The following is a 56,194-nucleotide window of genomic DNA, read 5'->3' as shown; positions in this document are numbered from 1 at the left end:
ATCGCACAAATCCCAGCCGGCGGCCCTGCCCTTCCATCAGCAGCGCGAGTGCGAGGCCGAGGGCCATCGAGCCGGCCGTCTGCCCGGCGGCGAGGACCACGGTGTGCCAGGCGGCGTCGCGGAAGCCGTCGGACTGGAGGACCGTGGAGTAGTTCTCGGTACCGACCCACCTGTTGCCGAGGTAGGGCTGGACTTCCTGGAAGGACATGGTCAGGGCGCTGACCATGGGGATGAACTTGAAGTACAGGAAGAGGAGCAGTGCCGGGGCCAGGAACAGCCACGGCGTCCACCACCGGCCCGCCCGGCGGTTGTGCCCCCGGCGGCCGGCGGCGCCGCCGGCCGCGCGGCCCGCTTTCCGGGTGGCGGGCCCGGCCGCCGGGAGGGCGGCCGGATCCGCCTGGTCAAGACTCATGACGCGGCGATTCCCTGTTCCTTGAGAATGTCGGCGAGCTGCTTGTCGAGCTCCTTGAGCTTGGTTCCGGTGTCCAGGCCGCAGTCGGCCATCAGCGCGTTGACGGTCTCGGCGGTCGTCTGCCGCACCGGGGTCCAGTTCGGGACGGACGGCGCGTACCGGCCGGAGTTCTGGTAGATCTCGGCGTAGGTCTTCCAGCGGGGGTCGGGACGGACCTCGGAGATGTCCACCGTCTTGTTGACGGGGAGCTGCACGGTGAAGCCGGTGTCGCCCTCCATCCCGGTCTTCTGGCCCTCGGCGGAGATGGCGAAGTCGGCGAAGGCGTCCTGGCCCGCCATGTTCTCGGAGCCGGCCATCAGGTAGACGGACCCGCCCTCGGCGAGCACGGTGGCGTCCTTCGCCCCCTTGGGCATCGGCACCACCTCGTACTTGTCCTTGCCGAGGGTCTCGTCGAAGCGGGGCAGCAGGTACGGGCCGACGACGAACATGCCGGTCCGGCCGGCCTCGAAGGTCTCGTTGGTGGGCGGGGTCTCCATGGTGACGGCGCCCGGCTGGATGACCTTGGACTTGCAGCCGAGGTCACGGAACCACTGGACGGCCCGGACGGATTCCTCCGTGGTCATCGTGGGCTTGTACTTGCCGTCGCCGGTCTCGGTGATGAAGTCTCCGCCCGCGGCCCAGAGGAAGTTGGAGAAGTACCAGGAGGCGTATCCGCGCTTGGTGGACAGCGGGGCGGCGAGGCCGTATGTGTTCTTCTTGCCGTCGCCGTCGGGGTCCTTGATGGTGAACGCCTCGGCCATCGTGGCGAAGTCGTCCCAGTTCCTGGGGACTTCGAGCTTCAGCTTCTCCCGCCAGTCCTTGCGGATGAGCAGCGCGGACGCCTGTGCCGAGTAGGGCAGGCCGTACTGCTTGCCGTCCACGCTCTTGCCGGAGTCGAGCCCCTGGCCGATGGCCTGCTTGCCGTTCTTGATCTTGTCCAGGTCGATCTCCCGGAGCAGGCCCTGGCTGTGCATGGCACCGAGCTGCGTCACGTCGTTCATGACGATGTCGGGCAGGTTCTTCTGCGCGGCGCGCTGCTGCAGCTTGGTCTCGAAGTCGTCGAAGATCGCGGTGACCTCGACCTTGTAGCCCGTGGCCTTCTCGAAGGCGGCAGCGAGTCTGACCGCTCCCTTCTCACCCGGTCCGCCCGGCGTGGTCCGGGTCCACAGTTCGAGCGGTGCCTTCGAGTTCTGCTTGGCATCGACTCCCGCAGGCCCTGATGTACAGCTGGTGAGGACCAGTGCGGAAGCGAGAACTCCCGCACCGATCCACCGCGATCTCTGCATGACAACTCCTGTTTTCGCCGCATCACAGCTGACCTGGAAAGCGCTTGCTGGGACGCTAACGGTGTCCGAATCCCCGGTCAATAGTCCGATGAATGCAAAAATCTCGTGATGGCTCACAGGACGTGCGCCGCACTCGACCGTCACCCCTCGATGCCCCGCAAGAGGATCCCCCACATCGCGAAATCACCTGATGAACCAGCCATTTGACTGCACGTGACAACGATCGACCGACCCCACACCCATCACACCCGAACGTGACAGCCATCGAGGCGGCAGGCATCGGACGACCGATCTTTATCCGAAGCCTTTTCAATCATCCGATGTATCGTGCTGCATGCACACCGACCAAGGCAATGAACAAGCCGAGCCAATCTCCAACATCCGGTCGGACATTTCCCCACGCGCCCGATCAGGGTTCATGGGTCGATTCGCTGATGGCCTGTCAGCGAGGAGCTGAGGAGCGCTACGTCATGAACGAGCCGGCACGCAGACCGACCGCCCTGCTGGTCATGGAGGAAGAACGCAGGGCGGACGTCTATCCCCCTGAGGTCCTGGCCGAGGTCGAACGTCTCGTACACCTGCAGGGCCCGCCCCTCACGCGGGAGCAACTCGACGAGGAACCCGATGTGTTGCGGCAGGTGGAGGTCCTGCTCACGGGCTGGGGTGCGCCGGTACTCGATGCCGCCCTCCTCTCGCACGCCCCTCGGTTGCGGGCGGTCCTCGTCGCCGCGGGCTCCGTGCGGCATCTGACCACACCCGCGTTCTGGGCCCGTGGCATTCCGATCGTCTCCGCCGCCCCGGCCAACGCGGTCCCGGTCGCGGAGTTCACCCTCGCCCAGGTCCTCCTCGGGCTGAAGCAGGTGCATCGCATCACCCGGGAGGTGACGAGCAGCCGCCGCTTCCCCCACAACCCCCGGGTGCCGGGGGCCTACCGGTCACGCGTGGGCCTGCTGGGGCTCGGGCACATCGGCCGTCTCGTCGCGTCGCACCTGAGCCGTTTCGACGTCGAGGTCCTCGCCACGGATCCCCTCGCCTCCCCGGACACCGCCCGGCGGACGGGCGTCCGGCTCGTCGGCATCGAGGAACTGTTCGCCACCAGCCATGTCGTCAGTCTCCACGCCCCACTCCTGCCCGAGACCCGCGGCACGATCGGGGCACGGCTGCTGAACTCCCTGGGGCCGGGCGCGACGCTGATCAACACCGCGCGTGGCGCGCTCATCGACGAGACCGCCGCGGCGGAGGTCCTGCGCGCCAGACCCGACCTCACCGCTGTACTCGATGTCACGCACCCGGAGCCTCCCGCCCACGACTCGCCACTCTTCACCCTTCCCAACGTGGTCCTGACACCCCACCTCGGCGGTGCCCTCGGGGCCGAACGTCATCGTCTCGGAGAGCTTGTGCTCGACGAACTCCGACGCTTTATACATGACCAGCCTCTCCAGTACGCCATAGACCCCGAGCACGCCGCATCGCTGGCCTGAGGCCGCGAAGGAGGTCGTCGCAGGTGCGAAACGGGGGCGGCGGGGCCGCACCTGCGACGTCAGCGAAACGTCAGCGAAACGTGCGTGGAACGTCAGCGCGGGGCAGGAGAGTTCGGGACCGGTCGGGCCGTCGGCTCCGGCTGATGACGGCGCGCCCGGGTTCGCCTGTCGGTGTGTTGGTGTGTCGGTGTGTCCGCACATCGGTGTGCTCATGTGCACCGGCGGGTCGGCCGTCGGCCCGACGTTGAAGGAGTCAGCCATCAACCTGCGGAAACTCAAGGCCGCCGTCGTCGCGACCGCCGCCGTGGCGGGAGTCGCCGTGGCGGCCGCGCCGGCCCGCGCGAGCGTGTGCGAGGTGGGCGGCGGCTCCATCATCTGCGAGTACGGCGTCAGCGTCTACACATTCGCCAACGGCACCCGGCAGGAATTCGCGATCGGTACCGATCGGGCCGTGTGGACGCGCTGGAACGACACCGCCGGGAAGTGGACCGCCTGGTCGTCCCTGGGCGGAGTGGCGACGAGCAGGGTAACCGTGGAGCCGCTCCCCCACGACACCTTCTCCATCGTCGTCACCGGCACCGACGGCCGACGGTGGGAACGCGTGCGCTACAGCTATCCCAGCGGCGCCTGGTCGGACAACTGGGAGCCGTACCGGGGCTGACCAGTGGCCGGGCACGCCGATGGCCGGGCCACTGGGTCCTTCGTCCGGATCGGTCCCTTCGCGGTCCGGACGAAGGACCTGCCCTCGGCCGTGCAGCGCACGGTCGCTGCGGAAGAACCTGTCAGCGCGGCCTCCAGTGGTATTTGCCACCGCCCACCCACCGCACCACTCCGGGGTCGTCGAGGTCGTGGACCGCGATTCCTGCGGCCGAGGCGGCGGCGAGCACATCCATCATCGATGTTGCGGCGCTGACAACCTCCCCGTCGATCTCCACCAGGCGGAAGGGCGGATCACCCGGCTGCACGCTCAGCACGGTGATCCGAGGCGTCGAGATATGAGGACTGCCACTTTCGGTCATGCGTAGATCGCTTCCACGTCACGGCCGACACTATGCCCGGCAGCGGTGTCCTCGGCGCCCTGTCACTCGTACACACTCTTTCCCCTCCGCCGGGCGACCCGACCCCACACGCTGTCGGTGAGAAGAAAGACCGCCGACGGGATCCCGGGCGGCGGCAGGAATCAGCCGAGTGCGGCGGTCGCCGCCATCAGTGGCACAACGATGCGGAAGGGCCCATGCCGCCGGGCGCCGCGCGGCAGCCGGTGACCGGACGTGTCTCCGCATCCGGGCTGCCACCGCATGCGGCGGCCGGGCACGATCGGCACCATCAGCACGAGGGCCGGCGCGGCGAGCACGATCTCGCGGCTCGCCCGTGTACCGGTTCACGAAGGCGGCCAGGTGCGATCCGGTCGGGGCCCCCGCTCGGCAACACCCTCGTCGTCGCGCCCCTCCCCGGGAAGGGCCGGACCGCGCTCGCGAGCAGCATCCCCGCACTTGGATGTGATCCACGTCACGTGGCGTGCGACGGGTGTCCGGGCCCCGGCCGGTGCTGCGGCCCGGGCCCGGTCATGTGCCGCTGTCGCATGGTGCGGTGCCGGCCGGGGGGTCAGTCCTCGCCCTCCAGGCTGCCCTCCGTCTCCAGGTAGGCCTGGCGCAGGGCTTCGAGGACCGCCGGGTCGGGCTTGGCCCACATACCGCGGGACTCCGCCTCCAGGAGGCGTTCCGCGATGCCGTGCAGGGCCCAGGGGTTGGCCTGCTGGAGGAACTCGCGGTTGGCCGGGTCCAGGACGTACGTCTCGGTGAGCTTGTCGTACATCCAGTCGGCGACCACACCCGTCGTCGCGTCGTAACCGAAGAGGTAGTCGACGGTGGCGGCCAGTTCGAAGGCGCCCTTGTAGCCGTGCCGCCGCATCGCCTCGATCCACTTGGGGTTGACCACCCGGGCGCGGAAGACCCTGGAGGTCTCCTCCACCAGGGTGCGGGTGCGGACCGTCTCGGGGCGGGTGGAGTCGCCGATGTACGCCTCCGGGGCGGTGCCGCGCAGCGCGCGGACGGTGGCCACCATGCCGCCGTGGTACTGGAAGTAGTCGTCCGAGTCGGCGATGTCGTGTTCGCGGGTGTCGGTGTTCTTGGCCGCGACCGCGATCCTCTTGTACGCCGTCTCCATCTCCTCGCGGGCCGGGCGGCCGTCGAGTTCGCGCCCGTAGGCGTAGCCGCCCCACACCGTGTAGACCTCGGCGAGGTCCGCGTCGGTGCGCCAGTCCCGGGAATCGATGAGCTGGAGCAGACCGGCGCCGTACGTACCGGGACGGGAGCCGAAGATACGGGTGGTGGCGCGTCGTTCGTCGCCATGGGCGGCCAGGTCGGCCTGGGTGTGGGCGCGTACGTGGTTCTGCTCGGCGGGCTCGTCCAGGGAGGCGGCGAGGCGGACCGCGTCGTCGAGCAGGCCGATGGTGTGCGGGAAGGCGTCGCGGAAGAAACCGCTGATGCGCAGGGTGACATCGATGCGCGGGCGGCCGAGTTCGGCCGGCGGGATCGCCTCCAGGCCGGTGACCCGGCGCGAGGCGTCGTCCCAGACCGGGCGGACGCCGAGCAGGGCGAAGGCTTCGGCGACGTCGTCGCCGGCGGTACGCATCGCGCTGGTGCCCCACAGGGACAGGCCGACCGAGGTGGGCCAGTCGCCGTTGTCGGTGCGGTAGCGCTCCAGGAGCGAGTCGGCCAGGGCCTGGCCGGTCTCCCAGGCGAGGCGCGAGGGTACGGCCTTGGGGTCGACGGAGTAGAAGTTGCGGCCGGTCGGCAGGACGTTGACCAGGCCCCGGAGCGGGGAGCCGGAGGGTCCGGCGGGAACGAATCCGCCGCCCAGCGCGTGCAGGGCGTGGTCGAGTTCGTCGGTCGTGGCGGCCAGCCGCGGCACCACCTCGCGGGCCGCGAAGCCCAGGATGTCGGCGACCGCCCGCGGGTGCCCGGCGGCCACCTCGGCGACGGCCTCCGGGGACCAGCCCGCGTCCTCCATCGCCTGGACCAGGGTGCGGGCCTGCTCCTCGGCCTCGTCGGCGGTGACGCGGGTCGCGGCGGACTCGTCGAGTCCCAGCGCCTCGCGCAGACCCGGCAGGGAGGCCGTGCCGCCCCAGATCTGGCGGGCGCGCAGGATCGCGAGGACGAGGTTGACCCGGTCGGCGCCGGTCGGGGCGCCGCCCAGGACATGCAGGCCGTCGCGGATCTGCACGTCCTTGATCTCGCAGAGCCAGCCGTCGAGATGCATGATGAACTCGTCGAAACCCTCGTCCTCCGGGCGGTCTTCGAGTCCCAGGTCGTGGTCGAGCCTGGCAGCCTGGATCAGGGTCCAGATCTGTGCCCGGATCGCCGGGAGCTTCGCCGGGTCCATCGCCGCGATCTGGGCGTGCTCGTCCAGGAGTTGTTCGAGCCGGGCGATGTCCCCGTAGCTGTCGGCGCGCGCCATCGGCGGAACGAGATGGTCCACGAGGGTGGCGTGGACGCGCCGCTTGGCCTGTGTCCCCTCGCCCGGGTCGTTGACCAGGAACGGGTAGATCAGCGGGAGGTCGCCGAGGGCGGCATCGGGGCCGCAGGCGGCGGAGAGCCCGGCGTTCTTGCCGGGCAGCCACTCCAGGTTGCCGTGCTTGCCGAGGTGGATCATCGCGTCGGCGCCGAAGCCGTTGTCGTCGGCGCGTGCGGCGATCCAGCGGTAGGCGGCCAGGTAGTGGTGCGAGGGCGGCAGATCGGGGTCGTGGTAGATCGCGATCGGGTTCTCGCCGAAGCCGCGCGGCGGCTGGATGAGAACGAGCAGATTGCCGTGGCGCAGGGCGGCGAGCACGATGTCGCCGTCCGGGTTGCTCGACCGGTCCACGAACATCTCGCCCGGGGCGGGGCCCCAGTGCTGCTCGACGGCTTCGCGGAGCTCGGCCGGGAGGGTCGCGTACCAGCGCCGGTAGTCGGCGGCCGGGATACGGACCGGGTTGCGGGCCAACTGCTCCTCGGTGAGCCACTCCTGGTCGTGACCGCCCGCCTCGATCAGCGCGCGGATCAGCTCGTCGCCGTCGCCCGACACGAGTCCGGGGACCTCCTGCGTGCCGAAGTCGTATCCCTCGGCGCGGAGTCGGCGCAGCAGGGCGACGGCGCTGGCCGGGGTGTCGAGGCCGACGGCGTTGCCGATCCGCGAGTGCTTGGTCGGGTACGCGGACAGGACGAGCGCGATCCGCTTATCGGCTGCCGGGATGTGGCGCAGCCGGGCGTGGCGCACGGCGATCCCGGCGACGCGGGCGGCGCGCTCGGTGTCGGCGACGTACGCGGGCAGGCCGTCCTCGTCGATCTCCTTGAACGAGAACGGCACGGTGATCAGGCGGCCGTCGAACTCGGGGACCGCGATCTGGCTGGCGGCGTCGAGCGGGGAGACGCCCTCGTCGTTGCCTTCCCAGTCGGTGCGTGAACCGGTGAGGCAGAGCGCCTGGAGGATGGGTACGTCGAGGCCGCTGAGGACCCCCGCGTCCCAGGACTCGTCGTCGCCGCCGGCCGAGGCCTCGGCGGGCCGGGTGCCGCCGGCGGCGAGGACGGTGGTGACGATCGCGTCGGCGGCGCGCAGCTCTTCGATGAGTTCGGGCTCAGGGGTGCGGAGCGAGGCGACGTAGAGCGGCAGCGCGCGGGCGCCCGCGTCCTCGACGGCACGGCAGAGTGCCTCCACGAACGCGGTGTTGCCGCTCATGTGGTGGGCGCGGTAGTAGAGCACGGCGACGACCGGGCCGTCGGTGCGCCGGCCGGTGCGCTCCAGCGGGCCCCAGGAGGGTGCCGGGGCGGGCGGTGCGAAGCCGTGGCCGGTGAGCAGCACGGTGTCGGAGAGGAAGCGGGCGAGCTGGTCCAGGTTGGCGGGCCCACCGTGGGCCAGATAGGCGTGGGCCTCGGCGGCGATGCCGATGGGCACCGTCGAGGCGGCCATCAGCTGGGCGTCGGGGGCCTGTTCGCCGGTGAGGACGACGACGGGGCGTCCGGTGGCGCGTACTTGGTCGAGGCCGTCCTGCCAGGCGCGTACGCCGCCCAGGAGACGCACGACGACCAGGTCGACGCCGTCCAGGAGCTCGGGCAGGTCCTGGAGCGGGAGCCGGGAGGGGTTGGCGTAGCGGTAGGAGACCGGGCCGTCCGAGGCGCGGGCGCTGAGCAGGTCGGTGTCGGACGTCGACAGGAGCAGGATCATGCGGCGTCGGGCCTTCCTCGGGGTGTCCACGCCCCGGGCGGTGTCGGAATGAACCCCTGGCCTCGAACGGGTTCGAGGTTCGGAGAAGGGAGTTCCTGACTTGCCAGGCCGTGGCCGGGCTCACAGTGGCGGGACCGTGCCGGGATCACACCGGACTTCCTCCCCTGTCGCCGTCTGTGGCGACGACGTGCCGGATGGCCCGTCACTAGGCATAGTAAGGGCCGGTCAACTCATGGAGGACATACGGATCCGGTCGGATGGTCGGTATGCTCGCCGCCATGCCCCGACCTGCCACTTCGCCTTCACCACCGGGAGACGCGTCTGCCCGGGACCGCGGTGACGCCTGCCCCGGCACGCTGCGGCTGCACCGGGCGGACGACGGTGCGCTGGCCCGGGTCCGGGTTCCCGGCGGTCTGCTGACGGCGGTGCAGGCGGACGCCCTGGGGGCGCTGGCGGAGAGTCTGGGCGATGGTGAGTTGCATCTCACCTCGCGCGGCAACGTCCAGTTGCGCGGGCTGGGTCCGGACTGCGGAGCCGAACTGGCCGACCGGCTGGGCGAGGCGGGGCTGTTGCCCTCCGCGCGCCACGAACGGATACGCAACATCGTGGCGTCGCCGCTCTCGGGGCTCGACGGCCGGGGCGCGCGGGACGTCGGCCCCTGGCTGTCCGAGCTGGACGCGCTGCTGTGCGCGGGCGAGAGGACGGCGGACCTGTCGGGCAGGTTCCTGTTCGTACTCGACGACGGCCGTGGCGACGTGGACGCGCTGGGCGGCGATGTGACGCTGCTGGCGCAGGACGACGGAACGGCGCTGCTGCGCATCGGCACGGCCCGGACCACACTGCGGATACCGGGCGCACAGGCGCCGCGCGCCGCCCTCCTGGCGGCCGGGACCTTCCTGGACCGGGCGCCGGGCACCGGCGCCTGGCGTGTACCGGATCTGCCCGGCGGCGCCGGATCCCTCTTCGACGAGGTCGTACGACGGTTGCGGGAGGCGGGTCCCGGCACCGTCCCGACCGAGGACCGCGCCTGTCCCCGCAGCTCCGACGGACCCGCACTCGGCCTCGTGACCGGCCCGCAGGACGGGGCAGCGCTGTCCGTCGGCATTCCCCTGGGACGCGTCGGCCCGGCGCAGTGGCGGTCCCTGACGGAGACGGCCCGGCACCGGGGAAGCGGTGAATTGCGGCTGACGCCGTGGCGCGGGGTCGTCGTACCGGGGGTGGAGCGGCAGCGGGCGGCGGGGCTGCTGGACGAACTGGGGGCCGCCGGCCTCATCATCGGACCCGACTCCCCCTGGACCGGGGTGGGTGCCTGTATCGGCCGGCCCGGCTGTGCGAAGTCGCTGGCCGATGTGCGGGCCCAGGCGGCGGCCGCGGTGGGGGCCGTGGGTCCGCTGCCGGTGTACTGGTCCGGATGCGAACGCCGCTGCGGCCACCCCCATGGCGATTGGGTCGATGTCGTCGCCACCCCGGACGGGCACCGGATCTCCCTGGTACGGGGCGAGGATCGGGGCGCCCCCGTGAACGTCCCCGGGAGCCCTGGCGGTCTTGCCGCCGCGGTGGCCGCTGCCCGCCGCACGCGCGGCTGACCCCGTACACCCACTCCCCTGTACCCGACGTTGCACGCCCGAGGAAGAGAGCGAAAGCACTGTGCACCAGTACGAGAAGGACGGGCCGGCGATCTATCGCCAGTCCTTCGCCACGATCCGCGCGGAGGCGGATCTCGCAGGCCTGCCCGCGGATGTAAGCCAGGTCGCGGTCCGCATGATCCACGCCTGCGGGATGGTCGACCTCGTCCGTGATCTCGCTTTCACCCCGGACGTGGTCGCGCGCGCCCGCGCCGCTCTGCGGGCCGGCGCGCCCATCCTGTGCGATGTGGCCATGGTCGCCAGCGGTGTCACCCGCAAGCGGCTGCCGGCGGACAACGAGGTGGTCTGCACCCTGTCCGACCCGGCGGTGCCCGGACTCGCGAAGGAGTTGGGCACCACCCGTAGCGCCGCCGCCCTGGAGCTGTGGCGCGACCGGCTGGAGGGCGCGGTCGTCGCCGTCGGGAACGCACCGACCGCGCTGTTCCGGCTGCTGGAGATGATCGAGGAGGGCGCGCCGCGCCCCGCCGCGGTCATCGGCGTGCCGGTCGGCTTCATCGGTGCCGCCGAGTCCAAGGACGCCCTGGCCGCGCACCCCTCCGGGCTGGACCATCTGATCGTCCGGGGCCGTCGCGGCGGCAGCGCCATCGCGGCCGCCGCCCTCAACGCGATCGCCAGCGAGGAGGAGCAGTAGACGTGAGCGAGCAGCAGACGGGCCGGTTGTACGGGGTCGGGCTCGGCCCCGGCGATCCGGCTCTGATGACCGTACGCGCGGTGGAGATCATCGCCGAGGCCGATGTCGTCGCGTATCACAGCGCCCGGCACGGACGGTCCATCGCCCGGTCCATCGCGGCGAAACACATCCGTGCCGACCATGTCGAGGAGCAGCTGGTCTACCCCGTCACGACGGAGACCACGGACCACCCGGGCGGCTACCGAGGGGCGATGGAGGAGTTCTACGCCGAGGCGGCGGCCCGTCTCGCGGCGCACCTGGACGCCGGTCGCACGGTCGCGGTGCTGGCCGAGGGCGATCCTCTCTTCTACGGCTCGTACATGCACATGCACAAGCGGCTCGCCGACCGCTACCCGACCGAAGTGATCCCCGGCGTCACCTCGGTCAGCGCGGCCGCCGCGCGCCTCGGGACCCCGCTAGTCGAGGGCGAGGAGGTGCTGACCATCCTGCCCGGCACGCTGCCGGAGGAGGAGCTGACCGCCCGTCTCGCCGCCACCGACGCCGCCGTGGTCATGAAGCTGGGACGTACGTTCCCCGCCGTTCGCCGCGCCTTCGAGACGTCCGGGCGGCTGCCCGAGGCGCGCTACGTCGAGCGCGCCACGATGGCCGGGGAACGCGTGGGCGAGCTGGCCGAGGTCGACCCCGGCTCGGTGCCGTACTTCGCGGTCGCGGTCCTGCCCAGCAGGATCGGAGCGCCGCGTCCCGAACGCGCCCCGGAGGGCGGCGAGGTGACCGTGGTCGGCACCGGACCGGCCGGGCCGCTGTGGCTGACTCCCGAGACGCGCGGGGCGCTGGCCGCCGCCGACGACCTGGTCGGTTACACCACCTATCTGGACCGGGTGCCGGTCCGGCCGGGGCAGGTGCGCCACGGCTCGGACAACAAGGTCGAGTCGGAGCGGGCCGAGTTCGCCCTCGATCTGGCCCGGCGCGGCCGGCGGGTGGCCGTGGTGTCCGGCGGCGACCCCGGGGTCTTCGCCATGGCGACGGCCGTCCTGGAGGTGGCCTCGCAGGACGCGTACGCGCAGGTGCCGGTGCGGGTGCTGCCGGGCGTGACGGCCGCCAACGCCGCCGCCGCCCGCGCGGGTGCGCCGCTGGGCCACGACTACGCGACGATATCGCTCTCCGACCGGCTCAAGCCGTGGGAGGTGATCGCGGAGCGGCTGCGCGCGGCGGCGACGGCGGATCTTGTGCTCGCGCTGTACAACCCCGGTTCACGCAGCCGGACCTGGCAGGTCGGCAAGGCCCGCGCCCTGCTGCTCGAACACCGCTCACCGGACACCCCCGTGGTCCTCGGCCGCGATGTTGGCGGGCCCGCCGAGCACGTGCGGACCGTACGGCTGGGCGATCTCGACCCCGCCGAGGTCGACATGCGCACGATCCTGCTCGTCGGGTCCTCGCAGACCCGCTGGGTGCGGCGCGGTGGCGGGCAGCAGATCGTCTGGACGCCCCGCCGCTATCCGGAGGTCTGAGCCGGGCCGGCTGTCGGCTGCGTACGGTGGAGAATGTGTTCACGGAGCCAGTCCACGGCGGGTTCCGGGCCTTCGACGACCGGGATGCCCTCGGGCACGGGCGGCCGTCGCACCACCACCACCGGGATCCCCGCCTCGCGGGCCGCGGTGAGTTTGGGGGCTGTGGCGGCGCCTCCGCTGTCCTTCGTGACGACGACGTCGATGCGATGACGGCGGATCAGCTCGCGCTCTCCGTCCAGGGTGAACGGGCCCCGGTCGAGCAGGACCTCCATCCTGGCGGGGCAGGGCGCTTGGGGGGCGTCCACCGAACGCATCAGGAACCACAGCTCGTCCAGGCCGGCGAAGGCGGCCAGACCCATCCGCCCCGTCGTGAGGAACACACGCCGCCCCAGCGCGGGCAGGGCCGCCGCCGCCTCGGCGAGGGAGCCGGCCGCATGCCAGTCGTCGCCCTCGCCGGGCACCCACCCGGGCCGGCGCACGGCCAGCAGGGGAACATGGGCGGCAGCGGCGGCAGCGGCCGCGTTGAAACTGATCGTCCCGGCGAAAGGATGGGTGGCGTCGATGAGCGCGTCCACCTGGTGCGTGCGCAGCCAGTCGGCGAGCCCGTCGGCTCCCCCGAAGCCGCCGATGCGGACCTCGCCCGGCGGAAGCCTCGGGCCCGACACGCGTCCGGCGAGCGAACTCGTCAGCCCGACACCGGCCGGGAGCACTTCCACCAGCAACTCGGCGAGGCAGCGGGCCTCCGTCGTGCCGCCGAGTACGAGTACATGCATCGGATCCATCCATGGGTGAGACTGAGGGCGGGCGCAGCGCCCAGCTGAAACACACCGGTTTGCGGCCCGGCTGGACCACCGGCGCCTGTGCGACCGCGGCGGCCACCGCCGCGTACACGGCCCTGCTGACGGGCGACTTCCCCGACCCGGTGACGATCACCCTACCCAAGGGGCAGACGCCCGCCTTCGCGCTCGCGGTGGAGGAGCTGGCCGAGGGGCGGGCGACGGCCGGGGTGGTCAAGGACGCGGGCGACGACCCGGATGTGACGCACGGCGCTCTGGTCCGGGTGACCGTGCGGCGGCTGCCGCCGGACTCGGGTGTGGTGTTCCGGGCCGGTCCCGGCGTGGGCACGGTCACCCTTCCCGGGCTGCCGCTCGATGTCGGGGAGCCGGCGATCAATCCGGTGCCGCGCCAGATGCTTCGCGAGCACATCGAGCGGGTCGCCGCGGAGCACCGGGGTTCGGGGGATGTCGAGGTGACCGTTTCGGTGGACGACGGCGAGGAGATCGCCCGGTCCACCTGGAACCCGCGCCTGGGCATCCTGGGCGGTCTGTCGATCCTCGGCACGACGGGTGTCGTGGTGCCCTACTCCTGCTCGGCGTGGATCGACTCGATCCGCCGCGGTGTGGACGTGGCCCGTGCCGCCGGGCACACCCATGTGGCAGGGTGCACGGGTTCCACCTCGGAGAAGACCGTGGTGACCGAGTACGGGCTGCCGGAGCTGGCGCTGCTCGACATGGGGGACTTCGCGGGTGCGGTGCTGAAGTACGTGCGCCGCCACCCGGTGGACCGGCTGACAGTCTGCGGCGGGTTCGCGAAGCTGTCGAAGCTCGCCGCCGGACACCTCGATCTGCACTCCGCGAGGTCCCAGGTCGACAAGCCCTTCCTGGCCGGGCTGGCCCGGCGAGGCGGTGCGGACGAGGCACTGGCGGCCGAGGTGGCGGTCGCGAACACGGGGCTCGCGGCACTCCGGCTGTGTCTCGCACGGGGTGTACCGCTCGGGGACCTGGTGGCGGTGGCCGCGCGGGACCAGGCGCTGTCGGTGCTGCGGGGTGCGCCGGTCGTCGTGGACGTCATCTGCATCGACCGGGCGGGCGCGGTCGTCGGGCGCAGCGGCGTGCGCTGACCGGCCGCCCGGCCGGTGCGGTGGCGTGGTCAGCAGACGTGGCGTTCGCGGCCGGGCGAGTAGAGGTGGCTGTCGCGGAACTGCTCGGCGCCCAGGGTCCGGCCGACCATGATGACGGCGGTACGGATCACGCCCGCCTCCTTCACCTGCCCGGCGATGGTGGCGAGGGTTCCGCGCAGGACGATTTCGTCCGGGCGCGAGGCCAGCGCGACGACGGCGGCCGGGCAGTCGGCCCCGTAGTGCGGCAGCAGTTCCTCGACGACGCGGTCCGCGTACCTGGCGGCGAGGTGCAGCACGATCAGTGCGCCGCTGCGGCCCAGCGTGGCCAGGTCCTCGCCCTCCGGCATCGCGGTCGCGCGGTGGGCGACCCGGGTGAGGATGACGGTCTGGCCTACGGTCGGCACGGTCAGTTCCCGCTTGAGCGCCGCCGCGGCGGCCGCGAACGCGGGTACGCCGGGCACCACTTCGTAGGGCACCTGGGCCTCGTCGAGCCGGCGCATCTGCTCGTTGACCGCGCTGAACACCGAGGGGTCGCCCGAGTGCAGCCGGGCCACGTCGTGACCGGCCCGGTGCGCGGCCGTCAGCTCGGCGGTGATCTGGTCGATGTCGAGCTGCGCGGTGTCCACCAGGCGGGCGTCCGGGGGGCATTCGGCGAGCAGTTCCCGGGGCACCAGGCTGCCCGCGTACAGGCACACCCGGCAGGAGGCGAGCGTGCGGGCGCCGCGCACGGTGATCAGGTCGGCGGCCCCCGGGCCCGCGCCGATGAAGTACACGGTCATCTGTTGTCTCCTGGGTCTTGCGCGGGCTCGGTCGAGCGTTCCGCATCGGTACTGGCTGAGGGTTTGCGTACGGACCACTGGGTGACGGGCATGGCCTGCCGCCAGCCGGTGAAGCCGCCGACCGGCACGGCATGCGCGACCGCGAGGCGGACCAGTTCGCCGCCGTGGCTGCGGTGTGCCCCGGCGAGCAGCGCCTCGGACTCCAGCGTGACCGTGTTGGCGACCAGGCGTCCGCCGGGCGGCAGGGCGTCCCAGCAGGTGTCGAGCAGGCCTGGCGCGGTCAGCCCGCCGCCGATGAACACGGCGTCGGGCGTGGGCAGTTCGGCCAGGCTTCCGGGAGCCCGGCCGGTGACCACGCGCAGGGCGGGCACGCCGAGACGGCCGGCGTTGCGCTCGATGCGTCCGGCCCGTGCCGGGTCGCGTTCCACGGTGATCGCGCGGCAGGAGGGGTGGCTGCGCATCCATTCGATCGCGATGGATCCCGAGCCTCCCCCGATGTCCCACAGGAGTTCGCCGGGCGCGGGCGCGAGCACCCCGAGGGTCGCGGCCCGGATGTGCCGCTTGGTGAGCTGCCCGTCGTGGTCGTACGCCTCGTCGGGCAGGCCGGGGACGGCTCCGAGGCGCAGTGCTCCGGGGGTGCGCCGGCAGTCCACCGCGATGACGTTCAGTGGGTCGCCCGGTGGGTGCGGCCAGTGGTCCGCGGTGCCCTCCACGCATGCCTCGTCCGCTCCGCCGAGCTGTTCGAGCACGCGCAGCCGGCTCGGGCCGAAGCCCTGATCGCGCAGCAGCGCGGCCACCGCGGCCGGGGTGCCGGCGTCCGCGCTGAGGACCAGTACCCGTCGGCCGTCGTGCAGCGCGGCAGCCAGCCGGGCGGCGGGGCGGCCGACCAGGGTGACGACCTCGGTGTCCTCCAGCGGCCAGCCGATCCGGGCACAGGCGTAGGACACGGACGACGGGTGGGGCAGGATCCTCGGCACACCGGCGCCGAGCACTTCGGTGAGGGCCCGGCCGATGCCGTAGAACATCGGGTCGCCGCTGGCGAGTACGGCGATCCTGCGCCCGGCGTGCGCGGCGAGCAGGCCGGGGACGGCGGGCCGCAACGGCGAGGGCCACGGCACCCGTTGTCCCCGGCAGGACGGTGGGAGCAGGGTCAATTGCCGCGCACCGCCGATGAGGACCTGTGCGCCGGCGAGCTCCGCACGCGCCGCGTCGGTCAGTCCCGCCCATCCGTCGGCGCCGATTCCCACGACGGTCACCGCAGGTGGGACGGGGTGTTCGGGTGGAGCGAGAGTCACGGCCGGTACCTCGGTGTTCAGTGGATGACGCAGCCGAACTCTACTGTCCGGCCATGATCGGGCCATGGCCAGGTGGCCGTCCCCGTAGTCTTCTTGCATATCAGTGGCAATTGAAAGTCAAGCGCAGGAGTGTGGTGTGGGGTCTGCTGTGGTGCTCGGGATCGAGTCGTCGTGCGACGAGACCGGGGTCCGCGCGGGTGCACGGCCGGCGGATCGAGTCGTCGTGCGACGAGACCGGGTCCGCGGGGGTGCACGGCCGGCACCGCTGGAGGTGTCCACCGATCCGTCGGCACCGCTGGAGTACGCCGCGCTGCATCCGGTCGCCCGCGCCGGTGCCGGGGTGGCGTGAACCCCGGCACCGGCGCGCGGCAACGGGTCAGCGATCGACGTTCCCCAGATATGCGGCGAGTGAAGCGATGGCCGCCGGATTGCGCGGACTCTCCACCAGGTCCGCGTAGTCGAGGACGAAGATCCGGTCGTTCCTGATGGCCGAGACGTTCGCGAGCGGCGGATAGGACTTCAGGAACTTCTCCTTCTGCGCCGCGCCGGTGTCGCCGTAGTCGTTGATCACGATCACCTCGGGGTCGCGGTCGACGACGGTCTCCCAGCCCACCGTCACCCAGCTGTCCTTGAGGTCCTTCATGACGTGATCACCACCGGCCTTGGTGATGATGTCGTGCGGCCCGGCGAAGGCGCCGGCGGTCAGCGGCTTGTCCCGCCCGTCGTCGTAGAGGAAGACCCGCGGACGGGCTTCGCCCTTCGGTACCTTCGCCTGTGCTTCGGCCACCTGCTTGCGGAATTTCGCGACGAGGGCCTCCGCGCGGTCCTCCACGTCGAATATCTTCCCCAGGTTCCGCAGATCGGTGTAGAGCGCGTCGAGCGGGGCCATCACCCCGCGCGCCTTGCCCTGGCCGTTGCGGCAGGACTCGCTCAGCAGATACGAGCCGATGCCCACTCTCTCCAGCTCGGCGGGGGTGAAGCCGTCGCCCTCGTTGAATCCGTAGTTCCATCCGGCGAAGACCAGATCGGCGCGGGCGTCGAGGACCAGTTCCTTGTTGATGCTCTTCCTGGAGAGCCACTTGGTCTTCCGGTAGCCGTCCCGCCAGGGCACGGCCGTGAGGTCGCCCTTGTCCTCGGGCATCACGTATCCCGCCATGTGGTCCTCGAGTCCGAGCGCGAACATGATCTCGGTGATGCCGACGTCGTTGGTGACCACGCGCTGCGGGGCCTTGTCGAAGGTCTTCTTCTCGCCGCAGTTCTCGATGGTCACCGGATAGTGGCCGGCACCGGCCCGGGCGCCGCGCTCCTCTCCTCGGCCGGAGGGCATCTCGGCCCCGCAGCCGGTGAGTACCAGAGCGGCGGCGAGGACGAAGGCGGCAGGTCGTACAGGGTTCGGCATGACAGCGGTGACTCCTCAGGAATCGGACGGTGCGGGGCGAAGGCGGTCGAAGAGCAGCTGTACGGCGCCGGTCTCCGGATGCGGGACGCGGTGTGCCCGTACGCCGAAGACCTCGGCCAGCAGCTCGGCGGTGAGCACGTCGTGCGGAGCGCCGGACGCGACGATCCGGCCGCCGTCGATGACATGGAGCAGGTCGCAGTGGAGGGCGGCGAGGTTGAGGTCGTGCAGCGCGGTGAGGACGGTCAGCCCGCTGTCGCGCACCAGCGCCAGTACCTCCAACTGCTGTGCGATGTCGAGGTGGTTGGTCGGCTCGTCGAGCACCAGCAGCCGTGGCCGCTGAGCCAGCGCACGGGCGATCAGCACCCGCTGCTTCTCGCCGCCGGAGAGCGTGAGGAAGCCGCGGTCGGCGAGGTGACCGGCGCCGACGCCCGCCAGTGCGGTCTCGCACGCCTGCCGGTCCTCGTCGGTGGTCCGGCCCATCGCCGCCTGGTGCGGCAGCCTCCCCATTGCCACGACCTCGGCCACGGTGAAGTCGAATCCGGTGGCCGCCTCCTGGGGAAGCGCGGCCAGCCGGCGGGCGCTTTCGCGCGCGCTCATGGCGTACAGATCCTCGCCGCCGAGCCGTACGGTGCCGCCCGAGGGGCGCAGGGCCCGGTAGACGCAGCGCAACAGGGTGGACTTCCCGCTGCCGTTGGGCCCGACCAGGCCGACGAGCTGTCCCTCCCCCGCCCCCAGCGTGGCCTCGTCCACCAGCCGCGCACCGGCGATCTCGACCGTCAGGGCATCGATGTCGATCCGCATCACGCGCCTCCGAAGGTGTACGAGCGGCGGCGCATCAGCAGGACGAAGCACGGTACGCCGATGACCGCCGTCAGCACGCCCACCGGCAGTTCGGCGGGCGCGAGCACCACACGGGAGAGGATGTCCACCCAGACAAGGAGGACAGCGCCCGCCAGTGGTGCGACGGCCAGCAGTCGGCGGTGGTCCGCGCCGACCAGCATCCGCACGCCGTGCGGCACCATCAGTCCGACGAAGCCGATCGCACCGCTCACCGCGACCACCGCTCCGGTGACGGCCGCGGAGACCAGGAACAGCTCCTTGCGCAGCCGTCCCGCGTCCACTCCCAGCGCGGCCGCGGTCTCGTCGCCCATGGCCAGGGCGTTCAGCCGACGAGCCGACCAGGCGAGATGGACGAGACCGCCGAGCACGGCCGCGGCGGCGATCGGCACCGAGGCCCAGTTGGCTCCGCCGAGGCTGCCGAGCATCCACATCATCGCGGAGCGGGCTGCTTCACCGCGCTCGGCCGCGAACACCATGAATGTGGTGACGGCCGAGAAGCCGTAGTACATCGCGGTGCCCGTCAGGACGAGCCGCAGCGGGGTCAGGCCACGGGGCGTGCGCGCGATCGCGTACACCAGCACCATGGCGAGGAGCGCGGAGAGGAACGACGCGGTGGACAGCGCCCAGATGCCCAGCGACCCGAAGACACCGAAGATGAGCACGGCGTTGGCACCGACGGCCGCGCCCGATGAGATGCCCAGGACGAAGGGGTCGGCGAGCGCGTTGCGGACCATGGCCTGCACGGCGATGCCGACGGCCGACAGACCGGCCCCGACGACCGCGGCCAGTACGGCGCGCGGAAAGCGCAGTTCCCAGACGATGGTGTACGCCGGGACCTGGTCGGGGGCTATCCGGCCGCCGGTCAGCCCGGCCCACAGACAGCGCAGCACTTCGCCCCAGGAGAGCCCCGACGCCCCGATCCCCGCCCCGCAGACGAGGGAGGCGAGGAGCACGGCGCACAGGGCGGCCAGGAGCAGCGGCAGCGACACGCGGCGGCGCGGCGGCGCGGGCCCGGCTGCGGCACGGGCCGTGCGCGACGGCACGGCGGGTCTACGGACGAGGGGTGTGGCCACGGGCGGATCGCTTTCGCCTCGGGCCGTGCACCTACGTGATCAAAGCAGCAGCCCGGACGCGGAGCGCCCTGTGCAGCACCACTCGCAGTCCACGGCGAATTGACAGGAGCCTTCACCGCCGCGGGTGATCGGGCTTGCGGAGCCACGTGTAGTGCTCCGCCCACCGTTGCGGGTCAGCGCCGGATTTCGACCGGACTTCCCCCGCGGGGCACTGGCAGCTTAGCGCGCATGGCGTGACGCACCGCAGGAGGGAGAGCCGCCCCGCATCGCGGGTGTGGACTGCCGTCCGCGACGTCTACGCACCTGCCTCACGCGCCCTGCGGGCCGTACGGTGCGCCCGGTCCAGCACGAGCATGAGCAGCCCCGCGCCCCCCGCGGAACCGGCCCCCGCGATCTGCTGTGCTCCGCCGCCTCCGGCCTCGGCCATCGCACCGACATAGCTGATGCCCATCATGCTCAGCAGGCCCGCGGACCCCGAGCCCCAACGCGCCCCGGACGGCACACCGCCCAACAGCCGACGCAACGCCACGCCGGTGCTCGCCGTGACCCCGATGACGGCCGTGAACACGGTCGCCGTCACCCCGAAGGCCCCCGACCCGACTCTGGCGGAGCCCACCAGGGAGAATCCGCACAACACGCACGCGCCCACCCACAGGAGCACCGCGACGGCGAGCGCCCACGCCGCTCTGCGGAAGACAGCCCGCACAGCCGGATCCGTGACCACGGCGAAGTCCTGGAACTCGGTCCGATTGAGCGCCCGCCGCTCCGCCACGACGGCCGGCACGGCAGAGCCGCCCACGACACCGACCACCACCCCCAGCGGCGGCCCGGTGGGCGACCCGCCGGTGATTGAGGGGCGCCGAGGCCCAGGGCCCGTCCGGCGCTGAGCCGTCGGCCGGGCCGTACCGCTGCTCAGCCCTGGTGCCTGCGTCGCGCCGCAGCCGCGTTGCGACCTGTCACCAGGTGTTCGCCGGCCAGCTTTTCGACCCGGGCCACATCACGATCCGCGATCGCCTTGTACAGGCCCTCGTGCTCCTTCGCGACACCCGTCAAATCGTCGTGCTGCCCGAGCAGCCAGCGCATCCTGCTGCGAAGGGCGGCCTGGAGCTCGTTCAGCAGCTCGTTGTCGGCCAGCGCGGTGACCGTCTCGTGGAAGTCGGCGGCGGCCCGGTGGGCCCGTACGGCATCGCCCTTCTCCGCCGCCTTCACCTCCGCTTCGAGATCCCCGCGGAGCTTCTCCAGCCCCGCACGGGTGCGCCGTTGGGCGGCGAGCCGGAAGGTCAGCGTCTCCAGGGCCACGCGGACCTCGTCGAGATCCTCGACGTCCGCCGGTGTGAACTCCCGTACGACGGCCCAGGTCCGCGGCCTGGGAGTGACCAGCCCCTCGGTGACCAGCGCCTTCAGAGCCTCTCGGACGGGCAGCCTGCTCACACCGAGCTCCGCGGCGAGCTCGCGCTCGACGAGCTTGCTGCCCGGCTCACGCGCACCGTCGATGATTTCGTCACGCAGCCGGCGCGTTACCCGTTCCGACTCGGGCTCGAAGTCCCCAGACCCTGTCATGTCCTCAATTCTCTCATCGCTTGCCGCCCGTAGCGCGGTCGCGGTGATCCCGGGCGGATGGGATCCCTCGAAGGCGGTCCCGAGGTCCAGATCGTCGGCCAGCAGACCCGTCTCGATGCGGTCCTGCATCATCTCCCGCAGGTCCAGCGTGATGCCGGGATGACGGGTGCGCAGCGCCTCCACGAGCGGGCCGATGAGGTACGCGGTGAAGGTCGGCGTCACCGCTAGCCGCAGGTGCCCCCGGGGGAGAGGTCCGCGACATCGAGGACGGCGCGGTCGGCGGACGCCAGTTCCCGCGGTGCGCGCCGCACGTAGTACACATAGGCCGCGCCCGCGTCGGTGAGACGGACACCGCGACCGCTTCGGTCGAGCAACTGGACACGAACTGATCACGCAGAGCGACCCGGGCGAGCTGTTCGTCGTCCGTACGGCGGGCAATCTCGTCCCGGCGTGCGTAGCTCCAGACCCTTGACGGTGGAGTTGAGGCCGGCCGACTTGATGCCGGGACCCGGCGGCATGGAAGGCTGGGGGTGGCGAGCACGCATCGAGGTGGCGGGGGTAACGGATGTCGGGGCCGGAATTTCCGCCCACACGTGTGGCGGGGCGGGGTCGCGGTTGGTACCGGGGGGACTGCCATGTGCATTCGGTGCACTCGGACGGCAGGCTGACGCCGGAACAGCTCACGGCCGGTGCACGTGCGGCGGGACTGGATTTCCTGGCGACCACCGAACACAACACCGCCGAGGCACACGGATTCTCGGTAACAGCGACACGCATCTGGAGGGCCGGATCGGCATCCCGCACACCGTCGTCCTGGCCGAGGAACTGAGCGTCGACGCCGTCCTCGCCGGAATCCGGGCCGGCCGGAGCTGGATCGCCGAATCCGCCGCCGTCCAGCTGTCGTTCACGGTCTCGGCCGGTGGCCGGAGCGTCGGGATCGGTGAACGGCTGGAGGCAGGTGGCGCACCGGTCGGGGTGCGGGCGGACGTACGTGGTGTGCCCTCGGGGACCGTCAGCTTTCACACCGAGCGGGGAAGGGCACACCACGCGTCGCTGCCCGCATCGGGATCGGGCACCGTGCAGTGGCGCACCGGCACGGCGGAGTCCGCGTTCGTCCGGGTCGAGGTACGCCGTCCCGATGGGCGCATGGCGGCACTCGGCAACCCGGTCGTCCTGACCTGAACGAGTCACACGGTCCGGCCGGCCGGCCGGAGGGCGGGCCCGGCCCGGTCAGTCCGTGGCCGGCGGCGCGGCCCGGGTGAGGTGTCGCCACAAGAAGGTGTGCACCAGGGCCTCGTTGTGGGCGGACTGTTCGTTGTTGCTGGCGCCCGCGTGGCCGCCGCCGGTGTTCTCGTGGAAGAGCACCGGGTGACCGAGTTCGCGCAGCCGTGCGGCCGCCTTGCGGGCATGGCCGGGGTGGACCCGGTCGTCACGGGTGGAGGTCGTCAGCAGAACGGGCGGGTAGGCCCGGTCCGCGGTGAGCCGGTGGTACGGGGAGAGCTCACGGAGGTGCGGACGATCGGCCTCGGTGTCCGGGTTGCCGAATTCGGCGGTCCAGGACGCGCCTGCGAGGAGCTTGTGGAAGCGGAGCATGTCCAGCAGCGGCACCTGTACGACGATCGCGCCGAACAGGTGCGGGTAGCGGGTGAGCATCGCGCCCATGAGCAGCCCGCCGTTGCTCGCTCCCGTGGCGCCCAGCATGGCCGGGGTGGTGATGCCGCGCGCGACGAGGTCCGTGGCGACGGCCGCGAAGTCCTCGTAGGCCCGCGGCCGGTCCGCGCCGAGCGCGGCCCGGTGCCAGTCCGGTCCGTACTCGCCGCCGCCACGGATGTTCGCGATCACGTACCTGCCTCCGCGCTCCAGCCACGCCCGGCCCGTCACCGCGTCGTAGGAGGGGGTCAGGGAGACCTCGAAGCCGCCGTAGCCGTACAGCAGGGCGGGGCCGCCGGGGGAATGGGCGGGGCCGATCACGAAGTACGGCACCTGCGTGCCGTCCGGGGAGGTCGCGAAGAACTGCTCGACCTCCAGGCCTGCCGTTCCGAAGCGGGCCGGGGCCTGCTTGAGGATCTCCGAGTCGGCGCCGATCCGCCCGTGGTGGAGAGTGGACGGCTGCAAGAACCCCGACACGTCCAGGAAGTACTCGTCGGAGACGTCCGGGTCCGTGCCCACGACCGTGACGGCGGAGAGCACCGGGACGTCCGCGAGCGGACCGCGTTCCCACCCGCCACCGGCACCGGGGGTGAGGACCTCGATGCGGGTGCTGACATCGCACATCGTTTCCAGGACCAGATGGTGGCGGGTCCAGGAGTGCCTGGCCAGAGCCGTCCGCCCGTCCGGCGTGAACAGCACCTCCGCGGTGCGGTCGCCCGCCAGGAAGGCGTCGAAGTCGAACGCCAGCAAGGAGCCCGCCGGCTGTCCGAGCCAGTCGGACTTCGGGTTGACGATCAGGTGCCGGCGATGGGCGTAGGCAACGGCGTCGTCGGGAACGTCGATCCTGACGAGCCCGGCGTCCGGGGTCAGCAGGAACCTCTCGCTGCGGAAGAAGTCCAGCCACCGGCCTACGAAGTCCCGCTCGAAACCGGGTGTGGTGTCGTGCCGGCTCCAGGCCGCCACATCTCCCGTCCCGGCCTCGAAGACCTGGGCGGCCTCTTCCAGCGGCGTGCCGCGCCGCCACTTGCGGACCGTACGCGGATAGCCGGATTCGGTCAGTGAGCCGGGCCCGAAGTCCGTGCCGATGAAGACGGTGTCGGCGTCGATCCATCCGATCTCCGTCTTCGCCTCCCCCACCTGGAACCCGCCTTCGACGAAGGTCCGGGCGACGAGGTCGTACTCGCGGACCACGACGGCGTCACCGCCGTCGCGGGACAGGCACACCAGTGCCCGCTCGTGGTCCGGGCGGCGCAACCGCGCACCCGCCCACACCCACTTCTCGCCCTCCGCCGCGGCGAGCGCGTCCACGTCGAGAAGAACGTCCCACTCGGGGTCGTCCTTGCGGTACTGCTCCGGCGTCGTACGCCGCCACACCCCGCGTACGTGCTCGGCGTCCTTCCAGAAGTTGTAGAGGAACGCCCCGCTGCGCACGGGGTAGGGGATGCGGTCCGAGGCGTCCAGCACCTCCCGCAGGCGTTCCTTCAGGGGTGCGAACCCGGCGTCGGCGGCCAGTGCCGCCTCCGTCTCGGCGTTCCGTTCGGCCACCCATGCGAGCGCGGCCTCGCCCTCGACGTCTTCCAGCCACAGGTACGGATCTTCATCAATCACAGACCGCATTGTGCAGGCATGAGGCGCGCGCCGGAACCATATCCCCGCGTGCCGCCCGGCGCCGGGTCACAGCCAGCCGCGGCGGGCCGCGATCACACCGGCCTGGAAGCGGTTGGCCGCGCCGAGGAGCTCGTGCAGGCGGCTGATGCGGCGGCGCATGGTGCGGACGGACCAGCCGAGCTGGCGGGCTATCGCCTCGTCCTTGAGGCCGCTGACCAGGAGGGTGAGTACGAGTCGGTCCTCCTCGCCGACGGGGTCCTCGGCGGGGGCGTCGAGCGGCAGGGCCTGATTCCAGCACAGCTGCCAGTAGTCGGTGAGGGCGTCGAGCAGGGTGGACGGCCGGATCACCGCGGCGCGGACGTCGTCGAGATCGAGGGAGAGCGGCATCAGGGCGAGCCTGCGGTCGGCGATGGCGAGTTTGATGCCGAGTCCGGGCAGGACGCGGGCCTGTTCGCCGTGCCGGACCAGTTCGCGGATGTCGTCAAGGACTCCCGGCCACTCCAGAGCCTCGGGGGCGTAGACCGCGCGGTAGCGCACGCCTCGGCCGAGCGCCGTCGCCTCCACCGGGTTGGAGGTGGTCAGGGCGTACGGCGGCCGGTCCAGGGTCATCACGTCCTCGTGGGCCTCCTGTTGGAGGCGGACGAACCAGCGGCCGAGCGCCTCGCTGCCTGTGGTGATCTCCACCTCGTCCTCGTCGGTCGCGCCGGTGCGCGCGGCGGCGAACAGCCGGGACAGCTCGCCGGCCGCCGAACGCACCCTCTCCAGCTCGTTGCTCCTGGCCCGCACCAGGGCCTCCACGGCGGCCCCCGGCTCGATCGCGGCGTACCGGCGGCGGGTGCCGGCGAGCCGGCCGACCAGCCCGTGGTCGCGGAGCCGGTCCAGCGCGCGGGCGATGCGCTCGGCCGAACAGCCGAGATCCGCGGTGAGTTCGGCGGGTGCCGCCGTCCGCCGGGTCAGGACGGCGCGGTAGACGCTCTCGTCGAACGGGTCGATGCCTGCCGCCGTGAGTTGCGGTGTTTCGGGATCCATGGACGGATGGTGGCCCAGTTGTGCCAGCGGCAGCAATGGGCCACGGAGATCAGTTGTGCGGCAAGTGCCCTCACCACTAGGACCTTTACGCATGGCAATGAAGTCACGAAGATCGCGTCATGCCGCTCTCGCCGCCGTCGTGCTCGCCGGCACGCTGGCGGCGACACCGGCTGCCGCCGACGCGTCCGCCCACGCCCCGTCACAACGAGTGCTCGTCGAACTGTCCGGGAATCCTGCGGTCACCGCCGCGCCCGGTGGCTCACTGCTGTCCGCCGGGGCCGCCCGCGACGTCGGTGCCGCCCGCCGGGCGCTCGACGCGCGGCAGGACACCTTTCTCGGCTCGGCGAGACGCGCCGGCCTGCACCCGTCGGCAACCCGCAGACTCGGCCTGCTCATCGATGCCGTGGCGATGACGGTGCCCGCGTCCGAGGTGGGGCGGCTGTCCGCGCTGCCGGGCGTCACCGCCGTCCGCCCCGACACCCGGGTCCTGACGAAGACGGACGCGAGCGTGCCACTGATCGGCGCACCCGGCGTCTGGCAGCGCAAGGACCCCGCCGGAAGCCGCGTCAACGGCAGGGGCACCACCGTCGCGATCCTGGACAGCGGGGTGGACTACACCCATCCCGACCTGGGCGGCGGACTCGGCAAGGGCCACAAGGTCGTCGGCGGGCACGACTTCGTCAACGGCGACGAGGACCCGATGGACGACAACGGCCACGGCACCCACGTCGCCGGCATCGTCGCGGGCAGGGCCGCCGAGAAGGGCGGCGTCACCGGTGTCGCACCCGGTGCGAATCTGCTGGCGTACAAGGTGATGGACGCCGACGGCTCCGGCTACACCTCGGACATCATCGCCGGAATCGAGGCGGCCTCCGACCCGGCCAACCCGCACCGCGCCGATGTCATCAACATGAGTCTGGGCGGCCCCGGTGACGGGACCGACCCGCTGGGCCGGGCCGCGACGGCGGCCGTGCGGGCCGGTGTCGTCGTGGTGGCTGCGGCCGGCAACGACGGACCGGGCGCCGGTACGGTCAGCAGCCCCGGCACGGCCGACGGCGTGCTCTCGGTCGGCGCGTCGACGAGCAATCTGCGCCTCCCCACCGCCTATCTGGCGGGCCGGAAACCCGAGTTGATCCAGAGTTACCGCGGTGTCCTGTCCGCGAACCCGCCGAAGGACCCGGTCACGGTGCCGCTCGTCGATGTCGGCGAAGGAACGCCCGAGGACTGGAAGCGGGTCGGCGACGTACGCGGAAAGATCGTGCGGGGACGGATGCTCGTCGCCGCCGACGCCCAGTACCTGACGGCGAGCGCCGTGGAGTGGGCCCGGGAGGCGGAGAGGCGCGGTGCGATCGCCGTGCTGGCGGGCCTGCCCTCCAACGACGGCCCGGTGCTCGTTGCCGGTGCGCCGGACGGGGTCCGGCCGCCGGAGGTGAACGCCGAGCCGGGAGTGACCGAAGTGCCGCCGTCGCGCGCGCGGATCGACGCCTCCGGTGACTCGCTGCGCATGGACCGCCTGGTGGTCATGGGCATCGACTCGACCCAGTACCAGGAACTGAGCGCCCGGCTCGCCGCCGGGAAGGTGTCGGTGACACTGCGGGGCACCGACACCACCGACCGGATCGCCTCCTTCTCCTCACGCGGCCCCACGCCCGGCTTCGGTCTGAAACCCGATCTGGTCGCGCCGGGCGTGGAGATCCGCTCCACCATTCCCAAGTCCCTTTACGGGCCCGGCCAGTACCGCATGTCGGGTACGTCGATGGCGGCACCGCACGTCGCCGGTGCCGCGGCCCTGCTGCGTCAGCTGCACCCCGGCCGGACGCCCGCCGAGATCAAGGCGGAGCTGATCGGCACCGCGAAGCCGCTGAGCGGCACCGGGCCCACGACGCGGGGCGCGGGCCGGCTCGACGTGGCGGCCGCCGCCTCGGCCGCGGTCAGCGCCTCACCACCCTCGGTGTCGTTCGGACTCGCCGACCTGTCCGGGCGCCAGGTCGCCGGCACCGCGAAGGTGACCCTGCGCAACCCCGGCAAGCGGCCGGTCACCACCTCGCTGCGGACCGACGGTCCGGCCAAGGTCTGGCCGAGGCGGGTCACCGTACCGGCCGGGCGGACCGCGACCGTCACGGTCTCGCTGCGCGTCGACCGGCCCGCCGCCGACACCGAGATCGGCGGCCGTGTCACGGCGATCCCCGACCGGGGACCGGCGATCACAGTCCCCTACCTGCTCGCCGTCCGGCATCTGGCCGTCCAAGCCGCCCCCGACCCCAGCGACGGCCACTCGACCGTACACATCGCGGCGCCGACCCGGCTGGCCGCACCGCCGGTCGTCACCGTCACCCCGCCGCACGGCAAACCGGTCGAGCTCACCTCAACACTCGATCCCGCCACCGGCTACTACCGGTCCCAGGTGACCGGCAGCGTGGCCGGCGCCTACCGGGTCTCGGTACGCGGCACCGCCGGCACCGGGCAATTGCTCACCGGCGCCAGTGCCTTCGAGGTCACTCCGGTCGACAGCCGCGACGACCGCTGGGAGCCGGTCGGCCCCCACAGCGAGGCCGGTTCGCTCGCCCTCTCCCCCGGGCGGCCGAAACAGGCCGTCCTCACCCAGTACCAGAAGGCAGCTCCCTGGCTGACCACCGACAACGGCGCCTCCTGGCGCCAGTTGAGCCGACTGCCCGTCGCGGACGGCACGGGTCCGCTCGTGGTGGACGCGGAGAATCCCGACCGCTGGTGGTACGCCGTGAACAGCGTCCACGACGGCAGCCGCCGGGGCGCCGTCCTGCGCACCGATGACAACGGGCGCACCTGGCGCACGCTCGACGTCCCCGACACCCGCATCGCGGCACTCGCCGCCGATGAGCAGACCCGCACCCTGGTCGCCGTCACCTCGGACGCGCTGCTGGTCAGCACGGACGCGGGCGACCACTGGACGACGTACCCGACCGGTGTGACCGGCGCCGTCACCGCCGCCGCGGTCACCGGTGACACCCTCTACCTGACGACGTACCACGGTGTCTGGGCCCGCTCCGGCATCGGCTCGGGCGACCCCGGCGACGCGCGCCTGGTCTTCGATCCGGCCGACGAGACCGTTAGCTCGATGGCCGCCGACGCCTCGGTCGTCGCGGTGCACGTCCCGGGCCGGGGGGTCGTCGGTTCCCATGACGGCGGGAAGACCTGGAGCACCCTGCTGCCCATGGCGGAAGGCGGCCTCCGCCTGACCGTCTCGGGCGACGACCTGCACCTGAGCACGCTGTTCGGCAGCGGCCGCCTCAGCCGCGACCACGGGAAGACCTGGACCGAGGTGCCCGCGCCGTCCCGGGCGGCCCTGGCGGTGGACTACGACCGCTGGGCCGACGGTTCCGTGACCGTCTCCAGCGAGCAGGACGGCCTCTACCGGGGTGCCGCGGACGGCACCGGTTACCGGCGGATCGGCGTCCAGGGGCTGACCGTCAACGATCTCGCGGTCAGTGACGGCCGGCTGCTCGCCGCCACCGACAGCGCCGTCTACCGCACGGCCCTTCCCGTCGCCGGTCCGGAATGGGGCCGGTCGGGCGGCGAGGGCATGCGGGGTGTCGACGTCCCCCAACTCGCCGTGTCGGCGAAGGATCCGAAGGTGGTCTGGAAGGTCCGGCGAACCGCGTACGGCGCGTTCAACGTCGAACGCAGCGGCGACGGCGGCAACACCTGGGAGAAGAAGGGAAGTTCGGCGGAGGTACCGACGGCGCTGCTGGTGCACCCCGCCGACCCGGACCGGGTGATGGTCAGCTTCCGGAGCCTGCTCGGCCAGGGGCTGTTCGCCACCGGTGACGGCGGCGCGACATGGAAGAACCTCTACCACGACCGCGCCTTCAACACCGTCGTGGGCGATCCTGTCGACCCGCGGCGCCTGTGGCTCGGCAACACCGCCGGTCTCTACCGGTCGGACGACGGCGGGGTGACCGTCACCAAGGTCGCCGACGGCCCGGTGGCCGCGATCGACCTCGACGGCCGGCGTCTCGTCATCGGCGGCGAGAGCGTCCGCGTCAGCACCGACGGCGGCCGGACCTTCCGCACCTCGGACACCGGCGCTTTGGCGATCCATGTCTCCGACCTGCTCCGGGTCGGTGACACGCTCTACGCGGCCACCACGAGCTCCCGGGCCAGCGGCCTGCCGCAAGGCGGGCGCGGCGTGCTGCGCAGCACCGACCACGGCCGGAGCTGGCAGAACATCTCCACCGGCCTCCAGAACACCGACACCACCAGACTGGCGGCGGACCCCGACGGCCGCACGCTCTACGTAGGCACCGTCGACGGCGGTGTGCACCGTCTCGACCTGCGCCACTGATCACCATCCCCCGGCGGGGCGCCCGGACCGAATCCCGGTCCGGGCGCCCCGTCCATGCTTCTCCCGGAACCACGGGGCCGGGGCCCGGCTACCGCTCGGGGCGGCGAAGCAATCGTGGAAGACGGACCCCAGGAGGCTCGCATGTCCGGTTTCCCCCTGCGGGACAGTGCGGCTGTGGCCGCCGCCCTGGTCTGCCCGCCCGTTGTCGCCGCGCTCCTCGTGCCTTTCCGTGCGGATCTCACCAGTACGAACGCGGCCCGCGGGTTGTCGCTCATGCCGCCGTCCACAGCCACGAAGACCCGCTCGCCGGTCCTCTTCACGGCGAGCACCCGGTAGAGCGCCACGCCCGTCCCGGACCCATGACCCGTGACGCGTGATTGACGGCTGCGCCGCCATCCGGCACCCCTCCGCCCCTCACCGACGACAAGTGTGACTTTGGGTGTCCGTTTCGGTACTTTGAGTCAATGTTCGGTGCGGCCTCGTTCCCCCCGGCAGATCGCCGCAGGTGGAACAGCGGCGTGCTGCTCGTACTGCTCTGGGCGGCCTTCCACCTCCTGGGCTGCGCACACAGCCATGGCCCGGCGTTCGGCACCCATCACGACCCCATGACCTCGATGGCCGCGGACGCCGCTCCCGCTGCGGCGCCCGGCACGCAGGGCCGGGCCGCCACCGCGGCGCTGTCTCCCGATCCGTCCCCGTGCTGTCCCGAGCCGGATCACGCCGCGGACTGGATTCGCGTCGATGCCCCGCCCCCTTCCGCCCCGGGCGGGGCGCTCCCGGTGGATGTTCGGTCCTGGGCGCCCGGGGCTGCCCTGTCCGGCGGCACAGCGGCTCGGGCGCCGGACCGCGGCTCTCTCGGTGGGCGGTGCATTCTCACGGCCCTGTGCGTGGCGCGGACCTGACCGGGCCCCGCACAGCCGCCGCCCTCCGGCCTCGCGCCGGACCCGGTCCGGGCTGCTGTGTGTCCGCTCCCTGATCCCCCGATGCCCCGACGGCCGCTGCCGGCCCGGGGCGAGGAGCCGTGACACCTTCATGAACATTTCCTCGTACACCCCTGCCCCGATGTCCGCCCGTGGACCCTCCGAACTGGTGGGCCACACACCGGTGCTGTGGATCGGCGAACCCTTCGCCGAGGCCGGCCGTGGCTTCTGGGCCAAGCTCGAAGGCGCCAACCCGGGCGGCATCAAGGACCGCCCCGGCCTGCACATGGTGGCCCGCGCCCGGGAGCGCGGCGATCTGGCCGACGGTGCCCCGATCGTCGAATCCTCCAGCGGCACCCTGGGGCTGGGCCTGGCCCTGGCGGGCATCACTTTCGGGCACCCGGTCACCGTGGTCACCGACCCCGGGCTCGAACCCGGAATCCGCCGGGCGCTGACCGCCTACGGTTCCCGCGTCGAGACCGTCACCACCGCGCACCCGACGGGCGGCTGGCAGCAGGCCCGGCGGGAGAGGGTGGCCGAACTGCTCGCCGGGACCCCCGGGGCGTGGTGCCCCGACCAGTACAACAACCCCGACAACGTGGCGGCCTATGCCCCCCTGGCCGCCGAACTCGTCGCCCAGCTCGGCCGTGTCGACCTCCTGGTCGCCTCCGTCGGAACCGGCGGTCACTCCGCGGGGATCTCGGCCGCGCTGCGCCGGACGTTCCCCGACCTGGCGCTGATCGGCGTGGACTCCACCGGGTCGACGATCTTCGGCCAACCGGCCGGACCGCGCCTGATGCGGGGGCTGGGCTCCAGCATCCATCCGGGCAATGTCGCCTACCCGGCCTTCAGCGAGGTCCACTGGGTGGCCCCCGCCGAAGCGGTCCGCGCCTGCCGGTCGCTGGCCCGCCACCACTACGCCTCAGGCGGCTGGAGTGTCGGGGCGGTCGCGCTGGTCGCCGGATGGGCGGCCCGCACCCACCCCGCCGGAACGAGGATCGCCGCGGTCTTCCCCGACGGACCCCATCGCTACCTCGACACCATCTACAACGACGGCTGGTGCCACGGCCACAAACTCCTGGAGCCCCCGGCCCCGCTGCCGGACGAGCCCGACGAGATCACCGACCCGGGCGAGCGCACCGTGACGTCCTGGACGCGTTGCCGTACGGTCAGCGGCCCGGCCGTCGCCCCTGCCGCGCTGGTGGGTGCCCGGTGAGGCGGCTGCGCGCCCAGGTGCGCTCCTTCGAGCCCGGCATCCAGCTGCTGATGGTCAATCAGTTCGGCATCAACCTCGGCTTCTACATGCTCATGCCCTACCTCGCCGACCATCTCGCCCACGGCCTCGGCCTGGCCGCCTGGGCGGTCGGGCTCGTCCTGGGTGTACGCAACCTTTCCCAGCAGGGCATGTTCTGGCTCGGCGGGACCCTGGCCGACCGGATCGGCTACAAGCCCATGATCCTGGCCGGCTGTGCCCTGCGGACCGGTGCGTTCGCGGTGCTGGCCTTCGCCGACAGCCTGCCCGCCCTGATCGTCGCCTCCGCCGCGACCGGGTTCGCCGGCGCCCTGTTCAACCCCGCCGTCCGCGCCTACCTCGCGCAGGGTGCCGGAGAGCGCCGGGTGGAGGCGTTCGCCGCCTTCAACGTCTTCTACCAGGCGGGCATCCTGCTCGGTCCGCTCGCCGGTCTCGCCCTGCTCACGCTCGATTTCCCGGTGGTGTGCGGCGCCTCCGCGGCGGTGTTCGGGGCCCTCGCCGTCGTCCAGGCCCGTGCTCTCCCGGCGCGGCGCCCGGCAGCGGACCCGGAACGTACAGGCGGCTGGCGGGGCATCGCCACGGACTGGCGGACGATTCTTCGCAACCGGCCCTTCGTCCTGTTCTCCGCCGCGATGGCCGGCTCCTACCTGCTGGCCTTTCAGACGTACCTCGCCCTGCCTCTCCAGGCCCGCACCCTGCTGGGCGACGGCAACGGCGGCGCGATGGGTGCGGTCTTCGCCGTCTCCGCGCTGGTCGCGGTGGCCGGTCAGCTCCGCCTGACCGACTGGGCCAGGAAACGCCTGGACCCGCCGAAGGCGATCGCACTCGGCCTGGTCGTGATGGCCGCCGCGTTCCTGCCGCTGCTGCCGGGTCCGCACCGACGCGTCCACGGACTGACCGCCGTGCTCGGGCTCGGGGGGCTGACGGTGTGCGCGGCACTGCTGGCCGCGGGTTCCACGCTGCTGTACCCGTTCGAGATGGACACACTGGTCCGCCTCTCGGGACAGCGCCTGATGGCCACCTACTACGGTGCCTACAGCACCGTGGCCGGCCTGGCCGTCGCCGTCGGGAACCTCGCTGTGGGCGCCCTGTTCGACCTGGCCGCCCGCGTGCATGCCCCCTGGCTGCCGTGGACCGCGCTGTGCGCGCTCGGCCTCGCCTGTGCCGCCGCGCTGACCGGCCTGCGCCGCACCGGGCATCTGCGCCTCGCTCACACCGCGGCAGCGGCCGCGGCGTGAGGCCGGGAGGCCCGTCGGCCGCTCCCGCGCCGCTTGCGCGAGGGCATCATCGCGCGGCCTGCCGAGGGGACGGGAAGCGCGGCCGACTCGTCGCCGCCCGGCCGGACGTTCACGTGCCGTCCGCCCGATTCCTCAGGGCCGACGCGATCAGGTCGTGGATCAGGAATTCTCCGGGCGCGCGGTTCTCCTTGAGACGCGCGAGGTCGCCGGGACCGAACCAGTCGAAGGCGGAGTGCCTGGACCATTCCAGGTCCGGACTGCCCAAGTCCCCTTCGACCTCGACGAGATAGTCCGCCTCGTGACGGAGACCGGCGCCGTCGTCTCCGGTCCAGGTACTGGTTCCGAGGAATTGCCGCACATGGCGCAGGCGCCAGCCGGTCTCCTCCTCGATCTCGCGGGCGAGAGCGTCCAAAAGGGTTTCACCGGCCTCGACATGGCCGCCCACGATGTCCCACGAATCGGGAAAGAGGCGGCGGTGCGGGCTTCGCTTCTGGGCGAACGCCGCACCCTCCCCGTTGAGGACGACCGCGCCGACCGTCCAGACCGCACCGGGCGCGGGAACGGGAACCTCGACAGCGTCGTCCACGGTGAATGACCGGTTGTCCGATGGCGCGCCCGAGAGCGTAGGCCAGGAGTTCCACGACGGCGCGACCGCGCCCCGTGTGCCTCCGCGTCACCGCACCGCGTCGTTGTCCCTGACAGCCACCTGGTCCGACCACGGCGCGAGAACCGTCGGGCGCGACTCGGGATGCTCCCGCAGCCACGCCAGCAGCGGGAGCAGTTCGCCGGCCGGAGCGTAGAGACGGAGCGATGCCGCGTCGTCCTCACTGCGGCGTCGTCCCGTGATCCGGTAGTTGCCCGCCGGACCGGCGAGATCGATGTGCGGTCCGTCCGCCGCCCGTTCCCCGAGGACCTCGTCCCACGGCACCTCGACGACGCCGTACATGTTCGATCGCACCACCGCGGGGGTGAGCTCGACCGTCGGCTTCCTGGGCCTGCGCAGGCCGCGCGCACCGGCTACGGCGAGGGCCGCGGGGACGAGCAGCAGGAGGCCCAGCCCGAACAGTACGATCGGGCGGGACCTCCCCGGTTCTCCGGACCGGTTCGGTGTCCGTATGTACTCGTCGCCCCAATGTGCCGCCGCGCTGCCGCACATCGCGACGGCCGCGATCGCCAGCAGGCACGCCAGCACCATGAGCAGGGTGGCTCCCCGGCGTGCCCGGCGGAGCTCCGCCGGCTGCTGCGGCGCGTGGGCGACACCCGAATCCGTCGCTCGCCACAGTCCGCCGAGTCGGGGAGGCATCGCGGCAGGGAGCATGCGCGAGAGCCTACCGTGCGGGCCGTGCCGACGGGCCGGACTGGCCCGCCGGAAGGATCGTCATCGCAGGTCAGCGCACCCGTCCCCACGGTTTCAGCGCGACGGGCGGCAGTTCGGGAGCGGGCAGCCGGTCGCCGCCGCAAGCCTTCCTCTCGCCGAAGCGGGAGTACCCCGTCCCGGCCCTGCCCGGCCTCTTCGGTCTCCCCGGCTGGTGCGGCAAGGAACGTCAGGCTTCCATGACGGCCTCCAGGGGGTTCAGCGCAGCTGCCCGGCGAGCCGGGACGGCGGCCGCGAGGGCACCGAACGTGAGGGAGATCAGGCAGACGAGGAGAAGTGTCCCCCAGGGGAGGGTCAGGGAGTACTGGTCGATCGCGCCGTTGGCGAGGGAGCCGACCGCCCAGGCGCCGAACAGGCCGCCCGTCAGGCCGAGGAGGGTTCCGAAGCCGGCGACGGTCAGCGCTTCCAGACGGATCATCCGGCGGATGCCGGCGCGGTCCATGCCGAGGGCGCGCAGCGCGCCGATCTCACGGGTGCGTTCGGCGACCGACATGGCCAGTGTGTTCACGATGCCGAGCGCGCTGATGACGACGCCGATGCCGAGCATCCCGTACATCACGTTCAGCAGGTCGGCCATGGTGCCGGCGGCCTCGCGGACGAGTTGGTCCCGGTCCTGTACCTGCAACAGCGGGTTGTTGCCCAAGGCTGTGTGCAGGCCTGCCTCAAGGGTTTTCGGCTCCGTGCCGTCGGCGCGCACGAGTACGCGCTGGACGGAGCCGGGCAGGAGGCTGTTCCTCGCGACTTCGGTGCGGGTGGCGAGTGCGTCACGGGCGATGGGGTTGTCCTTGTAGACGCCCACGACGGTGTACTCGGTGAACCGCTCGCTGCGCCCCAGGCCGATGTCGAGCACGTCGCCGGTGGTCACCGCGAGCTCCCGGGCAAGGGTGCTGGAGATGGCGATCCGGCCGGGCGCGAGGTTCTCGGCGGAGCCGGAGACGAAGTCGAGCTTCATGGTGTCGTTGACGGTGGCGGGGTCGACTCCGGAGATCTGCCGGACTCCGCCGCCGGTGAACATGGTGGAGTCCGTGACGGCGTTCGCTGTGCGTACTCCGGCGGTGTCGGCGACCCGCCGTACGGCGCTGGGGTCGATGCCCGTCATGGTGGAGCGGGTGCTGATGACGTAGTCGGCGCCGAGGCCGGCGGCGGCCTGGCGGTCGAGGGCCTGCCCGGTGGAGTGCCCGATGACGGCGAGCCCGGTAACGAGCGCGGTGCTGATCAGCAGAGTGGCGGCAGTGGCGGCGGTGCGGCGCGGGTCGCGCAGGGCGTTCTCGCGGGCGAGGCGGCCGGTGATCCCGAAGCCGCCGGTCAGCCGCCCGGTCAGCCGGATCACCGGGACGGCGAGCAGCGGTGCGAGCACGATGAGGGCGGCGACGAGCAGTGCGCAGCCGGCCATCGCGTTCCGCAGGTTCTCCTCCGATGCGTCCTTCGCGCCGCTGAGCGCCACCAGCCAGCCGACGCCGAGCACGAGGAGGCCGAGGCCCACCGCGCCACGCAGCCGGAATCGCGTTGCCACAGGCGGCTGTTCGGCCGTGCGCATCGCCTCGACGGGTGCGATCCTCGCCGCCCGGCGGGACGGCAGCCAGGCGGCGAGCACGGTGACGCCGACGCCCACACCGAACGCCGCCACCAGCGAGCGCGGGCCGATCACCAGAGGGCCGCGGGGCAGGGTGTTCCCGCCGGTGCCGAGGACACCGGGCAGCACCATGGCAATGCCGAGCCCGAGCAGGAAGCCGGCAGCCGAGGCGACCAGGCCGACCACCAGGGCCTCAAGGAGGACGGAGCGCGACACCTGACGGCGCGAGGCTCCGATCGCCCGGAGCAGGGCGGTCTCCCGGGTGCGCCGCGCCACGAGCATGGTGAAGGTGTTGACGATGAGGAACGAGCCGATGAAGAGCGAGACCCCGGCGAAGACCATCGGCACCTTCTCGTAGCCGCGGGTCAGGGTGTCGACGAGGACGGCCTGCTGGGCCGCCTGGGCGTGACCGGTGGTGGCCTCGGCGCGATCGGCCGGGAGCACGGCCGCGACCCGGTCCGCGAGTTCGTACGCGGTGGTCCCGGGCGCGGCGGACAGGTCGATGCCGGTGTAGTGGCCGGGGGTCGAGAACAGCTTCTGGGCCGTCGCCCTGTCGAACAGCGCGAGGGTGCCGCCGGCGGTCACCCGGGTGTCGTCGGTGGTGACGATGCCGACCAGCCGCTTGGTCAGGACCGGGCCGTCCGTGGCCAGCGTGATCGTGTCGCCGACACGGAAGTGGCCGGCGGCGGCGGTGCCGCTGTCGACCGCGAGCTCACCGCTGTGGGACGGGGGGCGCCCCTCGGCCAGCGGGTGGCGGCTGTCCTTGCCGTCCTTGCCCGGTATGTAGGCGGCGGCCAGGTTCGACCAGGCCCGGCCGGCCCTCAGCGGGGTGCCGTCCGCCGCGTTCAGGGTCGCCGAGCCGTCGACCGACGGCCGTACTGCGGCGACGCCGGGCACCCGGGCCAGCTTCCCCACGAGCATGTCGTCGAGCACGCCGGTCCGGCGCTGGGCCGGGGATCCGGGCTCCGGAGCCTTCTCGGTCACGGTGACGGCGATGTCGGCGAAGTTCTTCGACGCGGCGGCGCGGTGGGCCTCTGCGGTGGAGTCCGCGAAGACGAGGGTACCGCTGACGAACGCGACCCCCAGGCAGACTGCGAGGGCGGTCATGGCCAGTCGGGCCTTGTGGGCCAGGATGTTGCGCAGGGCTGTTCTCAGCATGGGTGGCTTCCGAGACTTTCCGGGAACGTGAGTTGCGGGATGCGCGGCGCGGGCGCGGCTCAGCCGGTGTGGGAGCGGGCGCCCAGGCTCTTCATCAGGTCGAGGACCCGGTCCTGAGTGGGCTGGACCATCTCCTCGACCAGGCGTCCGTCGGAGAGGAACACGACGCGGTCGGCGTATCCGGCGGCCACGGGGTCGTGGGTGACCATGACCACGGTCCGGCCCAGCTCACGCACCGATTCGCGCAGGAAGCCGAGGACCTCTGCCCCGGCGCGGGAGTCGAGGTTGCCGGTGGGCTCGTCGCCGAAGACGATCGCGGGGCGGGAGGCAAGGGCGCGGGCCACCGCGACGCGCTGCTGCTGGCCGCCGGAGAGCTGGGCGGGCCGGTGTCCCAGGCGCTCGGCGAGGCCGACCATGGAGACCACGCGTTCCAGCCACTCCTGGTCGGGGTGGAGTCCGGCGATGTCCATCGGCAGAGTGATGTTCTCGAGCGCGGTCAGCAACGGCAGCAGGTTGAACGCCTGGAAGATGAACCCGATCCGGTCCCGGCGCAGCTGCGTGAGCTGCCGGTCGGTGAGCCCGCCGAGTTCGGTGGTGCCGATGCGTACGGAGCCGGAGGTGGGCGAGTCGAGCCCGGCGGCGCAGTGCATCAGGGTGGACTTGCCGCATCCGGACGGGCCCATGATCGCGGTGAACTCGCCCTCGCGGAAGGCGATGCTGACCCGGTCCAGGGCGACGACCCGGGTGTCGCCCCTGCCGTAGACCTTCGACAGGTCGGTGGTGGCGGCCGCGATTCCGGTCACCGGGTTCAGTGCCAGGGGGTCGGCGGTCATGTGGACTCCTCTTCTCGTACGGAAAGACGCGTACGTCGAAGGGTGTCCGGGGAACGTATCGGGGTCTGGGCCGCCGTGTATCAGTGCGCGCTCGGCTCCGTACCGGTCGTGTCGCCGGCCTCCGGTCGGGCGGGCAGTCGCAAGGTGGCGACGGCGCCGCCGTCCGCGGTGTTGTCGAGCAGCAGCTCGGCGCCGAGGACACGGGCCTGCCCCAGGGCGATGGTCAGGCCCAGGCCGTGGCCCGAGCCGCGTTCCCGTGCGCCGGTGTGGAAGCGGCGCGGGCCGTGAAGCAGCACTTCGGGCGGGAAGCCGGGGCCGTGGTCGCGGACGACGACCGTTCGTCCATGGACGGTGACCCGCACCGGGGCGGCGCCGTGCCGGTGGGCGTTGACGACGAGGTTGCCGACGATCCGCTCCAGGCGGCGCGGGTCGGTCTCCACCGTTTCCGTGGTGGCGGCGTCATCGGTGACCTCGGTGTCGAGGCCGGTACGGGACACGGCCTCGGCGACCACGGCGCCGAGCGGTACCCGAGCGCGGACCGGCTGTTCGGCCCCGGCGTCCAGGCGGGAGATCTCCAGGAGGTCTTCGACCAGGCCGCGCAGATCACGTACCCGGGCCCGCAGCAGATCCTCGGTCTCGCCGGGCGGCAGGAGGCCGGCGGCGGCCAGCAGCCCGCCGACGGGGGTGCGCAGCTCGTGCGCCACGTCCGCGGTGAACCGGCGCTCGGTGCGGAGCCGCTGGGCGAGGCTGTCGGCCATGCGGTCGACGGTCACGGCGATGTCCGCCACCTCGTCGCGGCCCTTCGTGGGCCCCGTGCGGGCGTCAAGATCTCCTGCGGAGATCCGTGCCGCTGTCTCGGCGACCCGCCGCAGTCTGCGGGCCAGCAGCCCGGCGCCGTACACGGCCACGGGTGCGGCTGCCGCAAGCGCGACGAGTGAGGCCACCGCCATGGCCGCGTCGAGCCGTGGCAGATTGGCGTGGTCCGGGCTCAGGTTGATCTGGACGGCGAGAACCGGGCTGTCCGGGCCGCCCGTCCGCTGGGCCGCCCAGACGGTCGGCCCCACATTCCCCTCGACGCGCCCGTCGTAGGCCGTGTGCCGCCTGTCGTCGGCCGGGGCGCGCAGCTCGGGGGGCAGGCCGGAGGGGTCGAGTTCGGCGCCTCCCGACAGCATCCCGGTGCGCCGGTAGACGTCCATGGCCTCGTACACGGCGTTGAACGCCCGCGCTTCGCCGCGGCCGCGGATGTCCTGCGCGGTCCACACATGCACCAGGAGGCCGACCGCAGCCACCACCAGGAAGGCCGTGGCGGCAACGAGGGCGGCGATCTTGCGGCGCAGTGAGGTGCGGCCCGGCCCGCGCCGGTGGAAGGGACGCACTCCTCACCGCCTGAGCTTGTATCCGAAGCCCCGGACCGTCTCGATCCGGTCCCGGCCCAGCTTCCGGCGCAGCCGCTGCACGCACAGGTCGACGACCCGGCTGTCGCCGTCCCAGCCGTATTCCCAGACGTCCCGCAGGAGGGTGTGCCGTTCGAGCACAACGCCGGGACGGGCGGCGAATTCCAGGAGGAGCTTGAGTTCCGTCGGGGTCAGGGCCACCGGGCTGCCCGAGACGGACACCTCCATGCCGGCGGTGTCGATCCTCAGGTCCCCGAACTCCAGTACGTCCCCTGCGTCCGGCCGGCTCCCGCCCGTGGGCTGCTCCGGCCCCGGGGCCGGCGAGTACGTCGCGCGCCGCAGCAGCGAACGTATGCGGGCGACGAGCACGTACGTCTCCACCGGCTTGACCACGTAGTCGTCGGCCCCGGCCTCCAGCCCGGCCACGACATCGAGTCCGTCACCACGGGCGGACGTCATCAGGACCGGCACCAGGCTGGTCTCCCGCACCCTGCGGCACAGACCGATCCCGTCCAGGCCGGGCAGCATCACGTCCAGGATCAGCAGATCGAAGCTGTTCTCGCGGAAGAGCTCCAGCCCCGCGAGACCGTCGGCCGCCGCTTCCATCTCGTAGCCGTAGCGCTCCAGAGCGACCGTGAAGGAGCGGCGCATCAGCTCGTCGTCCTCCACCAGGAGAACGCGGACGAGGCGCGCGGCGGAAGCTTCCTGGACGGGCGAGTACACGGGGAGGGCTCCTGTTCGCAAGGCGTACGGACACAGACACGGCCGGCATCCATGACTCGTGCCCAGCCACCCCCGCCGAAACGATACGGCAGACGGCGGGCAGTGCCGCCGTTTCGCCCGGGGCCCGTACGGCGCCGAACCGCGGCTCCTGCCCCGGTGGAAACGCCGGGTCGGCCCGCTCTCGCGGCGGCAGGACGTGGAACGGCGGTCGCCCCGAGCCACCGGCCGACAGTCCGGTTCGATGCGCGGCCGAGCGCTCTTCGATACCTCCCGGATACAAAGACCATGCCGAGCACGGGAGCCACCGGCATCCGCTCACACGAGGTCAGCGCACCCGCCCCCGTGGTTTCAGCGCGACGGGCGGCAGTTCGGGAGCCGGCAGCCGGTCGCCGTCATAGCCCCTCACCTCACCGAAGCGGGAGGTTTCCATCCAGCCCTGCCTGGCCTCCTCGATCTCCTCGTGGGACCGCCCGACGAAGTTCCACCACATGACGATCTCCTCCTCGAACGGCTCACCGCCGAGGAGCATGAGGCCCGCGTCGGTGTCCGCGCGCAGGGGAAGTCCGGTCCGGCCGCAGCCGAGGTAGAGCATGGAACCGGGAAGCACGGGCACGCCGTCGACTTCGGCCTGGCCGGACATGGACAGCACCGCGTACTCGAAGTCCGGGTCGAGCGGCAGCCGGGCCTCGGCACCGGCGGTCAGCGCGATGTCGGCACCGGTGATCGGGGTGTACGTGGTGCCGGGCGAGGTGGTGCCGTCGAGTTCGCCCAGGATCAGGGTGGCGGTGAGGCCCGGCGCCGAGACGGTCGGCAGGTCGGTGTGGTGCTGGAAGTGGGGCTCGACGTGGCGGTGGGCGTCGGGCAGTGCGACCCAGAGCTGAGCACCGTGCAGAAACCTCGCGTGGGACCTGGGGCTCTCCTCGGAGTGGCTGATGGCCCGGCCCGAGGTCATCAGTCCCAGTTCACGCGGGCGGATCGTACGGAGACTGCCGAGGCTGTCCCGGTGCAGGACCTCGCCCTCGTGCAGCCAGCTGACCGTCTGCAGGCCCATGTGCGGGTGGGGCGGCACCTGCATCCCCGGTTCGCCCGCGATGTCGTCGGGGCCGTAATGATCGACGAACGCCCAGGCGCCGACCATCCGGCGGCCCAGGTTGGGCAGCAGCCTGCGGACCTCGGTGGACTCGCCCAGCCGGACACGGCGAGGGGTGAGAAGTTCACGTACCGGCTCGGCGACGACGAAGCCCCGTCCCCCGCAGACGGAGAGTTCGGCCTGGCGATCGAGATTGCTCATGGCGTCAACCTATTCCCGTGCGGACCCGGGGGTGCCCGTACCCACGCCGAGAAGTTAGTGGAATATTCAACGACTGTGTACTGTTCCGACCCGTGCAAGGTGGCTGAGCGGCAGCTGCGGCCCATGGCTGGACGAAGCCGGGCACGGTCCGGGGACAGTCCATGAAGGAGAAGGTCAAGTGAGCGACACCTACTACGAGTTCGGCACGGCTGCCGACCGCTGGGACCGTGCGCAGATGTTCTTCGAAGCGAAGGAGTACATGAGCGCGGCCCGGATCCTGGAGGGGCTGGTCGAGGAGGTCCCGGAGCAGGTGTCGCCGCGTCTGCTGCTGGCCCGGACCTACTACCACTCGGCGCGGCTGACGAAGGCCGAGGCGGAGCTGCGGGCGGTGCTGGAGCGCGACCCCGTGGAGCACTACGCGCGGCTGATGCTCGGGCGCACTCTTGAGCGCCAGGGCCGGAGCGCGGAGGCGGCCGGTCATCTGCGGATGGCGGCGGCGTTCTCCGGGGACTTCGACTCCGGCCCCGATTCCGGTTCCGAGGCCGGCTCCGGCTCGGCTTCCGGGCGGACGGATTCCCGGGAGTCTTCGGCCGAGTGAGCCGGGGAGCGCCGACAGGGCGTTCGGCCGGGTCCTTCGCGGACCCGGCCGGGCCGTTCAATCCGGATGCCGGACACCCGCCCCTCGTGATAGTCCACTCGCTCATGACCGATCTTGAGACACCTCGCCTCCTGCTCCGCCCGATGGATGCCTCCGATGCCCTGCGGGTGGTGGCGGGCACGCCGGGGGACGACTCGTACTGGGCGCCCGGCTATCCGTCCCCCGGCGAGATGGCAGCGGCCGAGCGTTTCCTCGACACCTGCGCGAGGAGCGGTGACCCCAGCCCCTTCGGCTCGTACGAGATACGACGCCGCGAGGACGGACAGGTGATCGGCGGGTTGGGATTCCACGGGGCGCCGGATGAGAACGGGCACGTCACGATCGGCTACGGCCTCGTCCCCTCGGCCCAGGGGATGGGTTACGCCTCCGAGGCCCTGCGCGCCCTGCTCCGGTTCGCCCGGGACCAGGGGGTGAGCAGCGTGCATGGTGACACCGATCTGGACAACGTCGCGTCCCAGCGCGTCATGGAAGCTGCCGGCATGCGGCTGGTGAAGGAGGACGAGAAGCTGAAGCACTACCGGATCGACTGGGACCCGCAGGCCGAGGAGTGAGCCGGCGGCCCCGGACCCGGAGCGGGGGCCGCGTCCGGGCCGGCCCGTCGCCGGCGCAAACACCCGAAGCCCGCCGGGAACTCCCGGCGGGCTTCAGGTCATCGGACTGCCCGCATACGGCGTGCCGGTCAGCCGGCCGACGTGACCGCCCGTCCCACGCCGCTGTCTCCGGCCGTGACGGCGCCGGCTCCTGGCACGAGAAGCCGTTCCGTCAGCCGTCCGAAGACAAGGCCGAAGGTCACCCAGAGGGTGGCCTGCACGGCAAGGGTGCTCAGCCGGAACTCCCACAGCAGGGTGGCCGGGAAGTCCTTGCCGACTTCGTTGAACGAAGGCAGGAACGCATAGGCGAGGCCGATCACCAGGACGTAACCGGCGGATGCCACGGTCGTCGCGTTCCAGTTGCCCAGTCGGGGAGCCAGCCGCCTGCCGAGGAGGACCGCGGCGACGGCGAGCAGCACGCTCAGGGCGACCATCAGGAAGAACAGGGCGGTACGGCGGCCGATGGTGTCGGGGTTGCCGACGGCCGGCGGATTGGCCGGGTACTTCAGGAACGGCACGACGTACACCGTCAGCAGCGCAGCACCCGCGATCAGAACGGCCGTGGCCCGCGGACCGAACCTGCCGATCCGGCCGAGGGCGTAGCAGAAGACGAGGGCAGCGATGCCGCCGATCGCCACGCCGAAGACGAGCACACCGGTGGCGAGTCCGGCGGTGGACTGCACGGTGCGGCTGACCAGTTCCTCGCCGCCGTCGTGGTGATGGCTGTGCGACTCCTCGAGAGCGATGGCCGCGTCCACCCGCGACTCACCGAGGAAGCAGGCGACGAGCAGGGCGAGCACGCCCGCGACGAGGCCGGCCAGCATGCCACGCACGAGCAGGGCCCTGACAGATATGGAGTTCATGGGCTTCCCCTGGATCGGACGGTACGTCAGTGGCAGGGGAAACCGAGGAGGTGGCGGCCGTCGTGGACCCACTCGTGGACACCTTCGCCGGAGATGACCGCGGTGGCGCCCTGCTCGGCGCCGACGAAGTACAGCAGGACGAGCATGAGGATGCCGAAGAAGACCGCCCAGGGGGCAATGGCCTTCAGGGAGATGGGGGTGATCGCCGGTACGGCGGTGGCGGGGGCAGCGGACTGCGCCATGGCAGAACCTCCTGAGGGAACACGCGTCCCGATCGTGGTGCCTGAGACGTGGGCGCCGGGTCTGACTTCCCGCACGGGTACGGGTTCACAGTGGCGCGACCGTGCCGGATTCTCACCGGACTTCCGTTGCACCTACGTCATGTTCGCCGCGACGATACCGCTTGGGGACAGACGCCGCCATGGTGCCGATGACCGGGCCGGGCCGCCCTGATGCCAGGGTGGGATCGGAGGGGCTGGAGTTCAGGGAGTTGACCGGAACATGACGGTACGGGTGATGTTGATCTCACCGGCGCTCAACGCCGCGCTGCGCGAGGCGCGTTTCGACGGCGACGCGCCGCTCGACGCCGCCGGGGTCCGCCGGGCCGCGGCCACCGCGACAGCGGTGCCCGAGGCCGACCGGCTGCTGCACGGACCGTCCGAGCGATGCGCCGGGACGGCCGAGGCGCTGGGGCTGTGTGCCGAACCCGAACCGGCCGTCCGCGGTTGGGACATGGGCCGGTGGAGCGGTCGACGGCTGGCAGCGGTGAGCGCGGCCGAGCCGGAGGCCGTATCGGCATGGCTGACCGATCCTTCGGCGGCTCCCCATGGCGGCGAGTCCCTGCTGGAACTCTGCTCCCGGGCCGGACGCTGGCTGGAGACTCTGGCCTCCGCCGGGGGCGGGCCGGACGGGAAGGGGCACCGCGTGCTGGGCGTCGTGGAGCCGGCGGTGGTGCGGGCGGTGATCGTCGGGGCGCTCGGCCTGCCGCCGGAATCGTTCTGGCGGCTGGATGTCGCCCCGCTGACGCTCACCGCGCTCAGCGGCCGGTCCGGCCGGTGGAACCTGCGATGCGGACAACCGCTCTCCCCCGCACCGGTCGGCTGATCCCGTCACCCCCCGTGCGCCTCCCGCCGTCGGATGCGCTTCGTTCCGCACGGGAAGGTCACCCATGTCCTTCCCCGCCTCCCCCGGCGCCCGCTCGCATCCCCGCTCTGCAGGCCCTCCTCCGCACCCGCCTCGTCCCGGCCTCCTCCAGCCGCCGGCCCGGCCGTACCCACGCACCACGGCCGCCGGTGAGTCCTGGGCACAGCATCCGCAACGACTGGTTGCGGCCGCTCGACGGGCTACGCGTCCCGGTACGCCTCCAGCAACCGCAGCCAGGCCTCACTGATCGTCGGGTACGCGGGTACGGCATGCCACAGCCGGTCGATCGGGACCTCGCCGGCGACCGCGATCGTCGCTGAGTGCAGCAGCTCGCCGATGCCCGGTCCGACGAAGGTGACACCGAGCAGGATCTCCCGGTCGAGGTCCACGATCATGCGGGCGCGGCCGCGGTAGCCGTCCGCGTACAACCCGGAGCCCGCCACTGCGGCGAGGTCCAGGTCGACGGCGCGTACCCGGTGGCCGGCCCGCTCGGCCCCGGCGAGGGTGAGGCCGACCGAGGCGGCCTCCGGGTCGGTGAAGACGACCTGGGGGACGGCCGCATGGTCGGCGGTGGCGGCGTGGGCGCCCCAGCGGTCGGTCTCCATCCGCGGTACGCCGGCGGCGCGGGCGGCGATCGCGGCGCCCGCGATCCGCGCCTGGTACTTGCCCTGGTGGGTGAGGAGCGCCCGGTGGTTGACGTCGCCGACCGCGTAGAGCCAGGTGGTGCCTTCGACCCGGCAGCTGTCGTCGACGGTGAGCCAGGATCCGGGTTTCAGGCCCACCGTTTCCAGCCCGAGGTCGTCGGTGCGCGGGGCCCGGCCGGTGGCGAAGAGGATCTCGTCGGCCTCGACCTGCTCGCCGCCCTCCAGTTCCACGGTGACCGGGCCGTCCGGGACCGCGCGCCGCACGGCGGCGACCGAGGCCCCGGTGCGGACGTCGGCGCCCGCCCCGGTGAGGGCCCGGCCGACCAGTTCACCGGCGAAGGGCTCCATCTTCGGCAGGAGCCCCTTGCCCCGGACCAGCATGGTCACCCGGGCACCGAGTGCCTGCCAGACGGTGGCCATCTCCACCCCGACCACACCGCCGCCGACGATCACGAGGCGGCCGGGCACCTTCTTGGCGCTCGTCGCCTCCCGGCTGGTCCAGGGGCGGGCCCCGTCGATGCCGGGCAGATCGGGGACGACGGCGCGGCTGCCGGTGCAGACGGCGACGGCGTGGCGGGCGGTAAGCCGGTGCTCGGTGCCGTCGGGCGCGGTCACGGCCACCGTCTTCTCGCCGGTGAGCCTGCCGTGGCCCCGGTGGACATCCGCGCCGATGCCCTCCACCCAGGCGGCCTGCCCGTCGTCCTTCCAGTGCGATGCGTACGTGTCACGGTGGGCGAGGACCGCCGCGGTGTCCAGCGGCCCCTGTACGGCGTCGCTGAGACCGGGGACGCGGCGGGCATCGGCGCGGGCGACCACGGGGCGCAGCAGGGCCTTGCTGGGCATGCAGGCCCAGTAGGAGCACTCGCCGCCGATGAGTTCGGCCTCGACGACCGCGGCGCTCAGCCCGGCGGCACGGACCCGGTCGGCGACGTTCTCGCCCACCGGCCCCGCTCCGACCACCACGACGTCGTACTCGGTGTTCAGGGAAGCATCAGTCATGGGGACAGTCTGGTCGCGGGTGTGCGCGGCGGCCACATGGGCAGGCGGAATAGCGCAGGAGCAGGCACCGTTGTGCCGACAGGTCCGAACGGGCACAGGAAGAGGTAACAGAGAATGAGCACCATTGAGCTCACCAAGGAAAACTTCGATCAGGTCGTCAGTGACAACGACTTCGTCCTGATCGACTTCTGGGCTTCCTGGTGCGGCCCGTGCCGGCAGTTCGCCCCGGTCTACGACGCGGCGTCGGAGCGCCACGACGACCTGGTCTTCGCCAAGGTCGACACGGAGGCGCAGCAGGAGTTGGCGGCGGCCTTCGAGATCCGCTCCATTCCCACGCTGATGATCGTCCGGGAGAACGTGGCGGTGTTCGCGCAGCCCGGTGCGCTGCCGGAGGCGGCGCTGGAGGACGTGATCGGGCAGGCGCGGAAGCTGGACATGGACGAGATCCGCAAGTCCATCGAGGAACAGCAGAACGGGCAGAAGTAGGGCCTGCCCTCAGGCTGAGAGGTCCGACCCCGGCCGGTCGGGCCCCTCAGTCGTGCCGGTGCCCCGGGACGGGCGGTGCGGCCTCAGCCTTCGGCGTCGGCCCCGGTGTCCTTCTCCTTGATCCGGGCCGAGAGACCGAGGGCCAGTTCGGCGCCGTCGACCAGAAGGGCCTCGACCGAGTGCGTCGCGGGGTCGATGTCCGCGACGATGCCTTCGCCGGAGTACCGGGGGTAGCCGGACGCCCCGGTCTCCCCGGTCGCCGACACGACCGCCGAGCGGACGGCACCGCCCGGCTCGGCGGCGTCGGCAGTGTCCTCGGCGTCGGTGGTGTCCTCGACGAACCGGGGGACCAGCAGGATCTCGTAACTCTGCGGATGGCTCATGGTCATGACGCTAGGCAAGCGGCACCCGGTACGCACCTTGCGGCGCTGCCGCACAGTGCGGTCCGGCCGGTGCGCCCGGCCACCGGCGCCTCAGCCGGACTCGCGCCGGACCACCCCGGCCCGCAGCAGGTCGTGGTGTTCGGGGTCACCGCCGGGGTCCCGCACCAGCCGGTCCACGAGGCCCGCCAGGGGCTGTGCGGTGGCCAGCTCCATGCGTACGGTGCTGAGCCGGGGCCGCAGCAGCCTGCCCAGCATCAGGTCGTCGGCGCCGACCACGGCGGTCTCACGGGGCACCTCGATGCCCGCGTCCTGAAGGGCCCGCATCAGGAGCATCGCGTATTCGTCGTTGTAGGCGAACACCGCGTCGAGGTCCAGGGTGCGCCAGCGGGCGGCCAGCCGGGCGGCCGACTCCTCGTCGTACCGCAGAGGCAGCGGTTCGACGCGGGCACCGAGGGACCGGGCGGCCTGCCGGGCCCCGGTCAGCCGGGGTTCGGCGAACGGGCCCAGGCCGCACTCCTCGGGCATGACCACGCCGATACGACGCCTGCCGCTCTCCAGCAGATGTCCCACCGCGCAGCGGCCGACCTCCCGCTGGTCCATGACCAGCGCGTGGGCACCCGGCACCGGCCGCGGGCCGAGGGTGATCACGGCCTTGGCCCCGGACCGCCTGAGCACGGATATCCCGTGCGCGGTGAGGTCGATCGTGCCGGGGGCGATCACGGCGACCGGGCGGAGTTCGGCCCAGGCGCGGGGCGCGTCGTCGGGGTTCAGCCCGGTGCTGCCGTACTGGACGACGGTGTAGTCGAGTCGGCGCAGCCCCGATTCCAGTTCGTGGAAGAAGTGGTGGTGGAGCGGGCCGGTCGGGAAGTTCACGGTGGGCAGCAGCACCATGCGGGTGTGTCCGGCACGCAGGCTGCGGGCCGCGGCGTGCGGGACATAGCCCAGTTCGGTGGCGGCTTGCCTGACCCGGCGGCGGGTGGTCTCGCTGATCCGTACGGCGGCGTTGTTGTTCAGCACGTACGACACGGTGGCCCTGGAGACCCCGGCGAGCCGTGCGACGTCGGCGCTGGTGGGGACGGGGGGTTCGGTGGGCTGGTTCGGTAACTGGCTCATGGCGTCGGGCAGTCTTCCAGACTCGCGGTGCGTGGGTGCGCTCCGGGGCATGGATGAATCCTCGATGGCGGGGCCGCTCGGCCGGGTCACCGGGACGGCGGGCCAGGACTGGCGGGCAGGTGATGGTACGGATCCGGGGCGGCGCCGAGCGCTTTCTCGCGCATCCGGCCCAGGCGAAGGAGCGCATCGAGGTGGGCACGGTGGTGACGGTGCTCGAACATCTGCCGCCTTGTACGGTCCATGTGGCTCCCGCGTACGGGAGTTGACGCCCGCACGGGGTGTCTTGACGGATTTCGCCTCCGAGAGGGACCGGGGCCCGGGGCAGGCCCGGCAGTTGCCGACGACGGTGAGTCGGGGCGGCCAGGCGGAAGCGGCCCCGCTGGTGAACGGGGTGTCCCCGGCCAATGAGCCGTCACCGTGCAAGCAGCGGATTCCGGTGACGGGTGATCAGGAGGACGGCTCGGCCTTCTGACCGGTCCGGCGGTGGCCGGTGCGTGCCCCTCGGTCCGGGACGGGCACCGGCCCCGCGCCGCGGAGCCGGACCAGGGCCCTGCGTTCGGAACACGCCGGGCTCACATGGTCTGGCCACCTGATCCGGACGGAAGACCCTGTCCGAACACCCGGTCGAAGGCGGACCGGGTGGCGGATTCGGGGCTGCGGTCGAGGATGGCGAAGACGATCTGCTCGAAGTGGCCGGCGAACCTGCCGCCGTCGAGGAGAAGTGCCCGGAACGCACCGGCCACCTGCGCCGGGTCGTTGCGGAACACACCGCAGCCCCAGGCGCCCAGCACCAGCCTGCGATACCCGCGCACCGCCGCGACCTCCAGCACCCGCTCCGCCCGGGAGGCGAGCGCGGCGGCGATGCGGTGGGCCTCGTCAGGGGTGCGGCTGCGGATGACTCCGGCATTCGGCGCCGGGGAGGTCAGGAAACCCACGGTGTACGGGGTGTCGAGCAGCCGCCCCCGGTCGTCACGGAAGACCGGCACGCCCGGTGAGTGAATCACCCGGTCGGTGTAGAAGGCACTGCGTTCGGCGCGGTGGTGGGCGTAGTAGCCGGGAGCGCGCAGCAGTGTGGCGTACAGGGCGGAGCCCCGGCACAGGGCCTCTTCCTGGGCCTGTGCGCCGTTGAGGTAGCCGCCGCCGGGATTGCGGGCGGAGGCGTAGTTCAGCACGGCGACCTTGCCGGGGCCTTCGCCGGTCATCCGGCGTGCCGCCTCCAGGCTGCTCTCGCCGGTGACCTCGACGGCCGGGGTGCGGTCGGAGTCGAGCGCCGCGACCGGCACCGGCTCCGGGCCGTACAGCCTGGTCCCCGAAAGAGCGGTGGTCAGTGCGCGCTCGATGCTCACCTCGCGTCCGTCGTTCGTACGGTAGCGGCCGGCCTCGACGATGGCCTCGGTGTCACGCGCGATGCCGCGCAGTCGTGCGCTCATCGGTACTCCCCCGTGTGGTGCATACGGGGCATGCTCGGCGCTCCTGCGGCATGGGCGCAACCGGATTTCCGACGGAAAGCGGCACTCTTGTGCGATCCATCCGCAGGGGTTTGGGTGGTGGGGAGGCACCGAGAAAAGGAGGCCCGGCATGTCGTACGACACACCCGGCGGCCACGGTCCGCCCGGCCAGTACCCGCCCCTGGGCGAGGGCGAGGCCGAGGATTTACTGCGCTGCATCTGCTTCAAGACGGGACCGCCCCGCAAGGTGGGCGTCGAACTCGAATGGCTCATCCACGACCGGGACAATCCCCGCGTTCCCGTCCCGCACCACCGCCTCGAAGCGGCCGCCGGCATCCTCCGGGCCCTGCCCCTGAGCGCGGCGCTCACCTTCGAACCCGGCGGCCAGCTGGAGCTCAGCTCGCGCCCCGCCGACTCCCTGATGGCGTGTATCGACGCCACCGCCGCCGATCTCACCGCGGTACGTGACGCCCTGGACCGGGCGGGGCTCGCGCCGGTCGGGATCGGCGTCGACCCGTGGCACCCCCCGCGCCGGCTGCTGCGCGAGCCCCGGTACGACGCCATGGAAGCGTCGTTCGACCGGTCGGGCCCGGCCGGTCGCGCCATGATGTGCACCACCGCGTCCGTCCAGGTCTGTCTGGACGCCGGAGAGGAGGAACCCGGTCCGCTCGGCTACGGACGGCGCTGGCAGCTGGGCCATCTGCTGGGCGCGGTCCTGGTGGCGGCGTTCGCGAACTCGCCCCTGCGGCTCGGCCGCCCGACGCCGTGGCGGTCCGCCCGGCAGTCGCTCTGGACCGGCCTCGATCCGTGGCGGACCCTGGCACCGTCCGGCGGTCTGCCGCCGCGCGATGCCTGGACCGCGCATGTACTGGACACCCCGGTGCTGTGCATCCGGGACGACGCGGGTCCGTGGACCGTGCCGAAGGGGCTGACGTTCCGCGACTGGATCCGCTCCGGCGCGCCCAGAGCACCGGTGCGCGCCGATCTCGACTACCACATCAGCACGCTCTTCCCGCCGGTACGGCCGCGCGGCCATCTGGAGCTGCGCATGATCGACGCACAGCACGGTGCGGACGGGTGGCTGGTGCCGCTCGCGGTCACCACTGCCCTGTTCGACGACCCGGAGGCCGCCGAGACCGTCTACCGCACCGTGAAACCACTGGCCGAGACGGCCGGGACACAGCGGGCGCCACGCAATCCGCTCTGGGTCGGCGCCGCCCGCGACGGCCTGGCCGATCCCGAGCTGCGCGCGGCGGCGGTCACCTGCTTCGGGGCCGCGCTGGAGGCGCTGCCCCGGATGGGAGCCTCGAAGGCCGTGCAGGACGCCGTGGCCGGCTTCAACGACCGCTTCGTGGCACGGGGCCGATGTCCGGCCGACGACCTTCCCGAACTGCTGGCGCCGGTTCCGCCCGGCGGTCCGGGCCACCACTGCGAGGTGTCCCGCTCATGACCCACTCCCCCAATCCCTCCGGATGCGCGCCCCATGAGGCCGACGCCGAGGCGCTGCGGCAACGCGCCCTCACGGCGCTGCTCACCGCTCGCGAACGCACCGCGCTGCTCACCGACAGCGTGGACGATCACGAACTGACCGCACAGCACTCGCCGTTGATGTCCCCACTGGTCTGGGATCTCGCGCACATCGGCAATCAGGAAGAGCTGTGGCTGCTGCGCGGGGTGGCCGGCCGGGAGGCGATGCGCCCGGAGATCGACGGGCTGTACGACGCCTTCGAGCACCCCCGGGCGACCCGCCCCTCGCTGCCGCTGCTGGCCCCCGCCGAGGCGCGTGCGTACGCCGCGGAGGTACGCGGCCGGGCCCTGGACGTCCTCGACGGCACCGTGCTCGACGGCTGCCGTCCACTGGTGCGGGCCGGGTTCGCCTTCGGCATGATCGCCCAGCACGAACAGCAGCACGACGAAACGATGCTGATCACCCATCAGCTACGGTCGGGTCCGGCCGTGCTGGCCGCAGCCGTGCCGCCCGCGCCCCCCGAGGCGGCGGGTCTGCCCGCGGAGGTCCTGGTCCCGGGCGGCCCGTTCACCATGGGGACGTCCACCGAGCCGTGGGCCCTGGACAACGAACGCCCGGCGCACGTGTGTGACGTGGCGGGCTTCTTCATCGACACGGCCCCGGTCACCTGCGGTGCGTACCAGGAGTTCATCGAGGACGGCGGCTACACCGAGCAGCGCTGGTGGGCGCCCGAGGGGTGGGCGATGGTCCGTGAGCACGAACTGACCGCTCCATTGTTCTGGCACCGGGACGCCGGTCAGTGGCTGCGCCGCCGCTTCGGGGTCACCGAGGCCGTGCCCGGCAACGAGCCGGTGATCCATGTCAGCTGGTACGAGGCGGACGCGTTCGCCCGCTGGGCCGGACGCCGGCTGCCCACCGAGGCGGAGTGGGAGAAGGCCGCACGTCACGACCCGGTGTCGGGACGTTCACGGCGCTACCCCTGGGGCGACGAGGACCCGGCCCCCGGGCTGGCGAACCTGGGCCAGCGCCATCTGCGGCCCGCGCCCGCGGGGGCGTACGCGCAGGGAAGGTGCCCTTACGGCGCAGGGCAGTTGATCGGTGACGTCTGGGAGTGGACGTCCAGTGACTTCCTTCCCTATCCCGGTTTCTCGGCGTTCCCGTACCGCGAGTACTCGGAGGTGTTCTTCGGGCCGGCCCACAAGGTGCTGCGCGGTGGTTCGTTCGCCGTGGACCCGGTGGCGTGCCGGGGGACGTTCCGCAACTGGGACCTGCCGGTGCGGCGTCAGATCTTCTCCGGTTTCCGCACCGCGAGGGATGCCTGATGTGCCGTCATATCGCTTATCTGGGCCCTCCGGTGCCCCTGGGCGAACTGCTGACGCAGCCGCCTTACTCGCTCGTGCGCCAGTCCTGGGCGCCCAGACACCAGCGGTACGGGACCGTGAACGCGGACGGCTTCGGCGTCGGCTGGTACGCGGACGGCGATCCGGTGCCCGGACGCTACCGGCGCCGGGGCCCGGTCTGGGGCGACGAGACCTTCGCCGACCTGACCAGGGTGGTGCGCAGCACGGCGCTGCTCGCCGCCGTCCGTGATGCCACCGAGGCGGGCGCCGACGGTGAGGCGGCGGCCGCACCCTTCGCCGCCGGACCCCTGCTGTTCAGCCACAACGGAGCGGTGAAGGGCTGGCCCCACGCCGTGGCCCCGCTCGCCGCGGCGCTGCCCCCGGCCGAACTGCTCACCCTCACCGCACGCTGCGACTCGGCCCTCGTCTGGGCTCTCGTACGGCACCGTCTGGCCGACGGTGACGCGCTGCCGCAGGCCGTCGCCGACACCGTGCTCGACGTGGCGGCCGCGGCGCCGGAGTCCCGGCTGAATCTGCTGCTGACCGACGGCTCGACGATCGTGGCGACGGCCTGGGGCGACACCTTGTCGTATCTCGCCGAGCCGGGCCTGTGCACGGTCGTGGCCTCGGAACCGTACGACGACGATCCGCGCTGGCGTGCCGTCCCCGACCGCACGTTGCTGACGGCGACCCGCACCGACGTTCTGCTGACCCCGCTCAAGGAGCCCACTGAGTGAGTCCCTTTCTGCTGACCCGTACCCTGCCGGTGGACGCGACGGACGCGGCGCTGCGCGCCGATGTCCTGCAAGGTCTGACCCGGCACCCGAAGACACTGCCGCCCAAGTGGTTCTACGACGCCCACGGCAGCGAACTGTTCGAGGAGATCACCCGGTTGCCCGAGTACTATCCGACCCGCGCCGAGCGCGAGATCCTGATCGACCGCGCCGACGAGATCGCCCGGGTGTCCGGGGCTCGGAGCCTGATCGAGCTGGGGTCCGGCTCGTCCGAGAAGACCCGGCACCTGCTGGACGCACTGCCCGTACTGCACAGTTACGTGCCGGTCGATGTGAGCGAGAGCGCACTGCACGGCGCCGCCGAGGCACTCCTCGCGCAGCGGCCCGGGCTCTCCGTGCACGCCCTGATCGCCGATTTCACGGGCGGACTGGCGCTGCCGGGAACGCCGGGGCCCAGGCTGATCGCGTTCCTGGGCGGCACGATCGGCAATCTGCTGCCCGACGAGCGAGCGGTGTTCCTGAAGTCCGTGCGGTCGCTGCTCTCCCCGGGTGACGCGCTGCTGCTCGGCACCGATCTGGTGAAGGAGGAGAAGGTGCTGGTCGCCGCGTACGACGACGCGGCCGGGGTGACCGCGGAGTTCAACCGGAACGTACTGCGGGTCGTGAACCGGGAGTTGGGCGCCGACTTCGACCCGGCCGGATTCGACCACATGGCGCTGTGGAACCCGGAGCACGAATGGATCGAGATGCGGCTGCGGGCCCGTCGGGCGCACACCGTGAAGATCCCGGACCTGGATCTCGTGGTGCCCTTCGAGGCCGGTGAGGAGTTGCGTACGGAGGTGTCGGCCAAGTTCCGCCGGGACGGGGTCCGGGCGGAACTCGGCTCGGCCGGTCTGCGGCTGGATCAGTGGTGGACGGATTCCGGCGACCGGTTCGCGCTCTCGTTGGCGACGGCGGTCTGAGCACGGCGGGCCAGGGCACGACGGTCCGGGAGGCCGCGTGCCTGGATCGGCGGCAGGACGCGGATCTCTGCGGTCAGGCCGGCTGCCGTCACCACCCGCCACAGTGAGGCGATGAGCGGATCGTCGCCGACGAACGCGGCCGCGCCGGCCGGGGTGTTGTGTTCCGGCGGTGCGAAACGTTCCATCGGTGCGGTGTGTTCCACCGATGCGACGCGTCCGGCCGGGGCAGTGTGCTTTGCCGGTGCGGCGCGGTAGCTGATGCGTACCGGCCGGACCGTGGCGTCCGCGTCGATCGCGGCCTGGAAGGCGGCCGGCCCGAACCGGCCGCCGGGGCCGCGCCCGCACCAGGTGGTGCCCTCCGGGAAGACGACCACCCGTGATCCGCCGCGCAGCGCCGCCCCGATGGTGCGCACGGTCGCGGGCAGCGCGCGCAGCCGGTCGCGTTCGACGAAGAGCGTGCCGCCCCGCGCGGCGAGCGGACCGAGCAGCGGCCAGTCGCGGATCTCGCTCTTGGCCAGCATCCGGCCGGGAAACACGGCCGCGACGAGCGGGATGTCCAGCCAGGAGATGTGGTTCGCGACGACGAGCGTGCCCGGTGCTGCGGTCGACCCGTCGGGCACCGCGGGTGTGCCGACGATCCGCACCCGTACCCCGAAGGCGCGCACGACGCCGTACGCCCAGCGCCGGATCAGCCGTTCCCGCCGGGCCGCGCCGAGCATCGCCGCGAACGGGGCGCCCAGTGCGCCGGCCAGGATGCAGGCGCATCCGGCGAGCAGCAGGGCCACGGCGGCCGGACGGCCCCGCACCCGGCCCTCGTGGCCGGCGCACTCGCGCGGGGTGCAGGGTGCGGTGGGCAGCCAGGGGTTCATCGCAGCGGGGCGAGGGCGAGGAAGTGACGCAGGTAGCGCGGGTCGGTGCGGCGCAGCGACAGCAGTACGTACAGGTCTGCGACGTTGAAGTCGGGGTCGTGGGCGGGCGCCCCGCACACCCGGGCACCGAGGCGCAGATAGCCCCGGAGCAGCGGAGGGAGCGTGGCGAGCCCGGTGGGCACCGGGGCCGCTCCCCCGGTGGGCTGCCAGAGGCGGTGCGGGGTGACCCAGTGGTCCTCGGGTGCCAGGTGCTTCGTACGTACGGTCTCCCATGCGGCGGCTGCCGCGACGCCTCCGTCGGCGAGGGAGATCGAGCAGCAGCCGGCCAGCCAGTTGTGCCCGGTGCGTTCCATGTAGCGGGCGAGTCCGGCCCAGATGAGGGCTATGACGGCGCCGTCGCGGTGGGCCGGGTGGACGCAGGAGCGTCCGACCTCGACCAGGTCGTCCCGGATCGGGCCCAGCCGCCCGAGGTCGAACTCGCTCTCCGCGTAGAGGCGTCCGGCGATCCGCGCCCGTTCGGGCGGCAGCACGCGGTAGGTGGCGACGATGTCGCCGGTGGTCTCCTCCCGTACCAGCAGGTGATCGCAGTACGCGTCGAACTCATCGCTGTCCAGGCCGGGTTCGGGTCCTTCCAGCCTCGCCCCGAGTTCACCGGCGAAGACCAGATGGCGCAGCCGCTGGGCGGCGCGGACCTGGTCCTGGTCGGTGGCGAGCGACACCCGGTAGCGCGGCGGGGCGGGGGCGACGGGCTGCGCGGGAACGGCGGGGGCGGTGGGGAGCGGGGTGACTGGCAGCGCGTTCATGACAATCTCCGGGGGCGGATCGGCAAGGGCGGCCGCCGGACCGCCGCACCGTGTGCGAAGGCCCGGCCCCTTACTTCTTCCGTGACCGGCTGGATTCGACATGACCGCTCGGGAGCGCCGAAATGTGCGAAGGCTGAATCCCGGGGGTGGCCGACAACGGCCACCTGCCCCACGGCCGCCGGCCGGTGGATCGCGCGGGTCAGTTCACTGCGAGCTTGGAGGTGATCTGCTCCGAGGCCTTCTTCGCCTCCCGCTGCGGGTCACCGCCTTCGAGT

49 protein-coding genes, 5 pseudogenes and 2 riboswitches (2 of these 56 running past the window's edge) are annotated in these 56,194 nt (G+C 72.2%); of the genes and pseudogenes, 22 read left to right on the top strand and 32 right to left on the bottom strand.

Annotated elements, in window-relative coordinates:
• Positions 1-412: the start of a carbohydrate ABC transporter permease gene (locus IE107_RS02180; RefSeq protein WP_189540340.1), read on the bottom strand. Its footprint begins 560 nt before the window's first position; only the first 412 of its 972 coding nucleotides appear in the window; its start codon is at positions 410-412; its stop codon lies beyond the left edge, outside the window.
• Entirely contained in the window at positions 409-1,737 is a 1,329-nt protein-coding gene (locus IE107_RS02175; RefSeq protein ID WP_189540339.1) for a sugar ABC transporter substrate-binding protein, read from the bottom strand. The genes IE107_RS02180 and IE107_RS02175 overlap by 4 nt, the downstream gene beginning before the upstream one ends.
• A gap of 470 nt (positions 1,738-2,207) precedes the next feature.
• Between IE107_RS02175 and IE107_RS02170 the strand changes: the two genes are divergently transcribed.
• Positions 2,208-3,218: a hydroxyacid dehydrogenase gene (locus IE107_RS02170; RefSeq protein ID WP_189540337.1), complete on the top strand. Its 1,011-nt coding sequence runs from the start codon at positions 2,208-2,210 to the stop codon at positions 3,216-3,218.
• A 211-nt stretch (positions 3,219-3,429) separates the two neighbouring features.
• Positions 3,430-3,879 (top strand): DUF8189 domain-containing protein, encoded by a 450-nt coding sequence (locus IE107_RS02165; protein WP_189540335.1) that lies wholly within the window; start codon positions 3,430-3,432, stop codon positions 3,877-3,879.
• Between the two features lie 121 nt (positions 3,880-4,000).
• Here IE107_RS02165 and IE107_RS02160 read toward each other — a convergent pair whose 3' ends face one another.
• Positions 4,001-4,237: a hypothetical protein gene (locus IE107_RS02160; protein ID WP_189540334.1), complete on the bottom strand. Its 237-nt coding sequence runs from the start codon at positions 4,235-4,237 to the stop codon at positions 4,001-4,003.
• Between the two features lie 586 nt (positions 4,238-4,823).
• Positions 4,824-8,420, bottom strand: a complete 3,597-nt coding sequence (gene cobN / locus IE107_RS02155) for a cobaltochelatase subunit CobN (protein ID WP_189540333.1) — start codon at positions 8,418-8,420, stop codon at positions 4,824-4,826.
• Between the two features lie 47 nt (positions 8,421-8,467).
• Positions 8,468-8,606: riboswitch (adenosylcobalamin (AdoCbl) riboswitch) on the bottom strand.
• 80 nt (positions 8,607-8,686) lie between these two features.
• Between cobN and cobG the strand changes: the two genes are divergently transcribed.
• The 3 genes from cobG to IE107_RS02140 all read left to right on the top strand — a co-directional run bounded on the left by cobG (position 8,687) and on the right by IE107_RS02140 (position 12,205).
• Complete coding sequence (gene cobG / locus IE107_RS02150; protein ID WP_189540588.1) at positions 8,687-10,006, top strand: precorrin-3B synthase; 1,320 nt, start codon at positions 8,687-8,689, stop codon at positions 10,004-10,006.
• A 61-nt stretch (positions 10,007-10,067) separates the two neighbouring features.
• The gene (locus IE107_RS02145; RefSeq protein ID WP_189540332.1) at positions 10,068-10,697 is read left to right on the top strand and encodes a precorrin-8X methylmutase; all 630 of its coding nucleotides are present in this window, start codon (positions 10,068-10,070) and stop codon (positions 10,695-10,697) included.
• 2 nt (positions 10,698-10,699) lie between these two features.
• Positions 10,700-12,205 (top strand): precorrin-2 C(20)-methyltransferase, encoded by a 1,506-nt coding sequence (locus IE107_RS02140; protein ID WP_189540331.1) that lies wholly within the window; start codon positions 10,700-10,702, stop codon positions 12,203-12,205.
• Here the strand turns inward: IE107_RS02140 and IE107_RS02135 are convergent.
• The gene (locus IE107_RS02135) at positions 12,190-12,978 is read right to left on the bottom strand and encodes a cobalt-precorrin-6A reductase (RefSeq protein ID WP_189540330.1); all 789 of its coding nucleotides are present in this window, start codon (positions 12,976-12,978) and stop codon (positions 12,190-12,192) included. The two genes, IE107_RS02140 and IE107_RS02135, sit on opposite strands and share 16 nt — an antisense overlap.
• An 11-nt stretch (positions 12,979-12,989) precedes the next feature.
• Between IE107_RS02135 and IE107_RS02130 the strand changes: the two genes are divergently transcribed.
• On the top strand, positions 12,990-14,105 hold the full coding sequence (locus tag IE107_RS02130; protein ID WP_189540328.1) for a cobalt-precorrin-5B (C(1))-methyltransferase: 1,116 nt from the start codon (positions 12,990-12,992) through the stop codon (positions 14,103-14,105).
• Between the two features lie 29 nt (positions 14,106-14,134).
• Here IE107_RS02130 and cobM read toward each other — a convergent pair whose 3' ends face one another.
• Together cobM and cbiE are read right to left on the bottom strand one after the other, a co-directional pair.
• Complete coding sequence (cobM, locus tag IE107_RS02125) at positions 14,135-14,884, bottom strand: precorrin-4 C(11)-methyltransferase (protein WP_189540326.1); 750 nt, start codon at positions 14,882-14,884, stop codon at positions 14,135-14,137.
• The gene (cbiE, locus tag IE107_RS02120) at positions 14,881-16,179 is read right to left on the bottom strand and encodes a precorrin-6y C5,15-methyltransferase (decarboxylating) subunit CbiE (protein ID WP_229866640.1); all 1,299 of its coding nucleotides are present in this window, start codon (positions 16,177-16,179) and stop codon (positions 14,881-14,883) included. Before cbiE ends, cobM begins: the two co-directional genes overlap by 4 nt.
• 238 nt (positions 16,180-16,417) lie before the next feature.
• Here cbiE and IE107_RS02115 point away from each other — a divergent pair.
• A pseudogene (locus tag IE107_RS02115) lies at positions 16,418-16,528 on the top strand (tRNA (adenosine(37)-N6)-threonylcarbamoyltransferase complex transferase subunit TsaD); the annotation flags it as partial.
• A gap of 27 nt (positions 16,529-16,555) precedes the next feature.
• Here IE107_RS02115 and IE107_RS02110 read toward each other — a convergent pair.
• The 6 genes and pseudogenes from IE107_RS02110 to IE107_RS36040 form a co-directional block, all read right to left on the bottom strand.
• Positions 16,556-17,578, bottom strand: coding sequence for an ABC transporter substrate-binding protein (locus IE107_RS02110; protein ID WP_189540324.1), 1,023 nt, complete (start codon positions 17,576-17,578; stop codon positions 16,556-16,558).
• A 15-nt stretch (positions 17,579-17,593) separates the two neighbouring features.
• The gene (locus tag IE107_RS02105; RefSeq protein ID WP_189540323.1) at positions 17,594-18,379 is read right to left on the bottom strand and encodes an ABC transporter ATP-binding protein; all 786 of its coding nucleotides are present in this window, start codon (positions 18,377-18,379) and stop codon (positions 17,594-17,596) included.
• Positions 18,379-19,491 carry a FecCD family ABC transporter permease gene (locus IE107_RS02100; RefSeq protein ID WP_189540321.1) on the bottom strand — a complete coding sequence of 371 codons (1,113 nt, stop codon included), beginning with the start codon at positions 19,489-19,491 and terminating at the stop codon, positions 18,379-18,381. Before IE107_RS02100 ends, IE107_RS02105 begins: the two co-directional genes overlap by 1 nt.
• 103 nt (positions 19,492-19,594) lie before the next feature.
• A riboswitch (cobalamin riboswitch) is annotated at positions 19,595-19,722 on the bottom strand.
• Between the two features lie 64 nt (positions 19,723-19,786).
• Positions 19,787-20,290 carry a hypothetical protein gene (locus IE107_RS02095; protein WP_189540319.1) on the bottom strand — a complete coding sequence of 168 codons (504 nt, stop codon included), beginning with the start codon at positions 20,288-20,290 and terminating at the stop codon, positions 19,787-19,789.
• Between the two features lie 113 nt (positions 20,291-20,403).
• Positions 20,404-21,051 (bottom strand): GntR family transcriptional regulator, encoded by a 648-nt coding sequence (locus IE107_RS35890; protein WP_308434202.1) that lies wholly within the window; start codon positions 21,049-21,051, stop codon positions 20,404-20,406.
• Positions 21,052-21,081: 30 nt separating this feature from the next.
• Positions 21,082-21,431 (bottom strand): annotated as a pseudogene (locus IE107_RS36040) (LysR substrate-binding domain-containing protein); the annotation flags it as partial.
• 2 nt (positions 21,432-21,433) lie between these two features.
• Between IE107_RS36040 and IE107_RS02080 the strand changes: the two are divergent.
• Positions 21,434-21,502 (top strand): annotated as a pseudogene (locus IE107_RS02080) (carbonic anhydrase); the annotation flags it as partial.
• A 123-nt stretch (positions 21,503-21,625) separates the two neighbouring features.
• Positions 21,626-22,017, top strand: a pseudogene (locus IE107_RS36335) (hypothetical protein); the annotation flags it as partial.
• A gap of 264 nt (positions 22,018-22,281) precedes the next feature.
• Here IE107_RS36335 and IE107_RS02070 read toward each other — a convergent pair.
• Together IE107_RS02070 and IE107_RS02065 are read right to left on the bottom strand one after the other, a co-directional pair.
• Positions 22,282-24,318, bottom strand: a complete 2,037-nt coding sequence (locus tag IE107_RS02070; RefSeq protein WP_189540317.1) for a prolyl oligopeptidase family serine peptidase — start codon at positions 24,316-24,318, stop codon at positions 22,282-22,284.
• 57 nt (positions 24,319-24,375) lie between these two features.
• Positions 24,376-25,338, bottom strand: a complete 963-nt coding sequence (locus tag IE107_RS02065) for a helix-turn-helix domain-containing protein (protein ID WP_189540315.1) — start codon at positions 25,336-25,338, stop codon at positions 24,376-24,378.
• 91 nt (positions 25,339-25,429) lie between these two features.
• On the opposite strand from IE107_RS02065, the gene IE107_RS02060 reads away from it, so the two are divergent.
• The 4 genes from IE107_RS02060 to IE107_RS02045 all read left to right on the top strand — a co-directional run bounded on the left by IE107_RS02060 (position 25,430) and on the right by IE107_RS02045 (position 33,069).
• Complete coding sequence (locus IE107_RS02060) at positions 25,430-29,659, top strand: S8 family serine peptidase (RefSeq protein ID WP_189540313.1); 4,230 nt, start codon at positions 25,430-25,432, stop codon at positions 29,657-29,659.
• Positions 29,660-29,800: 141 nt separating this feature from the next.
• The gene (locus tag IE107_RS02055) at positions 29,801-29,995 is read left to right on the top strand and encodes a hypothetical protein (protein WP_189540311.1); all 195 of its coding nucleotides are present in this window, start codon (positions 29,801-29,803) and stop codon (positions 29,993-29,995) included.
• Positions 29,996-30,691: 696 nt separating this feature from the next.
• Positions 30,692-31,795, top strand: coding sequence for a PLP-dependent cysteine synthase family protein (locus IE107_RS02050; RefSeq protein WP_189540309.1), 1,104 nt, complete (start codon positions 30,692-30,694; stop codon positions 31,793-31,795).
• Complete coding sequence (locus IE107_RS02045) at positions 31,792-33,069, top strand: MFS transporter (protein ID WP_189540307.1); 1,278 nt, start codon at positions 31,792-31,794, stop codon at positions 33,067-33,069. Before IE107_RS02050 ends, IE107_RS02045 begins: the two co-directional genes overlap by 4 nt.
• Positions 33,070-33,178: 109 nt before the next feature.
• On the opposite strand, the gene IE107_RS02040 is transcribed toward IE107_RS02045, so the two are convergent.
• The 8 genes and pseudogenes from IE107_RS02040 to IE107_RS02010 form a co-directional block, all read right to left on the bottom strand.
• Complete coding sequence (locus IE107_RS02040) at positions 33,179-33,655, bottom strand: NUDIX hydrolase (protein WP_189540305.1); 477 nt, start codon at positions 33,653-33,655, stop codon at positions 33,179-33,181.
• An 87-nt stretch (positions 33,656-33,742) separates the two neighbouring features.
• Positions 33,743-34,387, bottom strand: a complete 645-nt coding sequence (locus IE107_RS02035; protein WP_189540303.1) for a hypothetical protein — start codon at positions 34,385-34,387, stop codon at positions 33,743-33,745.
• 70 nt (positions 34,388-34,457) lie between these two features.
• Positions 34,458-34,553: pseudogene (locus IE107_RS36035) on the bottom strand (pirin family protein); the annotation flags it as partial.
• Between the two features lie 60 nt (positions 34,554-34,613).
• Positions 34,614-37,175: an ABC transporter permease gene (locus tag IE107_RS02030; RefSeq protein ID WP_189540301.1), complete on the bottom strand. Its 2,562-nt coding sequence runs from the start codon at positions 37,173-37,175 to the stop codon at positions 34,614-34,616.
• 59 nt (positions 37,176-37,234) lie between these two features.
• On the bottom strand, positions 37,235-38,008 hold the full coding sequence (locus IE107_RS02025; protein ID WP_189540300.1) for an ABC transporter ATP-binding protein: 774 nt from the start codon (positions 38,006-38,008) through the stop codon (positions 37,235-37,237).
• 80 nt (positions 38,009-38,088) lie between these two features.
• Complete coding sequence (locus IE107_RS02020) at positions 38,089-39,384, bottom strand: ATP-binding protein (protein WP_189540298.1); 1,296 nt, start codon at positions 39,382-39,384, stop codon at positions 38,089-38,091.
• Positions 39,385-39,387: 3 nt separating this feature from the next.
• On the bottom strand, positions 39,388-40,125 hold the full coding sequence (gene cseB, locus IE107_RS02015) for a two-component system response regulator CseB (protein ID WP_268246544.1): 738 nt from the start codon (positions 40,123-40,125) through the stop codon (positions 39,388-39,390).
• 325 nt (positions 40,126-40,450) lie between these two features.
• Positions 40,451-41,416, bottom strand: a complete 966-nt coding sequence (locus tag IE107_RS02010) for a pirin family protein (RefSeq protein ID WP_189540296.1) — start codon at positions 41,414-41,416, stop codon at positions 40,451-40,453.
• Between the two features lie 178 nt (positions 41,417-41,594).
• Here IE107_RS02010 and IE107_RS02005 point away from each other — a divergent pair, with 178 nt between their 5' ends.
• Both IE107_RS02005 and IE107_RS02000 read left to right on the top strand, forming a co-directional pair.
• On the top strand, positions 41,595-42,014 hold the full coding sequence (locus IE107_RS02005; RefSeq protein WP_189540295.1) for a tetratricopeptide repeat protein: 420 nt from the start codon (positions 41,595-41,597) through the stop codon (positions 42,012-42,014).
• Between the two features lie 104 nt (positions 42,015-42,118).
• Positions 42,119-42,625, top strand: a complete 507-nt coding sequence (locus tag IE107_RS02000) for a GNAT family N-acetyltransferase (RefSeq protein ID WP_189540293.1) — start codon at positions 42,119-42,121, stop codon at positions 42,623-42,625.
• 128 nt (positions 42,626-42,753) lie between these two features.
• On the opposite strand, the gene IE107_RS01995 is transcribed toward IE107_RS02000, so the two are convergent.
• Both IE107_RS01995 and IE107_RS01990 read right to left on the bottom strand, forming a co-directional pair.
• The gene (locus IE107_RS01995) at positions 42,754-43,527 is read right to left on the bottom strand and encodes a CbtA family protein (RefSeq protein WP_189540291.1); all 774 of its coding nucleotides are present in this window, start codon (positions 43,525-43,527) and stop codon (positions 42,754-42,756) included.
• Positions 43,528-43,553: 26 nt separating this feature from the next.
• Complete coding sequence (locus tag IE107_RS01990; RefSeq protein ID WP_189540289.1) at positions 43,554-43,769, bottom strand: CbtB domain-containing protein; 216 nt, start codon at positions 43,767-43,769, stop codon at positions 43,554-43,556.
• Between the two features lie 259 nt (positions 43,770-44,028).
• On the opposite strand from IE107_RS01990, the gene IE107_RS01985 reads away from it, so the two are divergent.
• A complete protein-coding gene (locus IE107_RS01985) occupies positions 44,029-44,631 on the top strand; it encodes a histidine phosphatase family protein (RefSeq protein WP_189540287.1) in 603 nt (200 codons plus the stop codon).
• A gap of 239 nt (positions 44,632-44,870) precedes the next feature.
• Here the strand turns inward: IE107_RS01985 and IE107_RS01980 are convergent, their stop codons facing one another.
• A complete protein-coding gene (locus IE107_RS01980) occupies positions 44,871-46,313 on the bottom strand; it encodes a dihydrolipoyl dehydrogenase family protein (protein WP_189540285.1) in 1,443 nt (480 codons plus the stop codon).
• Positions 46,314-46,427: 114 nt separating this feature from the next.
• Here IE107_RS01980 and trxA point away from each other — a divergent pair, with 114 nt between their 5' ends.
• Complete coding sequence (gene trxA, locus IE107_RS01975; protein WP_189540283.1) at positions 46,428-46,799, top strand: thioredoxin; 372 nt, start codon at positions 46,428-46,430, stop codon at positions 46,797-46,799.
• An 83-nt stretch (positions 46,800-46,882) separates the two neighbouring features.
• Here trxA and IE107_RS01970 read toward each other — a convergent pair whose 3' ends face one another.
• Both IE107_RS01970 and IE107_RS01965 read right to left on the bottom strand, forming a co-directional pair.
• The gene (locus IE107_RS01970) at positions 46,883-47,182 is read right to left on the bottom strand and encodes a hypothetical protein (protein ID WP_229866639.1); all 300 of its coding nucleotides are present in this window, start codon (positions 47,180-47,182) and stop codon (positions 46,883-46,885) included.
• Between the two features lie 90 nt (positions 47,183-47,272).
• Complete coding sequence (locus IE107_RS01965) at positions 47,273-48,295, bottom strand: LacI family DNA-binding transcriptional regulator (RefSeq protein ID WP_189540279.1); 1,023 nt, start codon at positions 48,293-48,295, stop codon at positions 47,273-47,275.
• A gap of 53 nt (positions 48,296-48,348) precedes the next feature.
• Between IE107_RS01965 and IE107_RS36330 the strand changes: the two genes are divergently transcribed.
• Positions 48,349-48,561, top strand: coding sequence for an NfeD C-terminal domain-containing protein (locus IE107_RS36330; RefSeq protein ID WP_506004908.1), 213 nt, complete (start codon positions 48,349-48,351; stop codon positions 48,559-48,561).
• A 306-nt stretch (positions 48,562-48,867) separates the two neighbouring features.
• Here the strand turns inward: IE107_RS36330 and IE107_RS01960 are convergent, their stop codons facing one another.
• Entirely contained in the window at positions 48,868-49,725 is an 858-nt protein-coding gene (locus IE107_RS01960) for a TIGR02452 family protein (protein WP_189540277.1), read from the bottom strand.
• 148 nt (positions 49,726-49,873) lie between these two features.
• Here IE107_RS01960 and egtA point away from each other — a divergent pair, with 148 nt between their 5' ends.
• Genes egtA through egtD form a run of 4 tightly spaced genes read left to right on the top strand, consistent with a single transcriptional unit; the run spans position 49,874 to position 54,247 of the window.
• The gene (egtA, locus tag IE107_RS01955) at positions 49,874-51,193 is read left to right on the top strand and encodes an ergothioneine biosynthesis glutamate--cysteine ligase EgtA (RefSeq protein WP_189540275.1); all 1,320 of its coding nucleotides are present in this window, start codon (positions 49,874-49,876) and stop codon (positions 51,191-51,193) included.
• Positions 51,190-52,533, top strand: coding sequence for an ergothioneine biosynthesis protein EgtB (egtB, locus tag IE107_RS01950; RefSeq protein WP_189540273.1), 1,344 nt, complete (start codon positions 51,190-51,192; stop codon positions 52,531-52,533). The genes egtA and egtB overlap by 4 nt, the downstream gene beginning before the upstream one ends.
• Positions 52,533-53,288 (top strand): ergothioneine biosynthesis protein EgtC, encoded by a 756-nt coding sequence (gene egtC / locus IE107_RS01945; RefSeq protein WP_189540270.1) that lies wholly within the window; start codon positions 52,533-52,535, stop codon positions 53,286-53,288. The genes egtB and egtC overlap by 1 nt, the downstream gene beginning before the upstream one ends.
• Positions 53,285-54,247 (top strand): L-histidine N(alpha)-methyltransferase, encoded by a 963-nt coding sequence (egtD, locus tag IE107_RS01940; RefSeq protein ID WP_189540268.1) that lies wholly within the window; start codon positions 53,285-53,287, stop codon positions 54,245-54,247. The genes egtC and egtD overlap by 4 nt, the downstream gene beginning before the upstream one ends.
• On the opposite strand, the gene IE107_RS01935 is transcribed toward egtD, so the two are convergent.
• From IE107_RS01935 to IE107_RS01925, 3 genes are all read right to left on the bottom strand, one after another.
• Positions 54,190-55,116: a lysophospholipid acyltransferase family protein gene (locus IE107_RS01935; protein ID WP_189540265.1), complete on the bottom strand. Its 927-nt coding sequence runs from the start codon at positions 55,114-55,116 to the stop codon at positions 54,190-54,192. The genes egtD and IE107_RS01935 overlap by 58 nt on opposite strands.
• Positions 55,113-55,919, bottom strand: a complete 807-nt coding sequence (locus IE107_RS01930) for a GNAT family N-acetyltransferase (RefSeq protein WP_189540263.1) — start codon at positions 55,917-55,919, stop codon at positions 55,113-55,115. Before IE107_RS01930 ends, IE107_RS01935 begins: the two co-directional genes overlap by 4 nt.
• Positions 55,920-56,118: 199 nt before the next feature.
• A protein-coding gene (locus tag IE107_RS01925; protein ID WP_189540261.1) for an extracellular solute-binding protein crosses the window boundary here: on the bottom strand, positions 56,119-56,194 show its 3' portion. It continues 1,181 nt past the right edge of the window; the window shows 76 of its 1,257 coding nt (coding positions 1,182-1,257); the start codon falls outside the window, past its right edge; its stop codon occupies positions 56,119-56,121.

The organism is Streptomyces gelaticus, assembly GCF_014649535.1.
Lineage (GTDB): Bacteria > Actinomycetota > Actinomycetes > Streptomycetales > Streptomycetaceae > Streptomyces > Streptomyces gelaticus.
Note: the sequence above shows the minus strand (reverse complement) of the source record. Positions and strands in the feature narration are given on the sequence as shown.

What these genes read in the sequence shown, in the direction of transcription:
- IE107_RS02175 (WP_189540339.1), bottom strand. Translation starts at nt 1,737, where the DNA reads ATGCAGAGATCGCGGTGGATCGGTGCGGGAGTTCTCGCTTCCGCACTG.
- IE107_RS02170 (WP_189540337.1), top strand. Translation starts at nt 2,208, where the DNA reads ATGAACGAGCCGGCACGCAGACCGACCGCCCTGCTGGTCATGGAGGAA.
- IE107_RS02165 (WP_189540335.1), top strand. Translation starts at nt 3,430, where the DNA reads ATGTGCACCGGCGGGTCGGCCGTCGGCCCGACGTTGAAGGAGTCAGCC.
- IE107_RS02160 (WP_189540334.1), bottom strand. Translation starts at nt 4,237, where the DNA reads ATGACCGAAAGTGGCAGTCCTCATATCTCGACGCCTCGGATCACCGTG.
- cobN (WP_189540333.1), bottom strand. Translation starts at nt 8,420, where the DNA reads ATGATCCTGCTCCTGTCGACGTCCGACACCGACCTGCTCAGCGCCCGC.
- cobG (WP_189540588.1), top strand. Translation starts at nt 8,687, where the DNA reads ATGCTCGCCGCCATGCCCCGACCTGCCACTTCGCCTTCACCACCGGGA.
- IE107_RS02135 (WP_189540330.1), bottom strand. Translation starts at nt 12,978, where the DNA reads ATGCATGTACTCGTACTCGGCGGCACGACGGAGGCCCGCTGCCTCGCC.
- IE107_RS02130 (WP_189540328.1), top strand. Translation starts at nt 12,990, where the DNA reads ATGGGTGAGACTGAGGGCGGGCGCAGCGCCCAGCTGAAACACACCGGT.
- cobM (WP_189540326.1), bottom strand. Translation starts at nt 14,884, where the DNA reads ATGACCGTGTACTTCATCGGCGCGGGCCCGGGGGCCGCCGACCTGATC.
- IE107_RS02110 (WP_189540324.1), bottom strand. Translation starts at nt 17,578, where the DNA reads ATGCCGAACCCTGTACGACCTGCCGCCTTCGTCCTCGCCGCCGCTCTG.
- IE107_RS02105 (WP_189540323.1), bottom strand. Translation starts at nt 18,379, where the DNA reads ATGCGGATCGACATCGATGCCCTGACGGTCGAGATCGCCGGTGCGCGG.
- IE107_RS35890 (WP_308434202.1), bottom strand. Translation starts at nt 21,051, where the DNA reads ATGACAGGGTCTGGGGACTTCGAGCCCGAGTCGGAACGGGTAACGCGC.
- IE107_RS02070 (WP_189540317.1), bottom strand. Translation starts at nt 24,318, where the DNA reads ATGCGGTCTGTGATTGATGAAGATCCGTACCTGTGGCTGGAAGACGTC.
- IE107_RS02065 (WP_189540315.1), bottom strand. Translation starts at nt 25,338, where the DNA reads ATGGATCCCGAAACACCGCAACTCACGGCGGCAGGCATCGACCCGTTC.
- IE107_RS02060 (WP_189540313.1), top strand. Translation starts at nt 25,430, where the DNA reads ATGGCAATGAAGTCACGAAGATCGCGTCATGCCGCTCTCGCCGCCGTC.
- IE107_RS02055 (WP_189540311.1), top strand. Translation starts at nt 29,801, where the DNA reads ATGTCCGGTTTCCCCCTGCGGGACAGTGCGGCTGTGGCCGCCGCCCTG.
- IE107_RS02050 (WP_189540309.1), top strand. Translation starts at nt 30,692, where the DNA reads ATGAACATTTCCTCGTACACCCCTGCCCCGATGTCCGCCCGTGGACCC.
- IE107_RS02035 (WP_189540303.1), bottom strand. Translation starts at nt 34,387, where the DNA reads ATGCTCCCTGCCGCGATGCCTCCCCGACTCGGCGGACTGTGGCGAGCG.
- IE107_RS02030 (WP_189540301.1), bottom strand. Translation starts at nt 37,175, where the DNA reads ATGCTGAGAACAGCCCTGCGCAACATCCTGGCCCACAAGGCCCGACTG.
- IE107_RS02025 (WP_189540300.1), bottom strand. Translation starts at nt 38,008, where the DNA reads ATGACCGCCGACCCCCTGGCACTGAACCCGGTGACCGGAATCGCGGCC.
- IE107_RS02010 (WP_189540296.1), bottom strand. Translation starts at nt 41,416, where the DNA reads ATGAGCAATCTCGATCGCCAGGCCGAACTCTCCGTCTGCGGGGGACGG.
- IE107_RS02000 (WP_189540293.1), top strand. Translation starts at nt 42,119, where the DNA reads ATGACCGATCTTGAGACACCTCGCCTCCTGCTCCGCCCGATGGATGCC.
- IE107_RS01995 (WP_189540291.1), bottom strand. Translation starts at nt 43,527, where the DNA reads ATGAACTCCATATCTGTCAGGGCCCTGCTCGTGCGTGGCATGCTGGCC.
- IE107_RS01990 (WP_189540289.1), bottom strand. Translation starts at nt 43,769, where the DNA reads ATGGCGCAGTCCGCTGCCCCCGCCACCGCCGTACCGGCGATCACCCCC.
- IE107_RS01985 (WP_189540287.1), top strand. Translation starts at nt 44,029, where the DNA reads ATGACGGTACGGGTGATGTTGATCTCACCGGCGCTCAACGCCGCGCTG.
- IE107_RS01980 (WP_189540285.1), bottom strand. Translation starts at nt 46,313, where the DNA reads ATGACTGATGCTTCCCTGAACACCGAGTACGACGTCGTGGTGGTCGGA.
- trxA (WP_189540283.1), top strand. Translation starts at nt 46,428, where the DNA reads ATGAGCACCATTGAGCTCACCAAGGAAAACTTCGATCAGGTCGTCAGT.
- IE107_RS01970 (WP_229866639.1), bottom strand. Translation starts at nt 47,182, where the DNA reads ATGAGCCATCCGCAGAGTTACGAGATCCTGCTGGTCCCCCGGTTCGTC.
- IE107_RS01965 (WP_189540279.1), bottom strand. Translation starts at nt 48,295, where the DNA reads ATGAGCCAGTTACCGAACCAGCCCACCGAACCCCCCGTCCCCACCAGC.
- IE107_RS36330 (WP_506004908.1), top strand. Translation starts at nt 48,349, where the DNA reads ATGAATCCTCGATGGCGGGGCCGCTCGGCCGGGTCACCGGGACGGCGG.
- IE107_RS01960 (WP_189540277.1), bottom strand. Translation starts at nt 49,725, where the DNA reads ATGAGCGCACGACTGCGCGGCATCGCGCGTGACACCGAGGCCATCGTC.
- egtA (WP_189540275.1), top strand. Translation starts at nt 49,874, where the DNA reads ATGTCGTACGACACACCCGGCGGCCACGGTCCGCCCGGCCAGTACCCG.
- egtB (WP_189540273.1), top strand. Translation starts at nt 51,190, where the DNA reads ATGACCCACTCCCCCAATCCCTCCGGATGCGCGCCCCATGAGGCCGAC.
- egtC (WP_189540270.1), top strand. Translation starts at nt 52,533, where the DNA reads ATGTGCCGTCATATCGCTTATCTGGGCCCTCCGGTGCCCCTGGGCGAA.
- IE107_RS01935 (WP_189540265.1), bottom strand. Translation starts at nt 55,116, where the DNA reads ATGAACCCCTGGCTGCCCACCGCACCCTGCACCCCGCGCGAGTGCGCC.
- IE107_RS01930 (WP_189540263.1), bottom strand. Translation starts at nt 55,919, where the DNA reads ATGAACGCGCTGCCAGTCACCCCGCTCCCCACCGCCCCCGCCGTTCCC.